Raw genomic sequence first — 54,324 nt, forward strand, 5'->3', positions numbered from 1 at the left:
ACTGCCTGCGAAGAGTGTGATCTGCTGATCCCGGCCACACCACTCGAGGTAGGGCAGGCCAGCTGCTGTCCCCGTTGCGGACACACCTTGAGTCGCCACCTGCCACAGCAGGAGTTGCGCCCGATCGCCTATGGTTTCGCGGCGCTCATTATGTTCGTGCTCGCCAATGCCTTCACCTTTATGTCCTTCTCGGCCAAAGGGGTGGGTCAGGAGATGACCTTTCTGCAGAGCATCACCACCCTGGTGGATGAGGGCTATCTGTTTCTCGGCGCGGTGCTGAGCCTGACCCTGATCGGTCTGCCGCTGGTCTACATGGGCTCCATCATGCTGGTGCTGTGGCGAGTCGATAAAGATCTGCACAGCAATGCCCTGCGCTCCCTAGGGCGCCTGCTCTGCCGGATCAAGCCCTGGCTGATGGTGGATGTCTTTCTGGTGGGGGTACTCATCTCGCTGGTCAAACTGATGGGGATGGCCGACATCAAGATGGGGTTGTCGTTCTGGGCTTTCGTCGGTTACACGGTGCTGCTCATCAAGATGATCTCCTCGCTGGATCAGATGTGGCTGTGGCAGCGGCTGTTCGGCCCCACCGCACCGCGCGAGATCGATCCGGATGCGGGCGCACTGGAATCCGGTCTGGTGGGCTGCCACATCTGTGGCGCCCTGAGCGAGGTGGGCAGCCACAGCTGCTCCCGCTGCGGCGGTCACCTGCATGCCCGCAAACCGGGCGGCCTGAACCGCACCTGGGCGCTGCTGTTTACTTCCGCCATTCTCTATGTGCCCGCCAACCTCTATCCCATCATGGATACGGTGTTTCTCGGCGATGACAGCCCCTCCACCATCCTCGGCGGCGTGGTGCTGCTCTGGGCCATGGGCTCCTACCCCATAGCTGCGGTGATCTTTTTCGCCAGCGTGGTGGTGCCGCTGGTGAAAATACTGGCGCTATTCTGGCTTTGCTATATGGTGCAGCGCGGCAATGTCACCTCCCCCCTCGGCAAGCTCAAACTCTATCGCATGACTGAATTTGTCGGACGCTGGTCGATGATCGACGTCTTCGTGGTGGCCATTCTGGCGGGCCTGATCCGGCTCGATAATCTGATGACCATCTACCCTGGCCCTGCGGCCGTCGCATTTGCAGGTGTGGTGCTGATCACCATGGTCGCCGCCATGAGTTTCGACTCCCGCCTGATCTGGGATTTACAACAAGGAGAACGCGAACGTGAGTGAGCGTAAAAAAAGGTGGAAACCGGGCTCTGACTTTCTGAGCTCTGCCGCCGCAATCTGGATGGTGCCCCTGCTGGCGCTGTGCATCGGCATCTGGATGCTGTTCCAGCACTGGTACTCCCAAGGCCCGAGCTTCACCCTGACGGTCGCCACTGCCGAAGGCATCGTCGCCGGCAAGACGGTGATCCGCTCCCGCGAGGTGGACGTCGGCCGCATCGAGGCCGTTGAGCTGAGTGATGACTATAGCCATGCCGTGCTGAAAGGACGGCTGACCAATGCCGCCTCCGGCATGCTGCGCGGTGACAGCCAGTTCTGGGTGGTCAAACCCCGGGTCGGCCGGGAAGGGGTATCGGGCCTGAACACTCTGCTCTCCGGCGCCTATATCGAGCTCGCCCCCGGCAAGAAAGGGAAAGCAAGGGACCAGTATGCCATGCTCGACAAACCGCCGCTCGCCTCGCTGGATGCCAAGGGGCTGCGCCTCACCCTCCACAGTCGCGACACCCGCGCGCTGGGGGAAGGCTCCCCCATCAACTATCATGGCTTCACCATCGGTCAGGTAGAAGAGGCGAAGTTCCTGCCGGAAAAGAGCGAGATGCAGTATCAAATCTTCATCAACGCCCCCTACGACATTCTGGTGAGCAGCAACTCCCGCTTCTGGATGACGCCAGGCTTCGAGGTCTCCATGAGCAGCGAAGGGATGAAAATGAAGATGGACTCCCTGGAGAGCCTGCTCGATGGCGGCATCACCATGGGGCTACCACCCGGCTGGGCGCCTGGCGACCCGGTCAAACAGATGGAAGGATTCACCCTGTTCCAGGATGAGGCGAGCGTGCTGGCCGGTAGTCTGGATCAGTTCATCGACTACGTTTTCCTGTTCGAAGATAACGTGGGTGGCCTGCACCCGGGCGCCGCCGTCGAATACCGCGGGATCCGGGTCGGAACTGTCATCTCTGCCCCCTATCTCATCGACGAGAAAGGGGGACAGATGTTCCAGAACCGCCAGATCCCGGTGTTGGCCCGCATCGAAGTGCAGCGCCTCTCCCACCGCTACGCCAATGCAGAGAAAGAGCAGTGGCGTACCCTGTTTGGCAAACAGTTCAAGGAGGGGCTGCGCGCCAGCCTCAAGACCTCGAGCCTGCTGACCGGTGGCAAGATCATCGATCTCAACTTCTACCCCACGGCTCCCCGCTTTGATCAGGTCAAGCTGGCTGGTTATCAGGTCTTCCCCACCGTACAGGGCGGGCTGGATCAGATCGAGCGCAAGGTGAACCTCATCCTCGACAAGTTTGTCGACATGGACATGGCGACCACCCTGACCAAGGTCAATGGGTCACTCACTACCCTGGATGGCACCTTGAAGAACATCAGTGCAGTCAGCGCCAACCTGAACAAGCTCACCGCCAAGGATGCCACCCAGCAGCTGCCGACCTCTCTCAACGAGAGCCTCAAGCAGTTGCAGGAGACCTTGCAGACCTATGATGCCCAGTCGCAGACCAATCAGGACCTGCGTCAGTCGGTGCAGACCCTCAATCAGTTGATGCGCGAACTGCAACCGCTGGTGCACTCCCTCAACGAGCAGCCCAGCTCGCTGATCTTCGATCGCGCGCATCCATCGGACCCTGAGCCCAAGCGAGGCAAACAATGAAAAAAGAGATCCTGACGCTGGCCTTGCTGGGCCTACTGGCGGGTTGCAGCAGCCAGCCAAGCCTGCACTACTACTCGCTCGATGCCGACAACCAGCAACCCGTGACGGCCCTGGCCCAACCGCAGCACCAGCTGGTGCTGAGCCCGGTGGCGCTGGCCAGCCAGCTCGACCGGATCAGTCTGGTCTATCAACTGGAAGGGCAAGAGCTGCACTTCACCGAGTATCATCGCTGGGCCGGTGCGCTGGACGACCAGCTCAACCAGCTCACCCTCAATGGCCTATCCACCCGCCTGCCGGGCTGGGTGGTACGACAAGATGGCGCCCGCAAGGGGCCGGTGCTGACCATTCTGGTGGAGCGCTTTCAGGGCCGCCATGACGGCAGCGCCGTGCTGAGCGGTCGCTGGCGTCTGCTGGCGGAAGATGGCACCGTGTTGCGCGATGCCCCCTTCCGTCAGGAGCGGGTCCTGCCGGCCGATGGCTACAACGCGCTGGTGAACGAACTGGGTCAGGGCTGGCAACAGCTGCTCGACCAGATCGCCGCCGAGGTGCGCAAGCAGGGCTGATCTCGCTATTGTCCGTGCATCAGATAGAAAAAAACGACGCCAGCTGGCGTCGTTTTTTATATGGGCGAAAGTCAGGCGCGGCTTATGCCTTGGCGGGCAGGCTCAAGCGGGCTACCGCTTCCACATGCATGGAGTGCGGGAACATATCGACCGGTTGCACTTCGTCCAGCACGAAGCCCTGCTTGACCAGCCAGGCAAGGTCGCGGGCCAGGGTCTGCGGGTTGCAGGAGACATAGACCAGACGACGCGGCGCCATGGCGACCAGGGTCTGCAGCACCGCCTTGTCACAACCCTTGCGCGGCGGATCCATCACCACCACATCGGCGGTCACGCCCTGCGCGTGCAGTTCGGGCATCAGCTGCTCGGCCTTGCCGACGTGGAATTCGGTGTGCTCGATGCCGTTGAGGGCGGCGTTGCGACGGGCATCGCTGATGGCGCTCTCCACCGACTCGATCCCGACGACCTTGGCGGCCTTGCCTGCCAGGAACAGGGAGATGGTGCCGATACCGCAATAGATGTCGAACACCGTTTCGTTGTCGGTCAGCTCGGCATACTCGAGGGCGCTGGAGTAGAGCACATCGGTCTGGGTCGGGTTGTTCTGGAAGAAGGAGAGCGGCGAGATCTCGAACTCGAGCTCGTGGATCTTGTCGCGGATCACCCCTTCGCCCAGCAGCACCCGGTTGGTGGCCCCCAGGATACGGTTGGTGCGTTCCTCGTTGATGTTCTGCACCAGGGTGGTAACCGGCAGATCGCTTAAGCTCGCCAGCAGCTCGGCTTCAAACGGCAGCTCCTCGCCCAGGGTCACCAGCACCACCATCAGCTCACCGCTCTTGAAGCCCTTGCGGGTCATCAGGTTGCGCACGCAGCCGCTGTGGTTTACTTCGTCATAGGCGGCGATGTCGTGCTCGCGCATCCAGTTGCGCACCCGGGCGTTCAGCTCGATGTGCAACGGATCCTGCACCGCGCAGTCATCGGCGGTGATGAGATCGTGGGAGTGCTTGCGATAAAAACCGATCTCGGCACCGGCATCGCAGCCACGCACCGCATATTGCGCCTTGTTGCGATAGGCGAACGGGCTCTCCATGCCAAGGATATCCTTGACCGGAGTATCACCCAGCCCGACCTGCTCCAGGGCACTCTGCACCAGTGCCTGCTTGAGCTTGAGCTGGGCCGGATAGGCCAGCGGGCGCACCTGACAGCCACCGCACTCGGTGTTGGGGCAGAAATCGGCAACCCGATCTGCAGAAGGTTGGAGCAGCTCGGTGACCTTGCCGTGCAGATAGTTCGGCTTGACCTCGGTCAGCTCCACCAGCGCCTGCTCACCGGGCAGCAGACCTTCGACAAACAGGGGGCGATCGAACAGGCGTCCTTTGCCATCTCCTTTGTCGGTCAGTTCCAGGATCTCGATCTGGTGTTGATGTCCCACTAACGGCATGAGCGGCTCCAAAAGTACTAAAAAATGGGGGTGATGGACCCGGCAAAGCCATGCCCATCGAGAAAAGGTGGCAGAGTTTAGCGGAGATCCGGCCAAATTGCAGGCATAAAAAGCCTGCTGGTTGCAATGGTCATTGCCTCTGGCCATCTGCCGGGCGTGGCCACCTTTCGGGCGGCGGCAAATTTAGCCCTTGGGCCGCAACGTCCAGCCTGTTAAAATTCCGCCCTTGAAATTATCCTGGGCCCCGCGCCCGTTCTAGCTAAGGTCTACCGCGATGCGTACCAGCCAATATCTGCTTTCCACTCTCAAGGAAACCCCCTCCGACGCTGAAGTTGTCAGCCACCAGCTGATGCTGCGCGCCGGGATGATCCGTAAACTGGCCTCCGGCATGTATGCCTGGTTGCCAACCGGTCTGCGGGTACTGAAGAAAATCGAGAACATTGTTCGCGAAGAGATGAACAATGCTGGTGCCGTCGAAGTCTCCATGCCGGTGGTTCAGCCTGCCGAGCTGTGGCAGGAGTCCGGCCGCTGGGACGACTACGGTCCCGAGCTGTGCCGTCTGACCGACCGCCACAACCGTCCCTTCGTGCTGGGCCCGACCCACGAAGAGGTGATCACTGCGCTGGTGCGTTACGAAGTGAACAGCTACAAGCAGCTGCCGCTCAACCTCTACCAGATCCAGACCAAGTTCCGCGACGAAGTCCGCCCCCGTTTCGGTGTGATGCGTGGCCGCGAATTCCTGATGAAGGATGCCTACTCCTTCCACATCGACAAAGAGTCTCTGGTCGATACCTACGAGAAGATGCACGCCGCCTACTGCAAGGCGTTCACCCGCATGGGTCTGAACTTCCGTCCGGTGCAGGCCGATACCGGCTCCATCGGGGGTACCGGTTCCCACGAATTCCAGGTGCTGGCCGAGAGCGGTGAAGACTTGATCGCCTTCTCCGACACATCAGATTACGCCGCCAACATCGAGATGGCCGAAGCGCTGGCGCCGGCTGGTGAGCGCGCTGCCGCCACCGCAGCCCTGACCAAGGTTGCCACCCCGAATGTCCACACCATCGACGAAGTGGCCGCTTTCCTGAACGTGGCACCGACCGCCATCGCCAAGACCCTGCTGGTACTGGCAGAGGAAGATGAGCACGGCAAACAGACCGTCATCGCACTGGTACTGCGTGGCGACCACGAGCTGAACGAAATCAAGGCCGAGAAGCTGGCTGGCGTAGCCAACCCGCTGACCTTCGCCAACGACGAGCAGATCAAAGCGGCCGCCGGTTGCGACGCAGGCTCCATCGGCCCGGTCGGCTTTGCCGGTCGCATCATCGTCGATCGCAGCGCCGCCCAGCTGAGCGATTTTGTTTGCGGCGCCAACGAGACCGGCTTCCACCTGACCGGTGCCAACTGGGATCGCGACATCGCTACCTATGAAGTTGCCGACCTGCGCAACGTAGTAGAAGGCGACCCGAGCCCGTGCGGCCAGGGCAAGCTGCTGCTCAAGCGCGGTATCGAAGTGGGCCACATCTTCCAGCTGGGAACCAAGTACTCCGAAGCGATGAAGGCGAGCGTACTGAACGAGGGCGGCAAGTCCGTCACCATGGAGATGGGTTGCTACGGTATCGGGGTTTCCCGTCTGGTAGCGGCGGCCATCGAGCAGAACAACGACCAGTACGGCATCATCTGGCCGGACGCCATCGCTCCGTTCGAAGTGGCCATCGTGCCGATGAACATGCACAAATCCGAGCGCGTGGCCGAGCAGGCACAGCAGTTCTACGCCGAGCTGAAAGCGGCCGGTGTGGACGTACTGTTCGACGACCGTAAAGAGCGCCCGGGCGTAATGTTCGCCGACATGGAGCTGCTGGGCATCCCGCACGCCATCGTCATCGGCGATCGCGGTCTGGACAACGGCGTGGTCGAGTACAAGTGCCGCCGCTCCGGCGAGAAGCAGGAAGTGGCCATTGGCGACATCATCGCCATGCTCAAGGCCAAGCTGGGCCGTTAATTCCGCCCCTTGCCTGAATAGAAAAGCGCGCCGTTTGGCGCGCTTTTTGTTTCTGTGTGCGGACGACGGCAACCGGATGGCGGGCTATGCCTCAGGGATTGCGACCGATAAAGAGGTCGGTCACGTGGCAGCTGCTTCTGGCTTCCAGTGCGTCGAGCATATAGGCCGCCGCATCTTCCGGGGTCATGAAGCCGCTCGGGTCCACGTGATCCGAGTTGTCCCAGAATTCGCTGCGGATCCCGCTCGGGTAGAGGTTGACCAGCCGCAACGGCGAGCCTTTCAGCTCGGCGCGCAACGACTCGAGAAAGCCGCGCATCCCCCATTTGGAGGCGCAGTAGAGGCTCTCGTTGGCCTTGCCCACCTGCGCGGCGGAGGAGAGCACATTGGCCAGTACTCCGCCTTTCTCGCCGATGAGCCGCACCGTCTGCTGAGCCACCAGAATGGTGGAGATGAGATTGCTCTCCACCACCCGGCGGATCTGCTCGGCGGTGTAGACACCGACCGGGCCAAACTCGCCCACGCCGGCGCAGTGCAGCACCAGCTCGGGCAAGCCGCCCCACTCCACCGCAGCGGCGAAGGCGACATCGACCTCTTCATGGTGCGCCAGATCGGCGGCGATGCCGATCACCGCGCTGCCGAGCAGTTGCTCCTGCTCCTGCAGTCGCTGATAACGGCGCCCCATCATGGAAACCTGATGGCCCCGCTCAACCAGTCCGATGGTTAAGGCCCGGCCCAGACCGGAACCGGCGCCTGTCACTATGATGTGGCCCATTATCGCTCCTCGTCGTCAGCTGACGGTCAGATTAGAAAGTGAATTCGCCGCCCATAAACCAACCATTAACAGACTGATCGATATTGGCGAAGTCTACTTTGGCTTCACGCCAGCCGGCACGCAGCTTGATCGGCATGGAGGAGAACTTGTATGCGCCACCCAGACGGTAGTCATAGTTGTCCGCATCATGAGTGCGCAGGTCGCCGAAGAAAGAGATACCGGTGCCCGGGATCTTCACTTCGCTGCCGGCAAAGGCCATCAGGGTATCTTCGTCATAACCCTTGCGACCGACGTAAACCTGCTCGCCATCGTAGTGACGGCCGGTCATACCCAGATCGATCTTGAACAGATCGTTGTTGAACAGACGGTAGTAGAGGCTCAGATCGTAGGCATTCAGATCGTTCTTGAAGTTGCCGCCGGAGGTGCTGAAATCGGAGACTTCAAACTTGGCGTTCGGCAGGAAGATGATGCCGTGTTCCAGCTGCAGATAGCCGTTCCAGTTGTAGCTGTCGTCATAGCTGCCATCAGCACTGGTGCCATAAGCCTGACCACTGCCCTTGGCGGCCCATACGTCGGCACCGGCGGCAAAACGCCAGTCGTCAGCGGCCATGGCACTCTGGCTGCACAGAGCCAGCACAAAACCGGCAATCAGCGTCTTTTTCATTACGTCACTTCCTCTTGCATACATGGAAAAGAGCACTATTTTACTCGGTGCAGCCAAAATACCCAGCGTCAATCCTGAACAAACGACGACAAATGTCAGTGCTTCATATGCTTCATCTCTGCCATCGGCTCAATCGGCTTCACCGGCAGTGACAGATCCAGCTTCTGACCATCATCCATGGTGAGGGTGAGCGGGAAAGGGGTCTGCTCGGAGAGCGTGCCCACCTCGAACAGCATGATGTGCAGGCTGCCCGGTTTCAGCACCGCTTCGCCCTTGGCCGGGATCTCGATATTCTCGACCTGACGCATCTTCATCACGCCATTTTCGTGCAGATGAGTGTGCAGCTCGGCACGCCCGGCCGCAGCAGAAGCCGCCGCCACCAGCTTGACCGGCTGGTCGGCGTCATTCTTCAGCACCATAAAGGCGGCAGTGTTGGGGGAGCCAGGCGGCAACAGGCGCACATAGCCGTCGACAGCCTCGACCTTGGCCAGTGCAGGTGCCGTCATACCCAGAACCAGCAGAGAATAAAACGCACGTTTAAACATGGTTGAAATCCTTTTATGATGTTGTTAAACGGCGCCAAGGTTACCCCAGCAGCAACCTTTTTTGCACCTTTCAATAACAAGGATTTAGACATGGCCCCCATTCTCATTGCCGAGCAGCAGGATGGCTTGCTCACCCTGACGCTCAACCGCCCCGACAAGCGCAACGCCCTCAATACCGAGCTGTATGAGCAACTGGTGGCGGTGCTGCGAGAGGCGGCGGCCGATGAAGAGGTGCATGTCCTGCTGTTGCAGGGGCAGCAAGATTGCTTTACCGCGGGCAATGATCTGGCCGACTTTATGGGCAAGAGCGCACTGGAGCCCGACGACCCCATACTGCAGTTCCTCCACACCCTGGCCGATTTCCCCAAACCCGTGATCGCCGCTGTTGGCGGCCCGGCAGTGGGGATCGGCACCACCATTCTGCTGCACTGCGATTTGGTCTATCTGGCGGATAACGCCCGCTTGCAGCTCCCCTTCGTCGAGCTGGGGCTGGTGCCGGAGTTCGCCTCCAGCCTGCTGCTGCCGCGTCTGGTGGGGCACCTCAAGGCGGCCGAGCTGTTGCTGCTGGCCGAGGCGATCGATGCCGAGGAGGCGCTGCGGCTCGGGCTGGCCAACAAGGTGGTGGCGGCCGATGGGTTGCTCCCCTTTGCCCGCGAGCAGGGGCTGAAGCTGGCAGCCAAACCGCCCAGGGCGCTGCAAAAGAGCAAGGCGCTGCTGAAACAGGAGCTCAAACAGGCGGTGCACTTCGTCATCGATCTGGAGGCGCGCGCCTTCGCGCAGGCCCTGCAAGGGGAAGAGGCGCAGCAACGGATCGCTCAAAAGCTCAAACGGCGGGGCTGAGCTGCGCCCAAATCCGCTCAGTTGAGGCGAAAACGGCCGATCAGCTCGCAGCCCTGTACCTTGTCCTGCAACTGGATCAGTTTGGCTATTTCGGGGTTGGGGTGGCGCTTCAAGAGGGCGAGCAGGGCACCGCGACAGCAACCCAGCTCGCTGATCAGCGCCTCGCACTCCCGGTTCGGGCATTGTGGCACCAGCGCAGTCACCAGTTCGGAGGCGAGTTTCAGGTAGCGCAGCTCATAAGTCGGCTCATCCATCGCCCGCCAGAAGTCGGCCAGCCGGTGACAGGTGGCGACCCGCATGGTGGCCAGCTCGGTCAACTCGACCTGGGTCATCTCGTAAACATCCCCCAGCGCCTGCTGATAAAAGCAGATCGCCGCCCCCAGCGAACCGGCCTGCCAGGCACGCTCCGCCTCCAGCATGTATCGTTGCCAACTTTGCGATGTCATTTCGCTCTCCCGAGTCCTTCATGGTGGGAGTGTTATCATTGCTAATTGAGAATAAATATCAACCAGTGGGTTAGTGCAGGATCTCCCCTCGGCTTTATCAGGCGGTGCCAGGTCAATCAGCGATGCGAGCCATCACCGGATAACAGAAGGCGACCCGCGGGTCGCCCTCTGTTATCTCCGGCCTGGCTTGGATGGCGTCATCACACATCCGGTCACGGCGCGGTTTTGGATTGATTGAGGCGGCACTGCTTGCCGGGATAGCCGGGCAAGTCCCTTGCATCGCTACCGCAGGCGAGCTGTTTGGCCTGTTGCAGACGGGCCGCCAGATTGGCACTGTCCACCGTCATCCACTGCATCTGCTTGCCGAGCCAGCTGGCCCAGGCAAACTCGGCGAAATAGACCTGCTTGTCCTTGCGAAAGTAGCCCGCATCCTGCAGCAATCCAGCCAGAGTGCGATAGGGGTAATCAGGCAGCTGGTCGATGCGAGTCGGCAACTGCTCCGGGGTCAGCGGCTGCCCCTTCTCATCCTTGAGCCAGGCCCAGCGATTGTTCTGCATCTGGCTCCAGAAGTTGGCCTTGTCCTGCAGGCGGCCAATCACCTTGACCCGGGCCTCTGTGAGGCCCTGTTGCCACAGCGCCTTGGTAAAATGGTGCCTGTCCACCAGCCAGTAGCCGCCATCCGGCGCAATCACTACGGGGATCTCTTTCTTTTTCATCAACTTGTCGAGCTGCTTTGCGCTCATACCCGCTAATGTGGCTTGGGTCTCATCGACCTGAAGCTGGCCGACGCCCCCCTGAGTCGGGTGCAAGGCATCGATGCCGATCTCGCACCAGTTGCCCACCGCCGTGTCGCGCTGGCACGGGGCCAACGCCCAGGCACCCTGGCTCAACACACAGGCCAGCAATAACCATGCTTTCATCGTTTGACACTCCTCACCACATTGAACTGCACAAACGCCGACAACACCCTGCTACCCCGATTGGGAATGAGAGTCGAATGCTGGCGGTCAGACCAGCACTCGGAATATCATGATTTCCCATCTGTCTGCGATCTTTTCTCGCCGAGTTTTCTCCCCGCTTCACACTATTTGAAGGATCCGACCCATGAACGGATGGAGCCCCTGTTGGGCTGTGCAGCTGTCCAGGCTGCCGATATTCCCGCCGGAACACAACTCGCTTACGGCCCCGACAAGCCGCTCAAGCTACCCCTCACGTCATCAATTCATTGTGTTGATTAATTGCCCCACGCCAAGTTCGAGTCACTGAATAGCCCTGGAAAGGCTAGCTGAAAATAACAATAAAAAGATATTTATCAGTTACTTAACTTTTTAAAGAACGACACATGACCAAACTCCATCATGAGGGGAATTACACTTCCCCGACAACAGCAGGCAGGCGCTCGATCGCATCACCCTACCGGTAGAGCGGCGGCAGGATCTCTCGCGGCTGATCAACCAGTTCAGATATTGAAACGACAGAGCGAAAAAAAGCGCGTCAACTGACGCGCTTTTTGTGGTTCTTGCCTCGGCACAGCGGCTTATTCGGCCGTCTCGCTGCTGGCAAACTCCGGCACCTTGGCCATGGCATCCAGCACCACCTGAATATCCGCTCCCGGCTTGCAGGCGTTCTCACTCAGGTGACGGCGCCAGGCACGCGCCCCCTGCATGTTCTGGAACAGCCCCAGCATGTGGCGGGTCATGTGGGAGAGGTAGTTGCCCTTGGCCAGCTCCTGCTCGATATAGGGCAGCATCATCCGCACCACCTCGTGGCGGCTCGGCACGGCATTGTTCTGGCCGAATACCTGATTGTCCACCTGCGCCAGAATGTAGGGGTTCTGATAGGCTTCACGTCCCATCATGACGCCGTCCACATGCTGCAGGTGCTCGAGAGTCTGCTCCATGGAGGTAACACCGCCGTTGAGGGCGATGGTGAGCTCCGGGTAATCCTGCTTGACCCGATAGACGCGGGGATAATCGAGGGGCGGGATCTCGCGGTTCTCCTTGGGGCTCAAGCCGCTCAGCCACGCCTTGCGCGCGTGCACGATGAAGGTGTCGCAACCGGCGTCACGGACCTGTTCGATAAAAGCCTGCAAAAATTCGTAGGAGTCCTGATCGTCAATACCGATGCGGGTCTTCACCGTCACCGGAATATCGACCACATCGCGCATCGCCTTGACGCAGTCAGCCACCAACGCCGGTTCCCCCATCAGGCAGGCACCAAAGCGGCCGTTCTGCACCCGATCGGAAGGGCAACCAACGTTGATGTTTACCTCGTCATAGCCGCGCTCCTCAGCCAGCTTGGCACAGCGCGCCAGATCGGCCGGATTGCTGCCACCCAACTGCAGGGAGATGGGGTGCTCCTGCTCGCTGTAACCCAGATAATCCCCCTTGCCGTGGATGATGGCGCCGGTGGTCACCATTTCGGTATAGAGCAAGGTCTGGCGACTCATCAATCGATGAAAGTAACGGCAATGCCGATCAGTCCAGTCCAGCATGGGGGCGATGGAAAAACGCTGCGCCTGCATAAAAATATCCGGGTTGGCTAAAGAAAGGGGCGGATTTTATCACAACGTGAAGCAGCCCCAGAAAATGAATTTTGTCACCGCGCCATGCGGAGCCCTGTGATAGTATCCAGCCAATAGAAAGGGTATCTGCGTGATCATGAATCAAGACCAACTTTTACAACGAGCCGAGCGACTCTGTATACAGCGAGGGATCCGCTTCACCCCGACCCGACGTCAGGTATTTCGCCTGCTGGCGGCACACGGCAACGCCATCAGCGCCTATGATTTGTTAGCCCAACTGCAACAAACCGAAGCCAATGCCAAGCCGCCAACCGTCTATCGGGCACTCGATTTTTTGCTCGAACAGGGCTTTGCTCACAAGGTGGAATCTCTCAACGCGTTTATCTTCTGCTGCCACTTCGATCACGCTCATCCGATGCAGTTGCTGATCTGCGACGAGTGCGGCGATGTGGTCGAACTTCACGATACGGCGATCGATAGCGCGTTTTCCGAGCAGGCCCACTTGCATGGTTTTACTATTACCAATAAGACGATAGAGGCACATGGCCAATGTGCTCGCTGTACGCCCACTGTAGGAAGGCATCATGAAGGCTGATTTTGTAAATCCGTTCCTGCTATCCCTGCTTAATGTGCTCTCGACCATGGCACAGCTGGAACTCAAACCGGGTAAACCGAAACGCAAGATGGATGAACTGGCGCGCGGCGATGTCTCCGGCCTGATCGGCATGGTCGGCCCGCAGACCCGCGGTTCTCTCTCCATCAGCTTCGAGAAGGGGCTGGCGCTGGAGATCATGCGTCGCATGCTGGGGGAAGCCCCCGCCAACATCAACGAAGAGGTGACCGACATGGTGGGTGAAATCACCAACATGGTAACCGGTGGCGCCAAGCGGATGCTGGGTGAGAAGGGTTACGAGTTTGATATGGCAACTCCCATCATCGTCTCCGGTCTCAACCACACCATCAGCCACCGGGCCGATGGCACCAAGATCATGATGCCGTTCGAATCAGATTACGGCCGCGCCACCATCGAAATCTGCTTCGAGTAACCCTATGTGGAAATTATTGAAATGGATTTTCATCTGCTGGGCCCTGTTGTTGATCCTGTCGGATATCCAGATCAGCACCTCCCTCTACAAATACGAGGATAATCGGGTGCTTATCAACTTCCCGCGCTGGGAAGCCAAACAGCCCTGGGGCACCTTCGAGTGGCATGCCGGACGGGTAGCAACCCACTGGTACGGTCTGGATGGCAAACCCAAGCCGACAGACCCGCAAATCTGACCCGTTAGCGGTTCAAAAAAGTGAGCACAGCAAAAACAGAAGAGGCCAGCAGATGCTGGCCTCTTTGCTATCTCGTTAACCCAAGAGATCAAGCCGCTTCGGCAGCCAGCTCCCCGCTTGGGCGCACCAAGATGCCAACGACGCAGGCCAGCAGGGTCGGCAGCAGCCAAGCAAGGCCCTTGTCGAACAGCGGCAGGAAGGCAAACGCATTCATCTTCATACCAGCAGCGCCCAGACCATCCAGGCAACCAAACAGGAAGGCTACGATCAGCACACTGCGGAATACCAAACGGGGACGACCGAAGTAACCCTTCAGGAAGGTGACCAGTACCAGCGCCACGGCAACCGGATAGATGGCAACCAGCACTGGAATGGAGAGGCTGATCAACTGGCTCAGGCCCACGTTGGCCACCACGGCGCAGATTACACCCAGCAACACCACCAGCTTCTTGTAACTCACGCCAGTCAGATTATGGAAGAAATCGGAACAGGCGGAGATCAGACCCACGGCAGTCGTAAAGCACGCCAAGGTAATGATGGCAGCCAGGATCAGTTGGCCGGGCTGACCAAACAGGCTCAGCACGTAAGCGTTGACGATGGCGCCACCGTTGCTGACATCGGTCGCCACGCCGGCGGCAGTATTACCCAGACGAAACAGGGAAACGTATACCACGCTCAGACCAACGGCGGAGATCAGGCCGGCAATGGCCAGATACTTAAACTGGCTCTGGTAGTCGTTGATGCCTTTCTGGCGCAGCAGGTCGACGATCAGGGCGCCAAACATCAGGGACGCCAGGGTGTCCATGGTGTTGTAGCCTTCCAGGATCCCTTTTACGAAGGGGCTGTTCTGATAGTCACCGGAAGATTCCGGCATGGTGCCCTGCGGCGCCACGAATATTCCGACCGCCAGGGTCAGCAGCAGTACCATCAGTACCGGAGTCAGATATTTGCCGATGGCATCCATCAGTTTGCCCTGGTTCATGGAGACCAGCATGGCAACGCCGAAGAAGATCACGGTATAGGCTGTCAGACCCGCCTGCCCCATATCACCGATGAACGGCTTGAGGCCCATCTCGTAGGCAACCAGACCGGTACGGGGCGCGGCAAAGGCCGGGCCTATGATGATATAGATGGCAACCGCCAGCGCGGTTGCCACACCAGCAGGCAGCAGCTTGGTCATACCGGCCCAGCCGTTACCGGCCTTGGCAACGGCAATGATGGTGATAAGCGGCAGACCCACAGCAGTCACCAGAAAACCCAGCATCGCCAGGGAGAGGTGCTCACCGGCCATGTAACCGGCCAATGGCGGGAAGATGATGTTTCCGGCGCCCAGATAGAACGCGAAGGTCATGAAGCCCAATCCGAGCACGTCGGACAATGTGAGTGATTTCGTCAAGTTCAACCTCGTCTGTCTTGTAACTTATTGCTTGTTATAGTTTTTATCGGTCGCTGACCGGGTGTGTTCAGGGGGGATAAAAAAAGAGCCCCGCGTGTTTTTTCATCACAACCAGTGGTTTTAGCTGGTCTGGAGCGGGCGCTCGATCTGGAACCAGCATAATGGCGTGAAAAAATAGTTCAAGACGAAATTTACATCTTCAAATAGAAGGGGCTGGTCAGTTGGATATATCTGTCGGAATAGGCTCCATCAGCAGAATGGATCACAATCTCACCCCTCTCACACCTGCTTAATCCTCTGCCAAGTAGCAATAAAACACGATTTGCCTCTTTACCCTCTCTGGTGATAACAGCTGTATAACAAATCTCATGCAGATCATAATGCGCCGAGATGCATAAAATTTCATCGGCCATCGCCGTCGGCAGCACCAGCGCCACCTGACCATTCTGGCTTAGCAAACGATTGCAAGCCGCCAGTAATCCGCGACTGTCGAGGGCGCCGGTATGACGGGCCAACGCCCGCGCCGGATCGCTAAATGACTGGCCTGCCACAAAATAGGGGGGGTTGGAGACGACAAGATCGTAGGGGGCGGCCTGATAATCCTGAATGGCACTCTCTATGATGGTCACCCGCTCGGCCCAGGGAGAGGCCGCCGCATTCTCCCGCGCCTGGCTGGCCGCATTAATATCCAGCTCGACCGCATCAAGACGGCAGTCAGATCTGCTGCGCTGGGCCAGCATCAGGGCGATCAGCCCGCTGCCAGTGCCGATATCGAGCACCCGACACGCCTGTTCAACCGGCGCCCAGGCACCGAGCAGGATGCCATCAGTGCCGACCTTCATGGCGCAGCGATCGTGATTGATATGGAACTGTTTGAAGGTAAATCCGCGACTACGCCCCATCTGGCCCCCGTCATCTGCAAAAATGGTGGGCGATTATAGCGGCCAAAGCACACTCACCAATAGGAGCCGACGAGATAATCGCCTATAATCTGCCGTTTCCTTAATGACCGAGTATTGCCATGAGCCAGTCCTTTGATGATTTCGACCTGCACCCCGCCCTCAACCGGGCCTTGGCCGAGATGGGATTCACCCGCCCCACTACCATCCAGCAGATGGTGCTGGAGCCAGCCCTGGACGGCCGCGATATTCTGGCATCCGCTCCAACCGGTACCGGCAAAACAGCCTCCTTCCTGCTGCCGGCACTCCAGCACCTGCTGGACTTCCCGCGCCGCAAGCCGGGCCCCTGCCGCATGCTGATCCTGACCCCGACCCGCGAGCTGGCGCTGCAGGTGACCGCCCACGCCAAGGCGCTGGCGGCGCACACCAACCTCAGCATCGAGACCATCATCGGCGGCGTCAGCCATGAAGAGCAGCTGCCTGCCCTGACCAAGACCACCGATATCGTAGTGGCCACCCCGGGTCGTCTGCTCGAGTACATCGAGAAAGAGGAGTTCGAGAGCCACGACATCGAGGTGCTGGTGCTGGACGAAGCGGACCGTATGCTGGACATGGGCTTTATCAAGGATGTGAACCGCATCGTGGCCGAAGCGCGCTACCGCAAGCACACCATGCTGTTCTCCGCCACGCTGGAAGGGGCTGGCCTTGAGAAGTTCGCCAACGAGATCCTCAACGATCCGGTCGAGCTGCATGCCGAGCCGCCCCGCAGCGAACGTCGCCCCATCACCCAGTGGATCCATCTGGCCGATGACGCCGCCCACAAGCTGGCGCTGCTGATCCATATCCTGAAGGATCCGGAAACCCAGAAAGCCATCGTCTTCGTCAAGACCCGCGAGCGTCTGGCGGAGCTCTCCGGCCAGCTGCAGGCGGCGGGCATCCCGTGCGCCTGGATCCGTGGTGAGATGGAGCAGAGCAAGCGTATCGAGTCGATCCGCAAGTTCCACGAAGGTGAGGTGCCCTTCCTGATCGCCACCGACGTCGCCGCCCGTGGTATCGACCTGCCCAACGTCAGCCATGTCATCAACTATGACATGCCCTACGGCACCGATGTTTACGTCCACCGTATCGGTCGTACCGGCCGCGCTGGCAACCGTGGCTGCGCCATCAGCCTGGTAGAAGCCCACGACATGGCGATGGTCGCCAAGATCGAACGCTACACCGAGGAGCGCCTCAAGCGCCGGGTGATCGACGAGCTACGCCCGAAACACAAGGAAGCGCGGGTGCCGGTGAAGAAGAAAAAGCCGGTCGACAAGAAGAAGTCCGCCAAGAAGAAAAAGAAGAAGTGATCGCCTAGCGATAAAGAGAAGGGCCATCCCACGGGATGGCCCTTCTGCATGCTGCATCATCTTGCCTGGCGGTCAGGCCGCGGCTCTGCGCATCCCCATATGGGGGATTTCGTCTTCGAGATAGCCTTCCCCTTCCGCCACAAAACCGTGCTGGCCGTAGAAGCCCTGCAGATGAGCCTGCGCCCCCAACCAGATGCTGTGGGTCGGCCAGCGCGCCTCGCACGCCTTGACCGCCTCGCCGATCAGCTGGTGACCGAGACCACCGCCGCGCGCTTTGGGCGAGGTCACCACCCGACCGATGGCGGTGCCGCTCTCATCGCCGATACCGGGCGCCATGATCCGCGCGTAAGCAGCAAGCTGTTCGCCCTGATAACCGAGCAGGTGCCAGACCCCCTCGCGGCGATCGAGCCCGTCCAGATCCTGGAAGGGGCAGGTCTGCTCCACCACGAACACCTCGGCCCGTAGCGCCAGCAACTCATACAACTCGTCAGTGGTCAGTTCAGACCAGGGTTTCAGGATCCAGTTCATCGGCAACTCCTTATCAGTTCGGCCTGCCAGCATAATCGTGGCGCCAGCGCACTGCATTAACCTTTGTTAAGTTCTTTCAGCCGTTTGCGAATGCGGCTCAGGCTGATGGGCGTGATACCGAGATAGGCGGCGATCTGGTGGTCGGGCACTCTGGCATCGAGTGCGGGAAAGCTGTCGAGAAAGTGCTGATAGCGCGCCTGCGGACTGCCGGTCAGCAGCAATTGCTCCTTCTCTTCCTTGATGCGCAGCTGCACCTCCAACAGGTGCTGATACCAGCGCGGCCAGCCGGGCAGCTGGCGCAAGTCGGCCAGACTGAACAGCTGCAGACGGCAGGGCTCCAGCGCCTCCACACTGTAGCGGGCCGGCTCGCCACTGAGCAGGTGGTGAAAGTCGAGAAACTCGTCCCCTTCCCAATAGAACTCCTTGATGTACTCGCGGCCATCCTCCAGTACCAGCTTGGCCCGCAACAGCCCCTGCTCCACCCTGACCAGCAGATCCGGGCTGTCGCCGGCGTGCCAGAGGCTGCTTTTCGGGCTGAGGGTCAGCGGGCGGGCAAAAGAGAGGAGGCGCGCGGCCTCCTCTTTATCTGCGACCTGCGCCCAATCGAAGGGGGGTCTGTCAGTCAGCATGATTAACCGCGACGCTGACGCACGGCTTCGAACAGGCAGACGCCGGTTGCCACCGAAACGTTGAGGCTGGATACCGCCCCCGCCATCGGTATGCTCACCAGCTCGTCGCAGTGCTCGCGGGTCAGGCGACGCATGCCCTTGCCTTCAGCGCCCATCACCAGCGCCATCGGGCCGGTCAGCTTGGCCTGATAGAGGTCGTGATCGGCCTCGCCAGCGGTGCCGACCAGCCAGACACCGCGCTCCTGCAACTCGCGCAGGCTTCGGGCCAGGTTGGTGACCTGAATGAGCGGCACCACTTCGGCGGCGCCACAGGCGACTTTGCGTACCACCGAGGTCAGGCCGGTGGCCTTGTCCCGCGGCACGATCACCGCATGGACCCCGGCGGCATCGGCGCTGCGCAGGCAGGCGCCGAGGTTGTGCGGATCGGTCACGCCATCCAGCACCAGCAGGAAGGGCTGGCTCTCTTGTGCCGCCAGATCGTCCAGCAGGCTGGCCAGATCGTGCTCGGCCAACTTCGGCGCCTCTTTCACCCGGGCCATGATGCCCTGGTGATTGTTGCCTTCCGCTTTGTCATCAAGGGTCTTGCGGTTCACGCTCTGCACGCGCAAGCCGAGGGACTCCAGCTCGGCCAGCAGGGGTTGCAGCCGGTCGTCATCCCGCCCCTTGAGGGCCCACACTTCGATGAAGCGCTCGGGAGTGCGCTCCAGCAGCGCGGATACAGCGTGAATGCCGTAGATCAGTTCAGTGCTCATTTGGTGCTCTTGGCCTTATCGCGAGCTTTTTTGCCCGGTCGTCTGTTGCTGGGTTTGGCACGGCCACCCTTGGCGGGTTTGCCGCTCTCCTTGCCATCTTTCTCTTTGCGCTTTTCGTGGCGCTCGGCGCTCTTGGCCTTCTCCTTCTTGATCTCGGCCATCTTGCGAACAGCCTGCTTGGCGTTCTTGCCGGTGATCTTGAGGGGCTCTTCCACCATCACGAAGTCGATCTTGCGATCGTCCAGATTGACGCCCATCACCTTGACCCGCACCTTGTCGCCCAGACGGTAGCGGCGGCGGAAGTTCTCGCCGATCAGCTGCTGATGCAGGGGGTCGAACTGGTAGTAGTCGTTGGTGAGGGTGCTGACGTGCACCAGACCGTCGATGTGGATCTCGGCCAGACGCACGAAGAAGCCAAAGCCGGTGACGCTGGCGATAACGCCGTCGAACTCGTCACCCACGTGATCCAGCATGTACTCGCACTTGAGCCAGTCGGCCACATCGCGAGTGGCATCGTCGGCACGACGCTCGGTCATGGAGCAGTGCTCGCCCATCGGATCCACTTCTTCCAGCTGGTAGTGGTAACCACCGCTCGGGGTCCACTTGTGGCGCAGGTTGGCCTGCTGCTCCTTGGCGGTCTGATACTTGATCGCGCGGTGCAGGATGAGGTCGGGGTAACGACGGATCGGCGAGGTGAAGTGGGCGTAGGACTTCAGGGCCAGACCGAAGTGACCGATGTTGTCAGCCTGATAGATGGCCTGACGCATGGAGCGCAGCAGCATGGTGGAGAGCAGCTCCGCATCGGGGCGCCCTTCAAATTTGGCAGCCAGCTCGGCGAAATCCTTCGGCTCGGGCTCGAGACCGCCCTTGAGCTCCAGACCCAGTTCGGCCAGAAAATCGCGGAAACCGGTCAGACGCTCTTCGCCCGGACGGTCGTGGACCCGGAACAGGGCGGCAGCTTCGTTCTTCTCGATATAACGAGCCGCAGCCACGTTCGCCTGGATCATGCACTCTTCGATGATCTTGTGGGCGTCGTTGCGCACCAGCGGCACGATGCGGTCGATCTTGCGCTGGGCGTTGAAGATGAAGCGGGTCTCCTCGCTCTCGAACTCCACCGCGCCGCGCTGATGACGGGCCTGTTTGAGCGCCTTGTAGAGGTTGTTGAGCTCTTCGATATGGCCCACCAGCGGGTCATACTGCTGGCGCAGCTTGGGATCCCCGTCGAGGATCGCCGCCACCTTGGTATAGGTCAGACGGGCGTGAGAGTTCATTACCGCTTCGTAGAACTTGTAGCCGGACATGCGGCCAGCGGCGGAGATGGTCATCTCGCACACCATGCAGAGGCGGTCAACCTGCGGGTTCAGGGAACAGAGACCGTTGGAGAGCACCTCCGGCAGCATGGGCACCACGAACTCGGGGAAATAGACGGAGTTACCGCGCTGATAGGCTTCGGTGTCGAGGGCTGTGCCCGGCTTCACATAAGCGGAGACGTCGGCAATGGCAACCCACAGGCGCCAGCCGCCACCACGCTTGGCTTCACAGAAGACGGCGTCATCGAAGTCACGGGCATCTTCCCCGTCAATGGTCACCAGCGGCAGGGCACGCAGGTCGATGCGGCCCTCTTTGGCTTTCTCCGGCACCTGTTCACCCAGACCGGCAACCTCCTTGGTCACCTCCTCCGGCCAGGTGTGCGGAATGCCGTGGGTACGCAGGGCGATTTCGATCTCCATGCCGGGTGCCATGTTTTCACCCAGCACCTCCAGCACGGTACCGACCGCGTTGAAGCGGGCTGTGGCGCGCTGGTTGATGCGCACGACCACGACCTGGCTCTGGCGAGCCCCCTTGTTCTCCCCTTCCGGGATGATGATGTCCTGACCGATGCGGCTGTCGTCAGGCACCACGAAACCGACGCCATTCTCGACGAAGTAACGACCGACGATATCCGCCTCACGGGATTTGAGCAGACGCACCAGACGCGCCTCCTGGCGCCCCTTGCGGTCGATTTCGGTCGGCTGCACCAGCGCATAGTCGCCGTGCATCAGACGCTGCATTTCGCGGTTGTTGAGGAACAGATCCGGGCCACCACCCTCGGGACGCAGGAAACCGAAGCCATCCTTGTGGCCGAGTACGTAGCCTTTCACCAGATTCAGGCGATCCGGCAGGGCATAACACTGGTTGCGCGTGAAGACCAGCTGTCCATCGCGCTCCATGGCACGCAGACGGCGACGCAGGGCTTCCAGTGGCTCTTCATCGGTCAGCTTGAGAACCTTGGCCAGCTCTTCCCGTGACATGGGTTTTTCGTGGCCCTTGATGAGGTCGAGGATCATCTCGCGACTGGCGATGGGATTCTCGTATTTTTCGGCCTCGCGTTCGAGGAAAGGATCTTTTTGAGACATAAGCAGGCCTTAGGGTAGGTGGTAACGGTGCCATTATATCGGAGGGGGGGGCGAATGGCATCCATCGGCTGCCTTTTGGCCAATCTCTCTGTCATACTATCTTCAGTTCGCTGGCATGATGAGACGTAGAACTCATGAGTAAGGACACGTTTGCCCAATCGGCCGCCTATCTCAAACAGGCGGTACCCTTGATGATTAAGTACCAGATCCCCACCACGCCGGACAATTACCACCTGTGGTACAACTATGTTTCGGCCAGCATGCCCGAGCTCAACCAGGCGATTGATCAGGCGGTCAAAATGCAGGGCACCTGCTCGCTCACCACCTGCGAGCGGCTCTATCACCAATATCTGGCCGCCCAAGACGAGAAGCAGATGGAGGCGATGAAACTGAGCCTCGCGGCCATGGCCAACGAGCTCGGTCACTCCATGCAAGATGCCATATCCGATACCGGTATGTTTCAGGAGATGCTCGACAAGAGTTTTGACAAGCTCAGTCGCATCGATGACGAAGGCTTCAGCTTGGAAGATACCATGGGGATCCTGCGGGATCTGGTGCGCGAATCGCGGGACGTGCGGATGTCCACCATGCACTTTCGCAATCAGCTCAGCAATGCGGAGAAAGAGATCAAGGAGCTGCGGGCGGCACTCAACGAGACCCGCAAGCTGGCCAACGAAGATGCTCTCACCAGCCTGCTCAACCGCCGCGCCTTCGATCTGGAGCTGGATGGGTTGATCCACAGCCAGCACCCCTTCTCACTGATCCTCGCCGATATCGATCGCTTCAAAAACTTCAATGACGAATATGGTCACCTGCTCGGCGATCAGGTCCTGCGCGCCTTCAGCAAACGGCTGCGCGATGTCTGCAAGGAGGGGGTCACCGCCTATCGGCTGGGTGGGGAAGAGTTCGCCATGCTGGTCCCCCACCGCTCGCTGGCGCTGGCCAGACAGATGGCAGAGAGCATGCGCCGGGCCATCGAGCGGATGTCGATTCTGGATCGCAAATCGGGCCGTCGCATCGACCATATCACCGCCTCGTTTGGCGTGGGGGAGTTCAACAGTCAGGAGAGCGCCGACTGTCTGGTCGAGCGTACCGACAAGCTGCTCTACAAGGCCAAGGAGCTGGGGCGCAACCGGGTGATGCCGCTCCCGTCCTGATACTGCAACCTTCATAACGCCTTGCTCCGCGACATGAAAAAGCCAGTCAGATCAACTGACTGGCTTTTTTGCATTTCACAACCAACGAGGCGGCCTTGTCACCGCCCCGCAAGAGGCTGGTTCAGCAGCTTATTGCTGAGCCTCGGCAACCCCTTCCACCTTCACTTCTACACGACGATCCGGTGCCAGGCAGACTATCAGCTCACGCTTGGCTTTGCTGACGCAGCTGTCGCCGGTAACCGGGGAAGCCTTGCCACGCCCTTCTACATTGACCTTGCTGGCCGGGATCCCTTTGCCAACCAGATAGTTGGCAACGGTCTGGGCGCGCTGCTCGGAAAGCTTCTGGTTGTAAGAGTCAGAACCGATGCGGTCGGTGTAACCAATCACGGTTGCTACGCCATCCTTGGGTCGCGCCTCTTCGATCTGGGTATAGAGGCTATCCAGTGCCTGACTGGCCTGCGGCTTCAGGGTCGCCTTGTTGAAGTCAAACAGCACATCGGAGCTCAGGGTGAACTGCTTTTCAACCATCACAGGTGCGGGAGCAGGTTCCGGAGCCGGGGCGGGAGCCACAGGGGCAACCTGACCAAAGCGATAAACCGCCGCCAGCGACAGCAGGCCGTTATCCATTCTCACGCCGGTGTCATCACGGTCGCCATACGGGGTGCTGTACTGATACTCCAGGCGAGCAGCCCAGTCCAGATTGAACGCATACTCGGCACCCAGTGCGCCGACCATGACAAAGCGGCTGTCATCTTTGTAGACATCGCTCTTGGTATCAGCCCAGCCATAACCACCACCGACACGACCATAGAGATCCAGATTATCGGTAACCGGGAAACCCAGTTTCAGGGTCAGCTGCGCCAGCTGCGCTTTCACTTCATCACTGAAAGCGCCAGCCGCCGTAGTTGCATCGTATTTGTAATTGCCCAAGTAGTCGTAACCCAGCTCCAGCCCCAGATTCTGGTTGATCTGATAGCCGCCAAACACGCCTGCACCCAAGGCATCGTTGGTCTCATTGCCAAGGGTCAGGGCATTGCTTTCATCAATGCCATAGAAGTTGGACCAACCCAGTTTGGCACCGCCATACCAGGTGTTGTCTTGACCGGCTGCCTGGGCATTAGCTGCGAGCAAACCGGTAACCAGCAAGGTAATCAATGATTTTTTCATGTCTGAGCCTCTGCAACTTTATGTAGGAGGAGGTTGATTGATATCACCTCGTCTTATATGCGCAACCACCCAAAAGCGATCGCAGCATATCAACGTTAGCCTATTTTCAAGTCACTGATATCAATTAACAAAAAATACTCTAACGCAACTACGTTACAAAAACAGCAACAAGCGTTTGTTATTTGAACTAAATGTGGCGCTAAAAGACGTATCTAAGAAGGTTCAACAGGGAAGAAGGGCCAGCAGAATACTCTTGCCCAAAACGGTATCAGCGACGAACAAACGTGCCGTGTCGATCGATAACGCCAGCGACCGGCATGGAAAGCGCCTGCTGCCACTGACGTCTGGTAAAGGCGGCAGATTACAGTTCCAGATGAAATCACACATGTTCCGCCTCCGATGAAATCCTTGCGCTCACAAAACAGACGATCACAGCTACCTATTTCTTTCACGCTTGCTTCACGCCCCGCGCGGCACAATGCCCTCATACCAACGACAGGAGGATAAAATGAACCAGGCAAGCGCAAGCGTAATCGGACTGTTGACCCTGATGTCTGTCTCCTCTTTTGCCATGGCGGCCTATACCGGCCCGCAGGAGCAGAACAAGGTCTCCGTTGCTCAACTGAAAGATCTGGCCGATGACAGCTGGGCCACGTTGGAGGGGAAACTGGTCAAGCACCTGGGCGGCGAGAACTATCTGTTCCGCGATGCCAGCGGTGAAGTGGAGGTCGAAGTGGATCAGGATGTGTGGCGTGGCACCGAAGTGGGCCCGGATGATCAGATCCGCATCCGTGGTGAAGTGGACCACAGCTGGAACAAGACCGAAGTGGAAGTGAAAACCCTGGAGAAAGTGGGCGCGGCCCCGCAGACCAAGGGCGGCTTTATCGCCAAATAAGGCCACTTCAACGACAAACTGGCCAGACGTTAAAAGGGCGCTTGCTATCAAGCGCCCTTTTGCATGGTTAACACAGCGTCATCACTTAACCGGCCCGACTAGCAAAGGCTCTTTTGAACCCCTTTTCGGCCTGATTGACCTTGTAGAGGTAACGGCGCGACTCCTCTTTGGGATGCTGCTCGGTCAACACCTGATAAACCGCCTCGGGGGAGAGCCGGTTGATCCGGCCCGACGCCGCCTTGCGATCGCTGGAGAAGGTGTTGAGCACCCCGCCAGCGCCACCGTTGTAGGCAGAGATCACTGCATAGCGACGGGAGCGTGGGTCCTCGATATCCGCCAGATAGACGGTCTGCAACAGGTGCAGATAGGCGGTACCAACATCGATGTTGTAGGCCGGATTGAACAGCTCCTCCCGGCTCGGCTGGCCGTTCTTGCCCTTGACCCGCACATAGACATCACGACCGGCAGTGGCCGGGATCACCTGCATCAGGCCATAGGCGTTGGCATGGCTCACCGCATAGGGGTTGAAGCTGCTCTCGGTCTTGATCACCGCATAGATCAGGCTCTCCGGCACGCCGTATTTGCGCGACGCTTCCCGGATGATCCCCGCATACTTGTAGCCCCGTCGATCTTCATGGTTGGCCACCATGGGAATATCGACGAAGAAGATGGTGCGAATACCGAGGGTCCGCTTCTTCATCGCCGTGTTCAGCAGGTAGTCAGCATAACGCTCGGCGCGCCAGGAGGCACGGATAGGCTGACGCTGATTATCCAGCACCTGACCGTAGAGGAAGGGCTCGCCGCCGGTCAGAATTTCCCGATCGGAGTAAAGATCCACTTCGGCCGGATCATCCGGCGTCAGCAGGGTCTCGATAATGGCGCGGCGCAGGTGATCACGCGGCTCTATGCCCGAGACGGTCTCCACCATGATGTGGCCGCTGGAGAAGTCGATGTGGGCCCGGCTCTTGTACTGATCCGTGTATTTGACGTAGTCAAACTTGCCCGCAAACAGCGCTTCCCGCCCCCATATCTCGTTCACGTTATGAGAGAGCGCGCTGATCATGTGTTCAAAACCGCGGATGTCCTTGCCGTTGACCAGATCACCATCCGCACTCCCGCTGGGCTTGGGGGAGGATGAGCAGGCAGAGAGAAACAGCAGGGTGCACAGCAGCCAAAAAATTCGGCCCATAGGATCCTCAAACCGGGCAGCCAGGCTGCCCATTATTCATTTGCGGCGACGTCAGGAGCGGTCACGCCAGCAAGTGGCGCCATGCCAGCTCCAGTTCACACGTACAACAGCCGGAGAGCTTACTGGGCCGGCGGGGTGTAACCTTCGATCTGCACTTCACCCGCGTCAAACAGGTAGCTGACCATCTCTTTTTCCAGCAGTTGGCGATGCTCAAGATTCATCATATTGAGCTTTTTCTCGTTGATCAGCATCACCTGCTTCTTCTGCCACTCGGCCCAGGCTTCCTTGCTGATGTTGTCAAAAATCCGCTTGCCGAGCTCACCGGGATAGAGTTGAAAATCCAGACCCTGGCCCTCTTTTTTCAGGCGTTGGCAAAATACAGTACGGCTCATGTTGACCTCTATGGTTGTAACTCTGGATAGGCGAGCAGACGGGCCGTGGCGGCCGCCAGCCCCACCTCGGCAGGATGGCGTAAGTTATACCAGAGTCGGTTATCTGCTTCCATGAGCCGCAGCGGCTGCGCCTCATCAATGTCAATCAGCAGCGGCTGAATATCGAGATGGAAGTGACTGAAGGTATGGCGAAAACCAGCCAGCTCCCGATAACCGTGATGGCTCAGGCCAAGGGACGCCAGCAGACCATCCACCTCCGCCAGAGAGGCCACCTGCGGGAAGCAGTAGAGCCCGCCCCAGATCCCCTGCGGCGGCCGCTTCTCCAGCAGCAACTCATCGCCATGACGGATCAGCAGCATGATGCCATCGCGAGCCGGAATGCTCTTCTTGGGCTTGCTGTTGGGGTAGACGGTGGGTTTGCCTTGCGACAGCCCCTGGCAATCGGCCCGCACCGGACAGCGATCACAGGCAGGCTTGCTGCGGGTGCAGATCGTGGCCCCGATATCCATCATCGCCTGGTTGTAGTGCGCCACACCCAGCTTGGGAGTGAGCCGGATGGCGATCTCCCACAGCTCGTTCTCCACCTGTTTTTGGCCGGGCCAGCCCGGCAGCGCCAGCCAGCGGGTGAGTACCCGCTTCACGTTGCCATCAAGAATGGCGTGAGGCTGACCGAGGGAGAGCGACAGCACGGCCCCGGCGGTAGAACGACCAATCCCCGGCAGCGCCATCACCTCATCAAAGCGCTCGGGAAAGAGGCCGTGGTGGTGATCGCGGATCTGCTGGGCCGCCTTGTGCAGGTTGCGGGCCCGGGCATAGTAGCCAAGCCCGGTCCAGTGGTGCAGCACCTCGTCGACGGGGGCATCGGCCAGCGCCACCACATCGGGGAAGCGCGCCATAAAACGCTGGTAATAGGGGATCACAGTAGCGACCTGAGTCTGCTGCAGCATGATCTCCGAGACCCAGACCCGGTAAGGGGTCTTCTCCTGCTGCCATGGCAGGGTTTTGCGGCCATGAAGCTCGTACCACTCAAGAACCCGGCTTGCGAAGGTTGATTGATTCACGTTGTTCTCATGTCGTTGATATAAGGGGAACTCTGCGGTTCCTTCGGCTCATCTGACCTGCGCGGGCATGAAAGTCATCCCGCAGGTGCGGCAGCGTAAGGCCTCGTCACGCCCAAGTCAAAGCCGCGCTGACTGGCGCTGCAGGCAGGTGGTGGTCAGGCAGCAAAGCGGTAACAAAGACGATATACTCGGCCCCACGATTGTTGACGGGAGAGACGGTTTGCAGACTTATCTGGTTGGGGGCGCAGTGCGGGATCGCCTGCTGGGATTGCCGCAGGGCGACAGGGATCATCTGGTGGTTGGCGCCACCGTAGAGCAGATGCTGGCGCTGGGTTTTACCCAGGTCGGTCGTGACTTCCCGGTGTTTCTCCACCCCAAAACCCAGCAGGAGTATGCCCTCGCCCGTACCGAACGCAAACAGGGTCAGGGCTACACCGGCTTTGTCTGCCACGCCGCCCCCGACGTGACGCTCGAGCAGGATCTGCTGCGCCGGGATCTCACCATCAACGCCATCGCCGAAGATGATCAGGGCCAGCTTCATGATCCCTACGGTGGCATTGACGATTTGCAAAAACGGCTGCTGCGCCACGTCTCCCCTGCCTTTGCCGAAGATCCGCTGCGCATCTTGCGGGTCGCCCGCTTCGCCGCCCGCTTCCACGCTCAGGGCTTTACCATCGCGCCGGAAACTCTCGCCCTGATGAGCGAGATGACGGCCGCTGGCGAGCTGGCCCACCTCACCCCGGAGCGGGTCTGGAAGGAGCTGGAAAAAGTGCTGCTGGGGCCGACCCCGCAGATCTTTGTCGAGGTGCTGCGCCAATGTGGCGCCCTCAAGGCGCTGTTTCCCGAAATTGATGCGCTGTTTGGCGTCCCTGCCCCGGCCAAGTGGCACCCGGAGATCGACACCGGCATCCACACCCTGATGGTGCTGGAGCAGGCGTGCCGGATCTCCCCGGAATTGACCGTCCGCTTTGCCGCCCTCTGCCACGACCTTGGCAAGGGGCTCACCCCCAAGGAGTTCTGGCCAAGCCATCACGGTCATGGCCAGAAGGGGCTGCCGCTTATTCGCGCCCTGTGCGAGCGGTTCCGGGTTCCCAACGAGTGCCGGGATCTGGCGCTGCTGGTGAGCGATCTGCACACCCACATCCATATCGCCTTTGAGCTCAAGCCCGCCACCCTGCTCAAGGTGTTCGACAAGGCTGATGCCTGGCGTCGCCCCGAGCGCTTTGCCCAGCTGCTGGATGCCTGCCGCGCCGACTTCCACGGCCGCACCGGTTTCGAGGAGCGGGTCTACGCCGAGCCGGACTATGTGGCCGAAGCGCTGGCAGCCGCCCAGGCGGTGCCGGTGAAAGAGATAGTGGCGGCCGGTTTCAAAGGGGAAGAGATCAAGGCGCAGCTGGCCAAAAAGCGGACCGATGCCATCAGCCGGGTCAAGGATGAGTGGACCTTTATCGAAGAGTAATCTCGGCCCCATAACAGACGGCCGCCCTGATGATGAGCTCTGCAAGGAGGGCATCGCCAGGGCGGCCGTTTTGCATCCAGGTTTACATAGGAAGGGGAGTCAGCCCCCTTCTGATGCCGTTATGCCGGACCAATTCGTTCCATCAGGCTCATATGGGATGAGCCATCGTGGCGCTTGAGGTTCTGGCGATACTCGAACTGGCGCTGGCTCTCCTGCTTGAGCCCCAGCATCAGCGAATAGCACATCGCCAACATGATCACCGAGAAGGGCAGCGCCGCTATGATGCTGGCCGCCTGCAAGGCTGCCAGGCCGCCAGAGACCAGCAGGATGGCGGCAACCAGCCCCTGCCCAAGACCCCATACGGCGCGGTGCAGTACCGGCGGCTCCTGATCACCGATGGAGAGCAGGGTGGTGATGACCAGCGTACCCGAGTCACTGGAGGTGATGAAGTAGGTGCAAATGAGCAGGGTCAGCGCGGCCTTGGCGATCCAGCCGAAGGTATCCCAGTGCAGCAGTTCGACCGTCTTGTAAAGCGCCAGCGTCACATCCTGATTGACCGCAGCAACCACGCCGCCACCGCCAAACAGCTCCAGATTCATCGCCGTACCACCAAACACGGTGAGCCAGAATATGCCGAGCAGCGAGGGTACCAGCAGCACGCCAAGCACAAACTCGCGAATGGTACGCCCCTTGGAGATGCGGGCGATAAACATGCCGACAAAGGGCGCCCAGGCAATCCACCAACCCCAGTAAAACGCCGTCCAGCTCGACTGCCAGGCCGAAGTGCCGTTGGCTTCGGTGTTGGTCCAGAAGCTCAGTTTGACGATGTTCTGCAGGTAATCACCGATGTTCTGCACATAGGCGTTGAGGATATAGGTGGTCGGCCCCAGCACCAGAAAGAGTGCGAGTACGAAGACGCTCAGCCAGATATTGAGCTCGGAGAGGATCTTCACTCCACGCCCGACCCCGGAAACCGCCGACAGAGTGGCGATCAGGCTGATACCGCCAATCAGCCAGAGCTGGTTGGACTGCGACACCGCCATACCAAACATCTGGTTGAGGCCGGTATTCATCTGGGAGACCCCCAGGCCAAGGGAGGTCGCCACCCCGAACACGGTACCGAACACCGCCAGCACGTCGGCGGCATGGCCCCAGAAGCCGTAGATGCGATCGCCAAGCAGCGGATAGAGCACGGAACGAATGGCCAGTGGCAGCTTGCGCCGGTAGCTGAAGAAGGCCAGCGACAAGCCGACGATCACATAGATTGCCCATGGATGGAGGCCCCAGTGGAAAAAGGTGAGGCGCATGGCGATCTGGGCCGCTTCCGGGGTCATCCCTTCGGTAATGAACGGATTGCCCTGCAGATGGTTCATCGGCTCGGCGATGCTCCAGAACACCAGACCGATACCCATGCCTGCGCTAAAGAGCATGGAGAACCAGGCGAAGTAGCCGAACTCCGGTACCTGGTCGTCGTCACCCAGCCGGATGCTGCCAAAACGGCTGAACATCAGGTAGACAGCGAAGAACAGGAACAGGGCGACCACCAGAATGTAGTACCACTTGAACCCGGCAATAATCTGATCCTTGGCACCGACAAACCAGGCGGCCGCGGTATCGGGAACAAATACGCCAAACAGCAAAAACAGGGTGATCACGGTGAGGGCCGTCATGGCCATGGTGGGGTTGAGGCCTTTCAATAGCCCTTTGCTTGCTCGCATCCAGCCTCCTTAGTCGTTGTTGAAAAAGTCTTCGCCCACATGATCACCGGCACCGCCGATGGCACGATAGACCAGTTTGCCGGCCGCCTGTTCGCGGTGATCCACCAGCGAAACCGAGGGCTGGCCATTCACGGCGTGACGCTTGCCAAGGAAGATGGCCATGGGGACACCCAGATTGGAGATACCGCTGGTGATCCAGAGGCGGTTGAAGTCGTAAGAGCCACCGATGAACTCCAGCTGTGCCAGGCCGGTATCTAGGCCTGTCAGATAGAAGTTCATGGCACTTTCGTCAGGAAAGAGGTGCACCAGCACATAGGCATAGCGTAATTCATTCACCAACTCCTTTAGGTTGAAAGTACCTGTCTCACTGCAAGAGAGGGGTAACTCACCATCATAGTGGTGTACCTTGAGGTTGTTGGGGTCTTCATCATAGGCAGGCTGATAGCGCACGAAAGCCGAGGTATCCGGCAGTTCATAGCGCACTCTGACCACACGTAACTCGGCCACCAGAGACTTGATATCCAGCTCGTCATTCATCATTTCGCTCCTCAAATGTCAGGGTGAATTCCGTGAAATGTCCGTCAACCTAACACAAAATTGATTAGAGCAGAAATTATTACAACAAAAACCATATTGACCTTGTGACGAATTAGGCGGAAAATTTTGCCCCTCTCCATAGCCCTCCAATGACGCACACCCCATGGAAAAACATGATGAAGTGCTGGTCGCCCTGCGCCAGATTATTCGTGCCATCGACATGCACTCCAGGCGCTTGATCAAAGAAGCCGGGCTCACCTCCCCGCAACTCTTGCTGCTCAAAGGGATCGACGAGTTGGGACAGATCTCCATGCGCCAGCTGGCCGATCACACCAACATGAGTCAGGCCACCGCCACCACCATCATGGACCGATTGGAGAGCCGTCAACTGGTGCAGCGCGTTCGCAGCAATACCGACAAGCGCAAGGTTCACGCGACACTGACTGACGCAGGCCGCGCCCTGCTGGCCCAGGCCCCGACCCCGCTGCAAGAGCGCTTCATCCAGCGTTTTCAAGCGCTGGAAGCGTGGGAGCAGACGCTGCTGCTCTCTTCCCTGCAACGCATTTCCTCCATGATGAATGCAGACGAAATCGACGCCGCCCCGGTGCTGAGCGTCAGACCCCTCACCGAAGAGCAGGCATAAGTTGCTGAACAATTTCAGGTATAAAAAAAGCTCCCGAACGGGAGCTTTTGTCTATCAGGGGCCAAAGAGGATTACTCTTCCAGGCTAATCCCGATATTGGAGACGCCATCCTGAGAGGCGAATGTTCTGATAGCCAGGATACGATCGCTGTCGCGTTCATGGGCAACCCGCTTGAGCAGTTCGACCTGGAACTCCAGCTCGGCTTCCATGTACTCGTGCTCGTAGAGCTCCTCTTCGGTCAGATCCCGCTCTTCCAGCAGCTCGATAAAACCGGCCACCGTACCGACTGAGGCGTGGCTGGCATCGTTGGCCTCTTCGCCAACCCGGCAGATCACCGAGTTGTAGGCGCAGCCCAGCGCAACGCAGGCATCCAGCGCGGGATAGGCGCCATAGGATTCAAACTTGCGGGGATCCGGAATGTGAGACTCGAACTCTTCGAGAATGGCCCCCAGATTGACCCGGGATCCCTTGACGGTGAGGTAGACCCACAGCTGATCCAGCGCATGCCGGAAGGCGCTTGCATTGCCAAAGCCGGAGGCCTGACTAAACAGGGCATAGTTGGGGTACATGCGCTCAGCCAGCGCCAGGGTGTAGACGGTCTGTTGCCAAGGCTGTAGCTCGGCCAGTCGCTTATAAAACTTGTCACCAAACACTGGAGTCGGATCCTTTGCAAAATGTGGGGCAGATTGTAGCCCACGAGGGGCGCGGCGAAAACGAAAAAGCGCCCTGGTCGGCTATGTTGCGAGATGAAGTCAGGTAAGATGGGACGAGAGCGGCATCTTGTTGCGCCGCAAATTCTGATAAGGAACAAGAGTATGAGCCAACGTACCCTTCTTTTGCTCAGCCAGGATAATGCTCACTACGAACGGATGCTCAAGGCCGCCAACCTCCCCCATCTGCGCATTCTGCGGGCCGATAATCCGGGCGATGCCGAAAAACTGATTGGCGAAGCCCATATTCTGATGGCCGAACCGGCCCGCGCCAAACCACTGCTGCCCAAAGCCAACAAGCTGAGCTGGTTCCAGTCCACCTATGCGGGAGTCGATGTGCTGCTCGACCCTGACAGTCGCCGCGACTATCAGCTCACCAATGTGCGCGGCATCTTCGGCCCACTGATGAGCGAGTATGTCTTTGGTCATCTGCTCAGCCTGATGCGCCAAATTCCCCTTTATCGGGAGCAGCAGAAACAGCGGCTGTGGCAGAGCCATCCCTATCAGGGCCTCAAGGGGCGCACCATGCTGATCCTGGGTACCGGTAGCATTGGCCAGCATATCGCCCACACCGGCAAACATTTTGGCATGAAGGTGCTGGGCATCAGCCGCAGCGGTCGGGAGCGGGCCGGGTTTGATCAGGTTTATCAGTTGCCTGCGCTCAACAAGATGCTGGCGCAGGCCGATGTCATCGTCAGCGTGCTACCGGCCACCCGCGATACCCGCCATCTGTTCAATGCCGCGCGCTTCGAACACTGCAAACCGGGCGCCATCCTGTTCAACGTCGGTCGCGGCAGCGCCGTCCACTCGGGTGACCTGCTCACCGCACTGCGTACCGGCAAGCTGGCGATGGCGGTGCTGGATGTGTTCGAGCAGGAGCCGCTACCCGCCGACAGTCCGCTGTGGGGACAACCCAACCTCATCGTCACCCCTCACAACAGCGCCTACAGCTTCCCAGAGGATGTGGCCCAGATCTTCGTGCGCAACTACATCCGCTTTATCGATGGCCAGCCGCTCGACGGCAAAATAGACTTCGACAAGGGTTACTGAGCCTCACTGCGCATGCAAAAGGCCCCGCCAATCTGGCGGGGCCTTTTCATTTCAGGCAGTGACGACAGGTATCAACCCGCGGCCAGCTCCTTGCGGTAGCTCTTCACCTTGGCAAGGAACTGACGACGCTCCTTGCCGCTGAGCGGTTCAGCCATCGGCAGCTTGGCGGTCATGGCATTGACCGGGCGGTTGTTGATCCGCAGTTCGTAGTGCAGGTGAGCACCGGTAGAACGACCGGTGTTGCCGGAAAGGCCGATCTTGTCGCCCATCTTCACCCGTTGGCCCGGCTTGACCAGCAGCTTGCTCAGGTGCAGATAGCGGCTCGCCAGGGTACGGCCATGTTTGATCACCACATAGGTCCCCGCCAGCGGGTGGCTGGTCGCCTTCTGGACAATACCATCGCCGGTCGCCAGCACTGGTGTACCCACCGGCAGCGCGAAGTCAGTCCCTTCGTGGGGACGGATCACACCGGTCACCGGGTGTTTGCGCGCTGGGTTGAAATTGGAACTGATCCGATAGCGGCTGTGGGTCGGGTAGCGGCGGAAACCGCGCTCCAGACTGTTGCCCTGACCATCGTAATAGTTGCCATCCTCAGCCAGCCAGGCTGACACATTCTCGCCCTGGCTAATCACTTCCACCCCCAGCAGTTGGCTGTTGCCGGTGCTCTTGCCTTCCACCGTCTCCTGGCGTACCAGCACTTTGAACTTGTCGCCCTTCTGCAGATCCTTGGCGAAATTCATTCGCCACTGGAACAGGTTGGCAATTTTCTGGATATGGTTGGCCGGAATACCCGCATTACGGGCACTGACATAGAAGCTGCCGTTGATCACCCCATTGTAACGCTGCGGTTGCCACTCGACCTTCTCATTGATCATGGAGGCGGTATAGGCATCTTCGCTGCGTGCCATCACCAGCGTCTGCTTGATATTCAGGCGGATTTTGAGTTGCTGCAGGATGTTGTCCGGATCGACCAGCAGCTCGATGGTCTGTCCCGGCTTGAGCTGCGCCAGATAGTTCTTGTTATCAGCGTCCAGCACCTTGTAGAGAGTGGTGGTGGAGAGGCCGAGATTGTTAAAAATGGCGGTCAGGTTTTCACCGTTGCGCACCTGGTAATCCTGCCACTGGGGCGTCGTGTCGTCCGGAATGTCGTCATCCGGCGCACTCTGATCAACCAGTTCGTGATCGGGGATTTCGTTAAAATCGGTGTTGTTTTCGTTGGTTGCCGTACCGGCGGTATCAATGGGCAACTCGAGACGCAGCGGCCGCTCAAGGATATCACCCGGAGCTGGCAATAATGCCACTGCTGACAGGGTCATGGCCGTCAGCACCAGCATGGCGTAAAAATGTTTGCGGGGAACCGGTGGTTCCCAATTGGCTGCCTGTAGAGCCAAGGGACGGAGACGTTTCATCCGCTATCCTGTCTTTATATCTGAAGAGTGTGAGTTGCGATGCGGTAGTACCAAATCCGCATAAAACTGTCTGTTTGACAAAAAACGATACAAATAGTTCATCGCAATCTGCATGAATTTCACATTTTATGCATAACCAGCTCGGATGGGCAGAAATGATCGTCTTTTTTAACCATTTTTTCCTATTTTTAAGAGCCAGCTCGCCATAGAGTCAGAATAAAAACAGCAAATGTTGCAATAAATTTTCCATGGAGTGGATATGTCGTTAGCAAAATTATTAATCAGAATAATTGTCGTCCTGTTCCTGATCGGTGCGGCGCTGCTGTTTGCACTGGAAGTCACGACAGTCCGCCAGTCCATCCTCGACCAGATGTCAGCCAACCTGGAAACCTCCATCACCGCGCTCGGGCTGGTGCTGCAAGGTACCCTGCTCAATGATGACAATGTGCTGGCCGAAACCATCATCAATGCCATGTTCGATGGCGGCTTCGTCAGCTCGGTCACCCTGATCGATCCCGATGGTCAGTTGCTGTTTCAGAAGGTCTTCCACTCGACCCAGCAAAATGTTCCCGGCTGGCTGCCCTCGGTTATCGGCATGCCGCCGGTCAAAATTGAGCAAGAGTTGACCGATGGCTGGCGCATGCTGGGCACCCTGACACTGGAGGGGCATAGCGGCTACGCCTACCAGCACCTGTGGAATGCCATCAGCCGCACCGCTCTGGCACTGCTGGCAGGCCTCGTTGTATTTACCCTGATCATCTCCCTGGTGTGCAAACGCCTGCTGCACCCCCTGGCGCAGATCAACCTGCAGCTGATCCGGATCCGCAAACACCAGTTCAACCGCACCCTGCCCATCCCCTGGTTGCAGGATCTCAAAGAGGTGGCGATCTCCATCAACCAACTGGTCTCCGAACGTAAACGGGATCTGCTGCAACAGCGACTCAAGGTCACCCAACTGGGAAAACAGCTTCCACTGACTCACCCGCAGCCGCTGCAAGGGTTAAGCCCGTTACCAGAAGGTGGGCAACTGCAAAAATTTGTCTCAACTCAAGGGGATATCGCGATCTATCAGCGCTTTTTACCCAACCAGCATCTCGGCGCCGACAGCGAGCTCGCGATCGTCCTGGCCGCCCTGCAACAGTGGCAGCACTCTCATATAGAGGGGATCTTGCTGCCCCTCTCCCTGCTCAATCATCCGCAATGGTCAGAGATCGCCCCCCTGCTGAGCCAGGGCCGAGGTACAACGCTGGATTGGCGCTGGGATGTGGCCACGTTCCCCTCCCATGGCCAGTCTACCTTGGCGGCACTACAGGAACAGGGGTGTGAGCTCGCCTTCAGCGCCATTCCCCTCAATGCGGATACCTTCAATCAACTTGACCCGCTCAATCCCATCTTTATCAGCTGCCAGCTGACCGATGAGCCGCTCTACTGGAATCTACTCTCCCAGACCATGCATGCCGCCGGTTATACCCTGCTGGCAGAATCTGGAGAGTGTCGCGACATCGACAAACTGCGGACCTGGGGTATCGATGGTTATGCCAAGGAGGCGCAATCATGAAAAAGCTCGCCATGCTGTTGCCTCTGTTTTGGCAACCCGGGTTAATGGCTGAAACCGTCACTATTGGCACTGGTGGTGAGCAGGGCATCTATCACCAGATAACCAGAGAGTTCTGCCGTCTGGCCCATGAGGTCGACGAGCAACTTGCGTGCAAACTGCAGGCCACATCGGGTTCAATAGAGAACCTGCAACGCGTGAGGCGCGGCGAAGTCTCCTATGCCATGGTGCAGTCAGACTGGCTCTATCAGGCCAGCAAGGGCTTGGGCCCCTTTGCCGAACAGCCACAACCTGAGCTGCGCGCGCTGTTTGCTAGCCATGCTGAGCCCTTCACCATAGTGATCCGTGCCGATGGCGATATCACGTCACTGGAACAGCTCAAACTCGCCCCCATCGACATGGGGTTGAAGAGCTCGGGTACCCGCCAGACGGCGCTGGCCCTGTTCAACATCTTGGGAGCGAAAGAGCAGGATCTCGACCTGAAGAGCGTGGCCAACCTGCCGGATGCGCTCTGTAGCAAGCAGATCGACGCATTTGCACTGGTGATGGGACACCCGAACCGGATCGTGCTCGACACCGCCAAACGTTGCGCGGTCAGTTTCCTCCCCATCGATGGGGCCACCCGAGATCAGCTACTCAAGGGGGTCAAATATTACCAACGCAGTCAGGTACCCGCCCGCATCTACCCCGGCAATCTGAAGGCGACACCCACCTTTGCCATTGCCGCCACCCTGGTTACCAATGCAGCTATGCCGGAAGAGTCTGTCTATCGCTTGACCAAGGCCATGCTGACCCAGCAGACCAAGTTCAATGAGCAGACTTATGGCTACGCCAATATGTTTCACCGGGCACGTAATAAAACCGGCCCGGTGCTGAGCATTGAACAGCATCCGGGCGCGGCGAAATATTTCGAGGAGTTGAAAGCGGCGGGCAAGCTATAGCTGACGACGGGGAGAGCGCAGTTGCTCGCTGGAAAAACGGGTCTTCATCGATGTCCACTGCGCCAGCCGGTCGGCGCTCCCCGCCAACGTTCCTTCCCGCCGTGACTTCATGATCCAGATGCTTTTGGCATCGAAGCTGTAAACGGGGATGAGATCGGTACGCTTGCTGCCGGGCAGGATCCGGCTGTTGATGTTATCGAGCACCAGCGGATCTGATTTGGGGGTCGGGAAGTAGAGCGTCACCATGTGAAACCGGTTGTAACGCACCGCCTTGACGTAGGCCAGCCGCAGCCTCTTCTCATCCACCCCCAACTCCATCAGGGTGTAGTACTTGGCGATGCTATAATCCTCGCAATCCCCACCCCGGGCACCGATGAACTCCAGCGGATTGGCCCAGTAATCCTCATCCCCCCACAACCAGGGGTCCTCGCTGTAGGTCAGATTGTTGAAGTAGGTGTTCACCAGCTCGATCTTCTGCTGGTCAGTTGTTCCCGCTCTGGGGGTGAGCAGACGAGAAAATGCCTCGGCCCGCTGGATGGCGCGGCCACCATACACGTCCTGCAGCTTGGCCCGCAGATCCGGGCTGGCAATGTACTCGGAAAGACGCGAAGCCTGCACGCTGGCGCAACATAGCGCCAAGGTGCAGGCCGGGATCAACAACCATTTCATACCAGACACTCCATGTCAGATGCTGGTGGTCAGTATAGTCCGCCCGAATGAGAGACTCAGCCGCTGATCAGCGACACTGGGCGAAGGCGTCTGCCAGTTGCTGCATGAATTGGGGATAACCATCCGGGCCGAGCGGCACCTGTTCACCCACCTCATCCAGCAACAGCACCTTGGCGCCGGTATTGCGTGCCACCGATTCGATCACCGCCGGTGAGAATTGCGGCTCGGCATAAATGCAGCTCGCCTGCTTCTCTTCCAGTGCCTTGCGTATATCCACCAGGGTCTTGGCGCCCGGGCGACGCTCAGGGCTCACGGTAAAGTGACCCTTTGAACTCATGCCGTAGTGGCGCTCCCAGTAGCCATACGCCTCGTGGAAGACAAAGTACCCCTTCTCATTCACCGCCTTCATCTGGCCAGCAATCACCTTGTCTTTGGCATCCACCTTGGCATCAAATACCGCGAGGTTGGCGTCATAACGAGCCTGATTGGCCGGATCCAGCTTGCCCAATTCACTTGCGATCGCCTTGGCAATCACTTTGGCCTGCGTCGGGCCAAGCCAGATATGGGGATCGACCCCTTCGTGATGATGTCCCTCATGCCCTTCATCATGGTCACCGTGCTCGTGAGCGGCATGATCGTGATCATCATGGTCATGGGAATCGTGACTATCCTGAGTCGCGTAGTTGAACAGCGGCATCCCCTCAACCTGAGTCAGGGCCAGAGCATGGGGATGATTGGCCAGCGGCTTGGCCATAAAACCTTCCAGCTCGGGGCCAACCCAGACCACCAGCCCAGCACTGTTGATGCTGCGAATATCGGAAGGGCGCAGGGAAAAATCGTGGGGAGAGGCGCCGGTCGGCAGCAATACCTTGGGCTCGCTCACGCCGTCAGTGATCGCTGCTGCGATGAAGCCTAGCGGCTTGATGGTGGTCAGTACCTCAATGGCACGAACAGGCAAACTCACCGCCAGCAGGGCAGTGAAAAGCGCAATAATTCTCATTGGTGAATCTCGTCAGGGGGTGAGTATGTGATAATATAACAGCCACTTTTTGTTATATTATAACTCTCACTGGCTGTAAACCCCGGAGTTGTCATGAGCCAACTGGTAGAGCTGAAAGAGGTCTCTCTCTCGTTTGATGGACGCTCTGTGCTCGACAAGGTCTCCCTTACCCTCAATAAAGGCAAAATCACCACGCTCGTCGGCCCCAACGGGGCTGGCAAGAGCACCCTGAGCAAGCTGGTGCTGGGTCTGCTCACCCCGGACTCGGGCAAGATCACCCGCAGCCGCGATCTGAGAGTCGGCTATGTGCCACAGCGCCTCTATCTGGATCCCACCCTGCCGCTGACGGTACGCCGCTTCCTGCAACTGGGCAAAAACAGCCGCCTCTCCATCGAGGAGGCACTGACCCGGGTGGGCGCAGAGGGACTGCTGGAGAACCGGATGCAGAAGCTCTCCGGTGGTGAGATGCAGCGGGTGCTGCTGGCTCGCGCCCTGCTGGTCAAGCCCGAACTGCTGGTGCTGGACGAGCCGGTGCAAGGGGTTGATATCACCGGCCAGATCGAGCTCTATGCCCTGATCGGTCAGCTCGCCGCCGAATTCAATTGCGCCGTGCTGATGGTCTCCCACGACCTGCATCTGGTGATGGCCAGCACCCACGAGGTGATCTGCCTCAATCGCCATGTCTGCTGTCATGGCGAGCCGGAAAGCGTGGCGCGCCATCCCGAATTTGCCCGTCTGTTCGGGCGCCCGGAGCAGGAGGTGCTGGCGGTCTATACCCACCATCACCATTGCGACGGCGAACACCATCATCATGAACCGCAGGCCCCCGTCATCCGCCTGCCCTCTCGCAACAACGCTCACAGCAAATAGCGCAAGCAACAGGACATTCAAGTGGACAGCTTTCTGTTATACGCCCTCGCGGCCGGCCTCGGCATCGCCCTGCTGGCTGGCCCCCTCGGCAGCTTCGTGGTATGGCGCAAGATGGCCTATTTTGGCGACACCCTCTCCCACGCCTGCCTGTTCGGTATCGCGCTGGGCATCCTGCTGCAGGTCGATCTCACCCTGGCGGTGGTGGTCTGCTGCCTCGCCATGGCGATGCTGCTGGTAATCATGAGTCGCAACCAGCAGGTGGCGACCGATACCCTGCTCGGCATTCTGGCCCATAGCGCCCTGTCCCTCGGTCTGGTTACCTTGAGTTTTATGGATAATGTGCGGGTGGATCTGATGGCCTACCTGTTTGGCGACCTGCTCTCGGTACAACCGATGGATCTGCTCTGGATCTACGGCGGTGGCGCGCTGGTGCTGCTCACCCTGTGGCGCTTGTGGGATCCACTGCTCTCCATGACCATCTCGGAAGAGCTGGCGCGGGTAGAAGGGATCCGGGTCGATGTGTTGCGCTGCGTATTGATGCTGCTGATTGGGCTGGTGATCGCCGTGGCGATGAAGTTTGTCGGCGCGCTGATCATCACCTCCCTGCTGATCATCCCCGCCGCCACCGCCCGCCGTTTCAGCCAGACACCGGAGCAGATGGCTGGCTTTGCCGCGCTGATCGGCTGTCTCGCCGTGCTCGGCGGATTGACGCTCTCCTGGTACCAGGACACCCCGGCTGGGCCTTCGGTCGTCGTCTGCGCCACCAGCCTGTTTGTGCTGAGCCAGTTCAAGAGAGCGTAACGGTGCAGGCTAGAGCGGCATGCTCTGGCGTGTCTCCATCATCAGCCACTGGCGCAACCGGCTGATGGCGGGCTCATGGGCCCGCGAGCGCTTGCAGGTAAAGTAGAAGGCATCCCCCGTCTCCAGCTGGTGTACTGGCAAGGCCACCAGCTGGGGATCATCGGGCCGCAGCATGTAGTCATTCACGAACGCCACCCCCTGATCCCAGGCCGCCGCCTCCATCGCCAACAGCACATGGCTGAAGTGGTGCATCCGCGCCTCGTCCGGAATCACCAGCCCACCCGCCTTGGCCCAGCGCTGCCAATCCTCCCCCCTCGCCTTGTAGATGGACTGCACCGACAGCAACGGCAACTGCCAGATGGCGCCCGGCCACTCCCCGCTGACCTGCTGCAACAGACGGCGACTGCAGACCGGAAAGAGCCGCTCCTGATAGATAAGATCGTGGCAATAGCCGCGTCCGTGGGGCGACACAGTGATAAAGCAGTCCGCCACCCGATCGGAGAGCTCGGGGTCTTCCGCCACCATCTCCAGACTCAAATCCAGCTCGGGGTAGAGCTGGCGCAATCCAGCCAACCGCGGGATCAGCCACTTCACCGCAAAAGAGCTGTAGACTGCGAGCCGGACTCGCATCTCGCCGCCACCGCGCAGCTGCTCGCTGCTCTGGGCAATCTGGCCGAGCCCGGCGGCAATCCCCTCGAAATAGCTCTCCCCCTGCGTCGTCAACGAGAGCAGCCGCCCCTGACGCAGCAGCAACCGCTCCCCCAGAAAATCCTCCAGCAGGCGGATCTGGTGGCTGACCGCACTCTGGCTGACGTTCAATTCAAGGGCGGCACGGGAGAAGCTGAGCAGCCGGGCCACTACCTCGAAATATTGCACCGCACGCAGAGGAGGAAGCTTCATTATCTAAATATCTCATGAGTGGTCATTTTTTATCATTTTACTGAATATCAACCGGCACGCTACCCTCCCCTCATCTGAAGTGGGAGGTGGTATGAATGCAGTAGGGATCGGCATCCTTTATCTGGTGCTGGGCAACATGGTGGCGGTCTTTTCCGATGCACTGGTCAAGGTACTGGAGCCGGATCAGCCCATCTTCCAGTTTGTCTTTTTTCGCCAGCTCTCGGCCGCCCTTCTGCTGATGCCCTGGCTGCTCTGGTCATGGCGCCGCAACCCGCCGGTGGCCATCAAATGGCACCTGCTGCGGGCCCATATCTGGGCGGTCGGCGTCTGTCTGATGGTGGTCGCCCTCACCCGCTTGCCGCTCGCCACCGCCAATGCCCTCTTCTATGCCGCGCCGCTGATGATGGTGCCGCTGGCGGTGTGGATGGCGGGGGAAGCGATCTCGCGCCAGAAGGTACTGACCGCGCTGATCGGCTTTATCGGGGTACTGATCGTGCTGCGCCCGACCGAAGTGAACTGGGCCGCACTAGCGGCACTCGGGGTGGCGCTCTCCATGGCGCTCAACAACCTGCTGATCAAGCGGATCCCGCTCAAGCAGCCCATCGCCCAAACCCTGTTCTTCACCAACGTGCTGAGCATGCCCTTCATTCTGGCGCTGGCATTGTGGGAAGGGGGGGACTGGCAGTGGCAGATGTGGTGGCCCGCCTTTGGCTCTTCGGCGCTGATCATGGTCTATGCGGGCTTGTGCGTGGTGGCCTATCGCAAGGCGGAGGCGAGCAAGATCGCCTCGGCCGAATATACCGGTCTGCTGATGGCCGTCGCCATCGGGGTATGGCTGTTTGACGAGCAGCCGGGTCTACCGCTGCTGCTGGGCTGTATCTGCATCGTCCTGCCGCTCATCGCCATGGCGCGCAGCAAACCCAAACCGCTGGCCGAGCCAGCGGTCTAATGCTCAGGGTCGTTTCAGCAAAGGGGCGACCCTTTGTTGCAGATGAGGGATAACCTCCTGCTCGAACCAGGGATTCTTTTTGAGCCAGAGGGTATTGCGCGGGGAGGGATGCGGCAACGGCAGCCAGCCGGGGCCATAGTCGGCCCAGCTGCGCACCGTGTCGGTGAGCGATCCCTTGGCTGCCCCCCGCAGATAGTAGGCTTGTGAATATTGGCCGATCAGCAGGGTCAGTTCGATATTGGGCAACAGCATCAATACCTTGTCGTGCCAGGTAGGCGCACATTCGGGGCGCGGCGGCAGATCGCCGGATTTTCCCCTGCCGGGATAGCAGAGCCCCATCGGCATGATGGCGATGCGGGATTCGTCGTAAAAGGTGGCCTTATCGACACCGAGCCAATGGCGCAAGCGATCGCCGGAGGGGTCATCCCATGGGATACCGCTGGCATGCACCCGGGTGCCGGGCGCCTGACCGATGATCAGCAGGCGGGCACTCTCGGCCCCGCGGATCACCGGATGAGGCCCCAGCGGCAGATGAGCCTCGCACAGACGGCAGGCCCTGATTTGCTCAAACAACTTATCGATTCGCTGCATGACGTTGATAGTACCAGCATTTCCCTGTTTTCCCTCTTGTGGAAACAGGGCGCGCGCCCTACTATCGCCACGAGCGTTTAATTTAATAAACGGACAATAATGAAAAACTGGCTAGGTACCGGCACCGCGACCCTCTCTTTCATCCTGTGGGGGATGCTGCCGCTTTATTATCAATTCATGCCCGAGGTCAACATGTGGGAGCTCATCTCCCACCGCGTGCTCTGGTCTGTGGTGCTGCTGGGTGCCCTGTTTTTGCTGCTTGGCCACAAGGTGCCCTGGGCACAAATACGCAGCGAGCCGCGCCAGCTCGGCCTCATTCTGCTGGCGGGCCCCGTGATGTCCATCAGCTGGTGCATGTTCACCTGGTGCCTCACTACCGGGCAAGTGCTGACCACCAGCCTCGCCTTCTTTATGACCCCGCTGTTCAATATCGTATTCGCCGTCATCTTCCTCAAAGAGCGGCTTACCCCGCAAAAGCATCTGGCGGTCGCGCTGGCGCTGGCGGGGCTCGCCTACATGCTGTTCTGCTACGGCCAGCTCCCCTGGTTCTCCCTCGTCATGGGAGCCAACTTCGCCTGCTACGGCCTTATCAAGAAGAAGATCCACTACGACACCGGCACCAGCCTCTATCTGGAAGCCATGGTGCAACTGCCCGTCGCGCTGATCATCATCGGCACGCTGGCTTGGCACGGGGAAGGGGCATTCGTGAACGGGGATCTGGCCGACAAGCTGCTGCTGATGGGCAGTGCGCCCGCCACCCTGTTGCCGGTGGGGCTGTTCTGCTACGCAGTGGCGAGAACCCGGATGAGCACGGTGGGGCTGCTGCAATATATCGAGCCCAGCCTCGCCTTCCTGCTCGCCATCTACTGGTTTGGTGAGGCGCCGGACCCCATCAAGGCGGTCGGTTTCGCCTTCGTCTGGGCCGGTCTGCTGGTGAGCCTGTTGCCGCTGCACCGGCTCAAGCGCCGCCCTCAGGGCGTACCGCGATAGGACTCCAGTACCTTGTGCCAACGGGGATCTCTGTCCATCTGCTCGGCAATGTCGTTGAGACGGGCATGGAGATCCGCACGGGATGTGGGGACCAAAATATGGCGGGTATAGCTGGACTGGGGAAATGGGGAAATAAACAGCTTGTCCTGATAATCGGATGAGCCGATTAAGAAACGCAGCGCTGAGCCACTCACCAGAGTCACATCGATGCGTCCCCGCAGCAGTAGATCGAGATTGGTCTTCACCTTCTTGGCATCGTGACGCTCTAGCTCACCCCGTGCGACAGCTTCATCGATCCCCTGATAGCGATAACCCTCCACCCCGCCAAACACCAGCCCCTTGAGGGAGTCAGGCCCGCGATAGGTAACCGGGTTGTCGATGTTCGAGACCAGCTCGTTGGTGTCGCGCATCACCGGAAAGGTCCAGAGATAACGCTCGCGATGGGGATCCCCCACCCAGGCGGGATTGACCCAGACCACCAGACCATCGAAGTCGGGATCCGCCATCTCCAGCGCCAGCCGGGCGCGATTGACCAGCCAAAGCTCGATTCTGGGTTCACCCCCCAGCTTTTCATTGAGATACTTGACCAGCTCGCGGCTCAGCCCTGCATCCCCACTGATGTTGAAGGGGGGATGCTGATGGTAATCGTAGAGACGGATCGTCTCCCCCAGAGCCGGGACCGACAACAATAACCACAACCAAAACCAGACTCTCATCGCACCTCCTTGAGCTGCCTCTGAGTTTGGCACAGAGAATTTGAATGAGAGAACCCGCGACCACCACACCGGTACAGCAACCTTCCGCCCCTTCCCACTGGTCTGTCTATATGGTGCGTACTGCCACCGGCCTGCTCTATACCGGGATCAGCACGGATCCGCTGCGCCGCCTGCGCCAGCACCAGAGTGGCAGGGGCTCTCGCGCCCTGCGCGGCAAGGGGCCACTGACGCTGGCATGGCAACAGGAAGTCGGCGAGAAGGGGGCGGCTCTGCGCATCGAATATCGCCTCAAGCAGCAGCCGAAATCCTTCAAGGAGCAGCTGATCCACAGCCCGGCACTCTGGCAGCGCTGGAGCCCCCAGTGGTTAGCCGAAACGACCAGGCCTTAAGGGTGACAGGCAAAAAAAGGCCACTCGATGAGTGGCCGGAAAGGGGAAATCAGGGAGCATCACACAACGTCTTGCACAACCTCAGGCGGGTTAGAGGTAGGTATTGGAACGCTTGCTGCGGTTGCTGATCAGCCAGCAGACCGCCAGTACCAGCAGCAACCAGGGGGCCAGCTTGATGATCAGAGCAAGCATGCCGCCCAGCGCCCCAAGCAGCACGAACAGGCCGCTCACCAGCAACATGGCTACCAGGGTAAAACCGGTCAGTGCCATGACCAGCAGCACCACCAGCAATATGAAAAATTCCAGCATAACTTGCTCCTTATCAGTACCTTATCTGCCGACTGGTCAACCCTTCGGTCAATCCAGCCAGCGCTTCAATTCATAACGGGGCGGCATCACCAGCACCGCCAGCAGATAGGCGGCCAGTGCCAGCGGTGGCATCAGGATCAGGGCGAGCAGTGCCACCACCCGCACCGTGACTCTGGAGACCCCCAACCGCCTGGCAATACCGGCACAGACCCCGGTCAGCTTGCGATGCACCAGGTCCTTGGGCCAGGGGCTCATGATTACACCTCCGCCTTCTGGCCTTTGAGGCGAGCCAGCTCGCGCTCGATCTCGTCATTGAGCTCCAGCTCGCGGAACTGGGCCTCCAGCGAGGGATTCTGCCCCAGGGTGGCCGCCTCCAGCTGGGCTTCCAGCTGATCGACCCGGCCCTGAAAACCGTCAAAGCGCGCCATCAGCTCATGCATGCGCTGGTTGTCCACCTGGGCACGGGCACGAATGCGGCTGTGGGCCGTCTGCTCGCGCAGGGTCAGCAGTTTTTGCTTCTCGCGCGCCTCGGTCAGCTTGGCCGCCAGCCGCTCGCTGTCGGCGGTGAGCTGAGCAAGCACCTCAGCCACCCGGGCCTTGTCCTGCTCCAGCTGTTCACATTTTTTGACCTCTGCCAGCTTCTCGGTGAGGGCGGCGCGGGCCAGATCCTCACGCCCCTTCTGGATGGCGAGCTCGGCCTTGGCCGACCACTCCAGGATCTGCGCCTGCAACGCCTGCTGGTGACGCTCCAGCTGTTTCTGTTCGGCAATCACGCGGGCGGCCTGGGTACGCATCTCGACCTGCACCTGCTCCATCTCTTCGATCATCAGGCGCAGCATCTTCTCCGGCTCTTCACTCTTGTCGAGCAGGCTGTGCAGGTTGGCATTTATCACGTCGGTCAGGCGGCTGAATACGCTCATGGTCTGGCTCCTTGTTGATGGGATGGCTATCTCTTCCCATTGCATTACAAGAGCCGTGCCAAAAAAAATTATTGTTGTTTTACATATAGATGGGAGTTTACTGAGGAAATTCAAGAAGAGATTGTTGGTGAAAATAGCCAACCAGGTGGTGATTTTTACCAACAAAAAAGGGAGCCTCTGGCTCCCTTGACGATTCATCTGCGATATCCGTCAGGCGGCGTGGCTGTGACCCAGTTTGCTGTCCAGTTCGGTCAGCTTGGCCTCCATCCGGGCGCGGCAGGTGTCGGAGAGATCGCGAATGCCGGCGGCACCGTGCTCCTTGCTGCAGACCGGGGCCATCACGTCCACCAGCACTTCGCCGTTGTCCCAGCGATTGAGGTCGACCTGACCGAAGTAGCTGGAGCAGACGATGGGCACCACGGGCACTTCAGCCTGTACCGCAGTGTGGAAAGCGCCCGCCTTGAACGGCAGCAGGCCGCGCCCCTGGGAGCGGGTCCCTTCCGGGAACATCCAGATGGAGGTGCCACGGTTCTTGATGCGATCCACCACCTGACCTATGGTGCCGATGGCACGGGAGCGGTTGGAGCGGTCGATCAGCACGTTGCCGGAGAGCCAGAAGATAAGGCCGAACAGCGGCAGCCAGAGCAGGCTCTTCTTGCCTACCGCCACCACGCCGGGCTGCACCGCACCGGTCACGGTGAAGATGTCGAAGTTGCTCTGGTGGTTGCAGACGTAGACTGCCGGGCCGACCGATTTGACCTCGTCGGCCACCGTCACCTTGACTCGCAGCCCGATCAGCGGGCAGACCGCGTGATACATGCGGGCGAATACATAGACGTTGTTGGGATGGCGCGGACGAACCAGACAGAGCAGCAGGCCGAACAGGAACCAGAAAATGAGCAGCAGACCAAGCAGCAGCACACGGGCAATTTTGAGCATCGAACACCTCGAGTTTTAACTCGGCGCAGTATACTGATCCCCCTTTTAGCGAACAAGCGTTCGCCAAACAGAACCGACCACCCTCCCCGTCGCGCCACCTAGAGTACTCATCAATACGCCGCCGACTTGCCCCACCCGCCATTGGTCGTTAGGATGGCCCCATCTTGATGGACGGGGCGAACATGATTTTGCAACAACGGGTAGCGAAACACCTCCTGCTGCTGGTCTGCATTCTGGTGCTCAACTGTGCGGCCCAGCCGCTGGCCCGTCTGGCTCAACTCGATCAGGCCCTCAGCTGTCAGGCACTGCCTGTTCCGAGCGCCGCGATGGATCAAGAGGATGCCAAACCGGCCAGCCCGCAGCCCACCAGTTGCCAGCTCAACGGCAAGTGGCTAAGTGCCGCCACCCTGCTCTGCGTCGAACAGCTCTTCTTTGCCATGGCGGTGCTGATCGCCCTGCTGGCCCCCCTTTGGCGCTACACACCGCCACTGCCCCCTCCCAGAGTCATCTCACCGCCCGAGCGGCGTCTGCACCTCACCCTGTGCGTCTGGCGGGAATGAGTTTGGCTGCGTTCTTTCGTTAGCTGTCACTCATTTTTGCGAGACCAAAAAGATGTCGAATCTCTTCAAGGCGGCCCTGCTACTGGGCGGTCTGCTGTGGCAATCCATGGGATTGGCCAGCGACACGGGCTGGCTCACCAGCCCACAGAATGATCACGCCCGGGTACGGCTGCAGGCCGACCGCAGCACGGCAGATCAGACCCGCATCCTGCTCGATGTCGAGCTGGAGTCAGGCTGGAAGACCTACTGGCACAGTCCGGGCGAAGGGGGCATTGCCCCCCAGATCCTGTGGGATGAGCCGGTCGGCGACTTTCAGTGGCGCTGGCCGGTGCCACGTCACTTCGAGGTAGCCGGGCTCAGCACCCAGGGTTATCAGGGGGAGGTTACCTTTCCCCTCAGCCTCCACTACCCAACTGGGCAACCGCTCAAGGGGACTCTGCGCCTATCGACCTGCAGCAATGTCTGCATCCTGACCGACTTTCCCTTCACCCTCGCAGTGGATGGGCAGGCCCCGGCCGACTTCGATTTTGCTTGGGCGAAGGCGATGAGTACCCTGCCCCAGCAATTGCCCACCGACACCCGGGTCAAGCTCGGTTATCAGCACAACCAGCTCTGGCTGCTGGGGGCGGCGCTGCTCGGCGGCCTGATCCTCAACCTGATGCCCTGCGTGCTGCCGGTACTGGCGCTCAAGCTGGGCTCTGTGTTGCAACATCAGGACCGTGAACAGGGAACCGTGCGCAAGCAGTTCCTCGCCGCCAGTGCCGGGATCATCGCCTCCTTCTGGGTGCTGGCGGCCATGAGCAGTCTGCTGCGCGCCCCCGGCTTTGGAATGAGTGGGGCGGTCGGCTGGGGCATCCAATTCCGGAGCGCCGGTTTTATCGGCTTGATGGTGCTGGTGACCTTACTGTTTTGCGCCAACCTGCTGGGGCTGTTCGAGATCCGCCTGCCCAGCGCCCTCAGCACCCGCCTTGCCACCAGCGGCGGCAACGGCCTCGGCGGTCACTTCCTGCAGGGGAGCTTCGCCACTCTGCTGGCGACCCCCTGCTCGGCCCCCTTCCTCGGCACCGCAGTGGCCTTTGCGCTGGCGGCTCCGCTCGGCCAGCTGTGGCTGATCTTCACCGCGCTCGGAATTGGCATGAGCCTGCCCTGGCTGCTCGTGGCAGCCCTGCCACGGCTCGCCCTCTGGTTGCCGAAACCGGGGCGCTGGATGGGGGGCCTGCGCATCCTGCTCGGCCTGATGATGCTGGGCTCCAGCCTCTGGCTGGCGAGCCTGCTCGACAACCATCTCGGCAGTTATGCCACCGGCTGGCTGATGGTTGCCATGCTGCTGGCCCCGCTGATTGGCATCATCTGGCGTTACGGCATGCGTGGTTTCACACTGGGGATCGCCCTCACCGCCCTGATTGGCAGCCCTCTGCTGCTGAGCGGCGCCTTTAGCGCGCAGGGCTCGGCCAGCGTTGACAAGGTGGTCTGGCAGCCGCTCTCTGAACGCGCCATCACAGATGCGCTGGCCCAAAACAACCGGGTCTTTATCGATGTCACCGCCGACTGGTGCGTCACCTGCAAGGCCAACAAATATAACGTGTTGCTGCGCGATGAGGTGCAACAGGCCCTCTCGGCCCCCGATGTGGTGGCCCTGCGCGGCGACTGGAGCAAACCGAGCGACACCATCGCCGCCTTCCTGCGCCAGCGCGGGGCGGCGGCCGTCCCCTTCAACCAGATTTATGGCCCGGAGTTGCCGCAAGGGGTCACACTGTCGCCCCTGCTCGACAAGGACGATCTGCTGACCACCTTGCACAAGGCTGGCCTGCTTCAGGCTGGCACCACCCGATTTTAAGGAGCAACCATGAAACCGACTCTGAGCGCCCTGACCCTGCTGGCCTCCCTTTCGGCAGCTCTGCAGGCTCCGGCTCTGCCCGCCGCCCCCTTCACTGCGGAGCAGGAGGCGCGTATCAAGGAGCTGATCCGCGAGACCCTGGTCGCCAACCCCAAGATCCTCGACGAGGCAGCCGAATCCTGGGAGAAGCAGAACGCGGCAGCCCAGGAGGCGCAGCTTGGCAACTTCATCAAGGGCAATCAGGACGTGCTGTTCAACAGTGCCACCAGCCCGCGCCTGGGGGCCAAGAATCCCAAGCTGACCCTGGTGCTGTTCACCGACTACAACTGCCCCTACTGCAAGCAGTTCGATCCCCGCCTGACCAAGCTGCTCGAGGCCTATCCCGACGATCTGGGGCTGGTGGTCAAGCTGCTGCCGTTCAAGGGGCAGAGCTCGGCCAAGGCGGCCCAGTACAGCCTCACCCTCTGGCAACAGGATCCGGCCCGTTTCCTCGCCCTGCACGACAAGCTGATGAGCAAGCAGGGGATGCTGACCGAGGCGGACATCAACAAGGCGCTGGCGGCCACCGGCAACACGGCCCTCAAGCCCGATGCCAAGGCCACCGAGGAGCTGCGTAACAGCCTGCGCATCGGCACTCTTCTTGGCGTGCAGGGCACCCCGGCGACGCTCATCGGCAACCAGCTGGTGCCGGGCGCCCTTCCCTATGACGAGCTGGAGCAGCTGGTGAAGGCCGAGCTGGCCAAGCGGAGCTAAGCCATGGCGGAGGATGCAGTCGTAAATGCCCCCCGCTGGCGCCGTTGGGGCAAGGAGGCGCTCTGGCTGCTGCTGATGGTGCTGGTCATCTCCACCCTGCTGGATCTGTGGCGCAGCCCCACCCTGCCGGCGGGGGCTATGGAAGCCCCCTTCACCCTGCAGGATGGCACCATCACCAGCCTGGCCGAGCAGAGCCGCGGCAAGCCGCTGCTGGTCTATTACTGGGCCAGCTGGTGCGGGGTGTGCCGCTTCACCACGCCGACCGTGGAGAACCTGTGGCAGGAGGGTGAAAACGTGCTGACGGTGGCGCTGCGCTCCGGCAGCGATGAGCAGTTGCGCGCCGGGATGGCGAAGAAGGGGCTCGCTTTTCCCACCCACAACGATGAGCGGGGAGATCTGGCCGCCCGCTGGCAGGTGGGGGTCACCCCCACCTTCCTCATCATCAAGGATGGGACGCTGGTGAGCAGCACCACCGGCTGGAGCTCGTGGCTCGGGCTCAAGGCCCGCCTGCTGTGGGCCGGCTGGTAATCCCGTCAGCCCAGCAATGTATGCAAAGAGCCCGGTATCACGACCGGGCTCTTTTTCATCTGAAGGCTGACAAGCCTATTTCGTGGGCGCCATGGCGCCCTGACCGAGCCGCCCCCTGGCGCTGGCCCGCTCGGCCTCGTCGAGTACCCCGTCCCCGTTCTTGTCCATCCGGGTGAAGAGGGCCTCATGGCGTGCCATGAACTGCGCCTTGGTCGTGTCCTGCATAGCCCTCATGTTGCCCATGTTTCCCATCTTGCCCGGCATGGCCTGGCCCGACTGCTGCATCGCCTCGTGCATCTTGGCCATGGCGGCCTCTCTCTCGGCCACCGACAGGGTGCCATCCTTGTCGGTGTCCTGCCGGGCAAAGCGCTGCTCGGCTCTTTCCATGAACTGGGCCTTGGTGATGTCCCCCTTGATGAACATCAAGGGCTCGTCGATGCTCTCATCGGCGGCGATGGCAAGGCCGCCCAGAAGTACCATAGGCAGAAGATAAAATTTGAGCATGGCTGTCCATTCCTTAGTAAGGGTCTCGGCCCGGCCGAGGCCTGCTGAAGATCGCCAGGGCAACGCCCGGCGCCTCCTGTAGTGTAGCCCCGGTGCCACCGCCTACCGGGAGGCAGATCGCAAGGTGTACCGACCGCGCCTCCCCCTGGTTACTTTTCTTCCTATTCATGGCGATGGCCGCCTGTTTGCGTTAAAATGTCGGGTTTTTGCCGAGCCTGGTTTGCCAAGATCCCCGCCGCCAGGCCAGCGCAGGGTCAATTCCACGATGCCAGTGAGGCAGGATCCGTCATGAACAACTACTTCCGGGTGTTGGGCGTCAAGTCCAACGCCAGTGAAAACGACATCAAAAAAGCCTATCGTCGGCTGTCGAACCAGTACCACCCCGACAAGCTGCACGGGGCGAGCGAAGAAGAGAAAGAGCAGGCAGCCCTCAAGCTGCACCAGGTAAAGCAGGCTTATGAAGTGCTGTCCGATCCGAAACAGCGGGCCGCCTTTATCAAGGATTTCAACAACGTCATCGTGACCGATCCCGCTGCTGCCATGCAGGAGATGTGGGACCAGTTCTACCCCTGAGCCACCAGGCAAGAAGAGCGACTATGCAAAAAAAATGGGACCAGGCACGGCTCAAGGCCCTGCAAAGCGATGCCAGTGAAAACATCGAATCCTACCGGGATCAGGACGACCCCAAGGGGCTCGAGCAGTTCACCGACCAGATGAAAAGCCTGCTGCTGGCCGACATGAGCATGCTGGAGTTCATGCCCGAATACCTGCCGCTCGCCCTCTATGGCCGGGTGCAGTTCCCGCCCAAGGCCAAGGGGCAGTGGAACAAGTGGCTCGCCAGCGGCGAGCAGCCGAGCTGGGACGAGTTCAAGGTGAGCGTCGGCTTCAACAACGCCGCCCTGCCGCTGGTCAAAGCGGTGCGGGCCCAGAGCGAAGATCAGCTGATGGAAGCCTGCGCCGTGCTGTTCCTGCTCGACAACCCGCTGCCGCGCGGCAGCCACCGCGGCGATGACGACTATGAGCTGCGCGACGAAGAAGAGGAAGACGGGGAAGATGCCGACGCCGACTACCACGGCGGCAGTGACCGCTATGGTGATGACGACGGCGATCAGGATATGTACGACGAAGTCCGTTTCTAATTGGGGTAAGGCATGAGCAACAGTCTGATAGAAATTACCGCCATCGAGATCAAAGAGCTGGCCGTCATCGAGCCGAAGCAGGCCAGCGAGAAGTTCGAGCTGATCGCCAAGACCATGTCTGACGACCAGCTGGCAGAAGTGATTGAAAACATTGATATCGTTACCCTGACCCAGATCAACGGCCAGCACGACATCTCCTTTCCCTCCATCATCTCCGAGCTGATGACCCCGGAGCGGATCCGCGACATCGTCTGCCAGCAGCCGCTCTACTGGGAAGAGGCGATCAAGAACAACGCCGACGAGCTGCAACAGCACACCTTCGACTTCCTCAACTACCTGATCCGCACCCAGGATAGCGAAGCCAAGCAGCGCGAGATCCTCGAGTGCGTGGCCGAGGATCCGGCTGGTCTCTTCTACCTCGCCATCCCCTTCATCGAGTTCTATCGCGGCGATCGCTATGAAGAGGACGAGGGCTATCGCGACGTGCTGCACGCCGAAGAGGAAGATCTCGAAGAGTCCCTGCGCTACAGCGAGCGCCAGCAGAGCGAGGATGTCCACGACTACGCGCTGGACGACCCGCGCAGCCTCTTGATGCTCATTCGCGAGCTGGCCCCCGAGGTGGAGAAAGCCATCAAGGCGCTGCTGCGCAACGAGCACTCCACTTGGGACGGCATCATCAGCAAGTTTGCCGCCGAGCTGGTGATGCAGGCCAAAGAGAAGAACAAGGTCGAGGAAGACGAGTACGGCGACGTCGACGACATGTTCAGCTTTCTGGATTAAGGAGCCCATTCATGCAGTTAGTCATTCGCGATGCCAACCAGGGCCCCTATCTCACCCAGGTGCTGCGCTTTGGCCGCGACAATGAACGTTTGAGCGAACAACAGCTGGCCGCCATCAAGGGCAAGGCGGTGCTGATGAGCCTCAAATTCGCCGACAAGTACTACAACAAGTACAAGATGCACCTGCTGGAGCAGGCCGCCCACGACGTCATCGGCGTGGTGAGCCTCGGCCTGCAGGAGCTCTCGGCGCGGGATCCGGCCAAGGCGCTGGCGCTGCTGCAGGCGCCGGAAGGCCCTATCAAGCCGTTCCAGAAGGGCTGGTCCATGCTCATCACCGTCAGCCCCAAGCAGGCCGGCAACAGCCTCTACGGCGACGTGGATGCCCGCCTGCTGGACAAGATCTCGAGTCCCCCCGAT

The 54,324-nt window shown here is 59.8% G+C and carries 60 protein-coding genes (2 of these 60 only partly in view); 29 read left to right on the forward strand and 31 right to left on the reverse strand.

Going from position 1 to position 54,324, the window contains the following annotated elements; translation table 11 throughout:
* The 3 genes in view from NMD14_16525 to NMD14_16535 are tightly spaced (each overlapping or abutting the next) and all read left to right on the forward strand, a layout consistent with a single transcriptional unit that may run on beyond the window.
* Positions 1 to 1,224 carry the 3' portion of a paraquat-inducible protein A gene (locus tag NMD14_16525; protein ID XEI32317.1) on the forward strand. 48 nt of this gene lie to the left of the window's left edge, so only the last 1,224 of its 1,272 coding nucleotides appear in the window; its start codon lies beyond the left edge, outside the window; it ends in the stop codon at positions 1,222 to 1,224.
* Entirely contained in the window at positions 1,217 to 2,866 is a 1,650-nt protein-coding gene (gene pqiB / locus NMD14_16530; GenBank protein ID XEI32318.1) for an intermembrane transport protein PqiB, read from the forward strand. Before NMD14_16525 ends, pqiB begins: the two co-directional genes overlap by 8 nt.
* Entirely contained in the window at positions 2,863 to 3,429 is a 567-nt protein-coding gene (locus NMD14_16535) for an ABC-type transport auxiliary lipoprotein family protein (GenBank protein ID XEI32319.1), read from the forward strand. The genes pqiB and NMD14_16535 overlap by 4 nt, the downstream gene beginning before the upstream one ends.
* Positions 3,430 to 3,511: 82 nt before the next feature.
* On the opposite strand, the gene rlmD is transcribed toward NMD14_16535, so the two are convergent.
* A complete protein-coding gene (rlmD, locus tag NMD14_16540; GenBank protein XEI32320.1) occupies positions 3,512 to 4,864 on the reverse strand; it encodes a 23S rRNA (uracil(1939)-C(5))-methyltransferase RlmD in 1,353 nt (450 codons plus the stop codon).
* 274 nt (positions 4,865 to 5,138) lie between these two features.
* Between rlmD and NMD14_16545 the strand changes: the two genes are divergently transcribed.
* Positions 5,139 to 6,863, forward strand: coding sequence for a proline--tRNA ligase (locus NMD14_16545; protein XEI32321.1), 1,725 nt, complete (start codon positions 5,139 to 5,141; stop codon positions 6,861 to 6,863).
* Between the two features lie 91 nt (positions 6,864 to 6,954).
* Here the strand turns inward: NMD14_16545 and NMD14_16550 are convergent, their stop codons facing one another.
* The 3 genes from NMD14_16550 to NMD14_16560 all read right to left on the reverse strand — a co-directional run bounded on the left by NMD14_16550 (position 6,955) and on the right by NMD14_16560 (position 8,844).
* Positions 6,955 to 7,635, reverse strand: coding sequence for an SDR family oxidoreductase (locus tag NMD14_16550; protein ID XEI32322.1), 681 nt, complete (start codon positions 7,633 to 7,635; stop codon positions 6,955 to 6,957).
* A gap of 31 nt (positions 7,636 to 7,666) precedes the next feature.
* Positions 7,667 to 8,299: a TIGR04219 family outer membrane beta-barrel protein gene (locus NMD14_16555; protein XEI32323.1), complete on the reverse strand. Its 633-nt coding sequence runs from the start codon at positions 8,297 to 8,299 to the stop codon at positions 7,667 to 7,669.
* 95 nt (positions 8,300 to 8,394) lie between these two features.
* Entirely contained in the window at positions 8,395 to 8,844 is a 450-nt protein-coding gene (locus NMD14_16560) for a copper chaperone PCu(A)C (protein XEI32324.1), read from the reverse strand.
* Positions 8,845 to 8,934: 90 nt separating this feature from the next.
* Here NMD14_16560 and NMD14_16565 point away from each other — a divergent pair, with 90 nt between their 5' ends.
* Positions 8,935 to 9,684 carry an enoyl-CoA hydratase-related protein gene (locus NMD14_16565; GenBank protein ID XEI32325.1) on the forward strand — a complete coding sequence of 250 codons (750 nt, stop codon included), beginning with the start codon at positions 8,935 to 8,937 and terminating at the stop codon, positions 9,682 to 9,684.
* Between the two features lie 17 nt (positions 9,685 to 9,701).
* Here NMD14_16565 and NMD14_16570 read toward each other — a convergent pair whose 3' ends face one another.
* The 3 genes from NMD14_16570 to dusA form a co-directional block, all read right to left on the reverse strand.
* Positions 9,702 to 10,130 (reverse strand): DUF2753 domain-containing protein, encoded by a 429-nt coding sequence (locus tag NMD14_16570; protein ID XEI32326.1) that lies wholly within the window; start codon positions 10,128 to 10,130, stop codon positions 9,702 to 9,704.
* A 212-nt stretch (positions 10,131 to 10,342) separates the two neighbouring features.
* Positions 10,343 to 11,050, reverse strand: a complete 708-nt coding sequence (locus NMD14_16575) for a chromosome partitioning protein ParB (protein ID XEI32327.1) — start codon at positions 11,048 to 11,050, stop codon at positions 10,343 to 10,345.
* Positions 11,051 to 11,667: 617 nt separating this feature from the next.
* A complete protein-coding gene (dusA, locus tag NMD14_16580; GenBank protein ID XEI32328.1) occupies positions 11,668 to 12,654 on the reverse strand; it encodes a tRNA dihydrouridine(20/20a) synthase DusA in 987 nt (328 codons plus the stop codon).
* Between the two features lie 136 nt (positions 12,655 to 12,790).
* On the opposite strand from dusA, the gene zur reads away from it, so the two are divergent.
* The 3 genes from zur to NMD14_16595 are packed head-to-tail and all read left to right on the forward strand — an operon-like array spanning position 12,791 to position 13,935.
* Complete coding sequence (gene zur, locus NMD14_16585; GenBank protein ID XEI32329.1) at positions 12,791 to 13,249, forward strand: zinc uptake transcriptional repressor Zur; 459 nt, start codon at positions 12,791 to 12,793, stop codon at positions 13,247 to 13,249.
* Positions 13,239 to 13,700: a chemotaxis protein CheX gene (locus NMD14_16590; GenBank protein ID XEI32330.1), complete on the forward strand. Its 462-nt coding sequence runs from the start codon at positions 13,239 to 13,241 to the stop codon at positions 13,698 to 13,700. The genes zur and NMD14_16590 overlap by 11 nt, the downstream gene beginning before the upstream one ends.
* Positions 13,701 to 13,704: 4 nt before the next feature.
* Positions 13,705 to 13,935 (forward strand): hypothetical protein, encoded by a 231-nt coding sequence (locus NMD14_16595; protein XEI32331.1) that lies wholly within the window; start codon positions 13,705 to 13,707, stop codon positions 13,933 to 13,935.
* Between the two features lie 88 nt (positions 13,936 to 14,023).
* Here NMD14_16595 and brnQ read toward each other — a convergent pair whose 3' ends face one another.
* Together brnQ and NMD14_16605 are read right to left on the reverse strand one after the other, a co-directional pair.
* Positions 14,024 to 15,286, reverse strand: a complete 1,263-nt coding sequence (gene brnQ / locus NMD14_16600; GenBank protein XEI34788.1) for a branched-chain amino acid transport system II carrier protein — start codon at positions 15,284 to 15,286, stop codon at positions 14,024 to 14,026.
* Between the two features lie 236 nt (positions 15,287 to 15,522).
* A complete protein-coding gene (locus NMD14_16605) occupies positions 15,523 to 16,233 on the reverse strand; it encodes a methyltransferase (protein XEI32332.1) in 711 nt (236 codons plus the stop codon).
* 119 nt (positions 16,234 to 16,352) lie between these two features.
* On the opposite strand from NMD14_16605, the gene srmB reads away from it, so the two are divergent.
* Positions 16,353 to 17,576, forward strand: coding sequence for an ATP-dependent RNA helicase SrmB (gene srmB / locus NMD14_16610; protein XEI32333.1), 1,224 nt, complete (start codon positions 16,353 to 16,355; stop codon positions 17,574 to 17,576).
* Positions 17,577 to 17,648: 72 nt separating this feature from the next.
* On the opposite strand, the gene NMD14_16615 is transcribed toward srmB, so the two are convergent.
* From NMD14_16615 to rnr, 4 genes are read right to left on the reverse strand one after another with little or no spacing between them, the layout of a single operon-like run.
* Complete coding sequence (locus NMD14_16615; GenBank protein XEI32334.1) at positions 17,649 to 18,104, reverse strand: GNAT family N-acetyltransferase; 456 nt, start codon at positions 18,102 to 18,104, stop codon at positions 17,649 to 17,651.
* A gap of 56 nt (positions 18,105 to 18,160) precedes the next feature.
* Entirely contained in the window at positions 18,161 to 18,733 is a 573-nt protein-coding gene (locus NMD14_16620) for a Crp/Fnr family transcriptional regulator (protein ID XEI32335.1), read from the reverse strand.
* Between the two features lie 2 nt (positions 18,734 to 18,735).
* Positions 18,736 to 19,485 carry a 23S rRNA (guanosine(2251)-2'-O)-methyltransferase RlmB gene (gene rlmB, locus NMD14_16625; GenBank protein XEI32336.1) on the reverse strand — a complete coding sequence of 250 codons (750 nt, stop codon included), beginning with the start codon at positions 19,483 to 19,485 and terminating at the stop codon, positions 18,736 to 18,738.
* Positions 19,482 to 21,881, reverse strand: a complete 2,400-nt coding sequence (gene rnr, locus NMD14_16630) for a ribonuclease R (protein ID XEI32337.1) — start codon at positions 21,879 to 21,881, stop codon at positions 19,482 to 19,484. The genes rlmB and rnr overlap by 4 nt, the downstream gene beginning before the upstream one ends.
* A 134-nt stretch (positions 21,882 to 22,015) precedes the next feature.
* Here rnr and NMD14_16635 point away from each other — a divergent pair, with 134 nt between their 5' ends.
* Complete coding sequence (locus tag NMD14_16635; protein ID XEI32338.1) at positions 22,016 to 23,038, forward strand: GGDEF domain-containing protein; 1,023 nt, start codon at positions 22,016 to 22,018, stop codon at positions 23,036 to 23,038.
* 129 nt (positions 23,039 to 23,167) lie between these two features.
* Here the strand turns inward: NMD14_16635 and ompA are convergent, their stop codons facing one another.
* Positions 23,168 to 24,205 carry a porin OmpA gene (ompA, locus tag NMD14_16640; protein XEI32339.1) on the reverse strand — a complete coding sequence of 346 codons (1,038 nt, stop codon included), beginning with the start codon at positions 24,203 to 24,205 and terminating at the stop codon, positions 23,168 to 23,170.
* A gap of 508 nt (positions 24,206 to 24,713) precedes the next feature.
* Between ompA and NMD14_16645 the strand changes: the two genes are divergently transcribed.
* Positions 24,714 to 25,100, forward strand: coding sequence for a NirD/YgiW/YdeI family stress tolerance protein (locus NMD14_16645; GenBank protein ID XEI32340.1), 387 nt, complete (start codon positions 24,714 to 24,716; stop codon positions 25,098 to 25,100).
* Positions 25,101 to 25,185: 85 nt separating this feature from the next.
* On the opposite strand, the gene mltC is transcribed toward NMD14_16645, so the two are convergent.
* The 3 genes from mltC to mutY form a co-directional block, all read right to left on the reverse strand.
* Positions 25,186 to 26,289 carry a membrane-bound lytic murein transglycosylase MltC gene (mltC, locus tag NMD14_16650; GenBank protein XEI32341.1) on the reverse strand — a complete coding sequence of 368 codons (1,104 nt, stop codon included), beginning with the start codon at positions 26,287 to 26,289 and terminating at the stop codon, positions 25,186 to 25,188.
* A gap of 119 nt (positions 26,290 to 26,408) precedes the next feature.
* Entirely contained in the window at positions 26,409 to 26,681 is a 273-nt protein-coding gene (locus NMD14_16655) for an oxidative damage protection protein (GenBank protein XEI32342.1), read from the reverse strand.
* Positions 26,682 to 26,689: 8 nt separating this feature from the next.
* Positions 26,690 to 27,742, reverse strand: a complete 1,053-nt coding sequence (mutY, locus tag NMD14_16660) for an A/G-specific adenine glycosylase (GenBank protein XEI32343.1) — start codon at positions 27,740 to 27,742, stop codon at positions 26,690 to 26,692.
* 220 nt (positions 27,743 to 27,962) lie between these two features.
* On the opposite strand from mutY, the gene NMD14_16665 reads away from it, so the two are divergent.
* On the forward strand, positions 27,963 to 29,201 hold the full coding sequence (locus NMD14_16665; GenBank protein XEI32344.1) for a multifunctional CCA addition/repair protein: 1,239 nt from the start codon (positions 27,963 to 27,965) through the stop codon (positions 29,199 to 29,201).
* Positions 29,202 to 29,320: 119 nt separating this feature from the next.
* Here NMD14_16665 and NMD14_16670 read toward each other — a convergent pair whose 3' ends face one another.
* Together NMD14_16670 and NMD14_16675 are read right to left on the reverse strand one after the other, a co-directional pair.
* Entirely contained in the window at positions 29,321 to 30,919 is a 1,599-nt protein-coding gene (locus NMD14_16670; protein ID XEI32345.1) for a BCCT family transporter, read from the reverse strand.
* Between the two features lie 9 nt (positions 30,920 to 30,928).
* A complete protein-coding gene (locus NMD14_16675) occupies positions 30,929 to 31,456 on the reverse strand; it encodes a hypothetical protein (protein XEI32346.1) in 528 nt (175 codons plus the stop codon).
* Positions 31,457 to 31,619: 163 nt separating this feature from the next.
* On the opposite strand from NMD14_16675, the gene NMD14_16680 reads away from it, so the two are divergent.
* A complete protein-coding gene (locus NMD14_16680) occupies positions 31,620 to 32,099 on the forward strand; it encodes a MarR family transcriptional regulator (protein ID XEI32347.1) in 480 nt (159 codons plus the stop codon).
* 71 nt (positions 32,100 to 32,170) lie between these two features.
* Here NMD14_16680 and NMD14_16685 read toward each other — a convergent pair whose 3' ends face one another.
* Positions 32,171 to 32,752, reverse strand: coding sequence for a YjaG family protein (locus tag NMD14_16685; GenBank protein ID XEI32348.1), 582 nt, complete (start codon positions 32,750 to 32,752; stop codon positions 32,171 to 32,173).
* Positions 32,753 to 32,914: 162 nt separating this feature from the next.
* Between NMD14_16685 and NMD14_16690 the strand changes: the two genes are divergently transcribed.
* Positions 32,915 to 33,859, forward strand: a complete 945-nt coding sequence (locus tag NMD14_16690) for a D-2-hydroxyacid dehydrogenase (GenBank protein ID XEI32349.1) — start codon at positions 32,915 to 32,917, stop codon at positions 33,857 to 33,859.
* 71 nt (positions 33,860 to 33,930) lie between these two features.
* Here the strand turns inward: NMD14_16690 and mepM are convergent, their stop codons facing one another.
* The gene (gene mepM / locus NMD14_16695) at positions 33,931 to 35,268 is read right to left on the reverse strand and encodes a murein DD-endopeptidase MepM (GenBank protein XEI32350.1); all 1,338 of its coding nucleotides are present in this window, start codon (positions 35,266 to 35,268) and stop codon (positions 33,931 to 33,933) included.
* A 259-nt stretch (positions 35,269 to 35,527) separates the two neighbouring features.
* Between mepM and NMD14_16700 the strand changes: the two genes are divergently transcribed.
* On the forward strand, positions 35,528 to 36,826 hold the full coding sequence (locus NMD14_16700; protein XEI32351.1) for a hypothetical protein: 1,299 nt from the start codon (positions 35,528 to 35,530) through the stop codon (positions 36,824 to 36,826).
* Entirely contained in the window at positions 36,823 to 37,764 is a 942-nt protein-coding gene (locus NMD14_16705; GenBank protein ID XEI32352.1) for a TAXI family TRAP transporter solute-binding subunit, read from the forward strand. The genes NMD14_16700 and NMD14_16705 overlap by 4 nt, the downstream gene beginning before the upstream one ends.
* Here the strand turns inward: NMD14_16705 and NMD14_16710 are convergent.
* Together NMD14_16710 and znuA are read right to left on the reverse strand one after the other, a co-directional pair.
* Positions 37,759 to 38,433 (reverse strand): transglutaminase-like cysteine peptidase, encoded by a 675-nt coding sequence (locus tag NMD14_16710; protein ID XEI32353.1) that lies wholly within the window; start codon positions 38,431 to 38,433, stop codon positions 37,759 to 37,761. The genes NMD14_16705 and NMD14_16710 overlap by 6 nt on opposite strands.
* Before the next feature lie 67 nt (positions 38,434 to 38,500).
* The gene (gene znuA, locus NMD14_16715) at positions 38,501 to 39,433 is read right to left on the reverse strand and encodes a zinc ABC transporter substrate-binding protein ZnuA (protein ID XEI32354.1); all 933 of its coding nucleotides are present in this window, start codon (positions 39,431 to 39,433) and stop codon (positions 38,501 to 38,503) included.
* A gap of 93 nt (positions 39,434 to 39,526) precedes the next feature.
* On the opposite strand from znuA, the gene znuC reads away from it, so the two are divergent.
* Both znuC and znuB read left to right on the forward strand, forming a co-directional pair.
* Complete coding sequence (gene znuC, locus NMD14_16720) at positions 39,527 to 40,303, forward strand: zinc ABC transporter ATP-binding protein ZnuC (protein ID XEI32355.1); 777 nt, start codon at positions 39,527 to 39,529, stop codon at positions 40,301 to 40,303.
* A 21-nt stretch (positions 40,304 to 40,324) separates the two neighbouring features.
* Complete coding sequence (znuB, locus tag NMD14_16725) at positions 40,325 to 41,104, forward strand: zinc ABC transporter permease subunit ZnuB (GenBank protein ID XEI32356.1); 780 nt, start codon at positions 40,325 to 40,327, stop codon at positions 41,102 to 41,104.
* A 9-nt stretch (positions 41,105 to 41,113) separates the two neighbouring features.
* On the opposite strand, the gene NMD14_16730 is transcribed toward znuB, so the two are convergent.
* Complete coding sequence (locus NMD14_16730; protein ID XEI32357.1) at positions 41,114 to 42,004, reverse strand: LysR substrate-binding domain-containing protein; 891 nt, start codon at positions 42,002 to 42,004, stop codon at positions 41,114 to 41,116.
* Between the two features lie 91 nt (positions 42,005 to 42,095).
* Between NMD14_16730 and NMD14_16735 the strand changes: the two genes are divergently transcribed.
* Complete coding sequence (locus NMD14_16735) at positions 42,096 to 42,953, forward strand: DMT family transporter (protein XEI32358.1); 858 nt, start codon at positions 42,096 to 42,098, stop codon at positions 42,951 to 42,953.
* A 3-nt stretch (positions 42,954 to 42,956) separates the two neighbouring features.
* Here NMD14_16735 and NMD14_16740 read toward each other — a convergent pair whose 3' ends face one another.
* A complete protein-coding gene (locus NMD14_16740; protein XEI32359.1) occupies positions 42,957 to 43,544 on the reverse strand; it encodes a uracil-DNA glycosylase family protein in 588 nt (195 codons plus the stop codon).
* Between the two features lie 99 nt (positions 43,545 to 43,643).
* Between NMD14_16740 and rarD the strand changes: the two genes are divergently transcribed.
* Entirely contained in the window at positions 43,644 to 44,534 is an 891-nt protein-coding gene (rarD, locus tag NMD14_16745; GenBank protein XEI32360.1) for an EamA family transporter RarD, read from the forward strand.
* Here the strand turns inward: rarD and NMD14_16750 are convergent.
* Positions 44,516 to 45,250, reverse strand: a complete 735-nt coding sequence (locus tag NMD14_16750) for an ABC transporter substrate-binding protein (protein XEI32361.1) — start codon at positions 45,248 to 45,250, stop codon at positions 44,516 to 44,518. The two genes, rarD and NMD14_16750, sit on opposite strands and share 19 nt — an antisense overlap.
* Before the next feature lie 44 nt (positions 45,251 to 45,294).
* Between NMD14_16750 and NMD14_16755 the strand changes: the two genes are divergently transcribed.
* Entirely contained in the window at positions 45,295 to 45,639 is a 345-nt protein-coding gene (locus tag NMD14_16755) for a GIY-YIG nuclease family protein (GenBank protein ID XEI32362.1), read from the forward strand.
* Positions 45,640 to 45,729: 90 nt separating this feature from the next.
* On the opposite strand, the gene pspG is transcribed toward NMD14_16755, so the two are convergent.
* The 4 genes from pspG to NMD14_16775 form a co-directional block, all read right to left on the reverse strand.
* The gene (gene pspG, locus NMD14_16760) at positions 45,730 to 45,948 is read right to left on the reverse strand and encodes an envelope stress response protein PspG (GenBank protein XEI32363.1); all 219 of its coding nucleotides are present in this window, start codon (positions 45,946 to 45,948) and stop codon (positions 45,730 to 45,732) included.
* 48 nt (positions 45,949 to 45,996) lie between these two features.
* Positions 45,997 to 46,203 carry a PspC domain-containing protein gene (locus NMD14_16765; GenBank protein ID XEI32364.1) on the reverse strand — a complete coding sequence of 69 codons (207 nt, stop codon included), beginning with the start codon at positions 46,201 to 46,203 and terminating at the stop codon, positions 45,997 to 45,999.
* Between the two features lie 2 nt (positions 46,204 to 46,205).
* Positions 46,206 to 46,868 (reverse strand): phage shock protein PspA, encoded by a 663-nt coding sequence (pspA, locus tag NMD14_16770; GenBank protein ID XEI32365.1) that lies wholly within the window; start codon positions 46,866 to 46,868, stop codon positions 46,206 to 46,208.
* A 210-nt stretch (positions 46,869 to 47,078) separates the two neighbouring features.
* Positions 47,079 to 47,807, reverse strand: coding sequence for a 1-acylglycerol-3-phosphate O-acyltransferase (locus NMD14_16775; protein XEI32366.1), 729 nt, complete (start codon positions 47,805 to 47,807; stop codon positions 47,079 to 47,081).
* Positions 47,808 to 47,989: 182 nt separating this feature from the next.
* Here NMD14_16775 and NMD14_16780 point away from each other — a divergent pair, with 182 nt between their 5' ends.
* The 4 genes from NMD14_16780 to NMD14_16795 are packed head-to-tail and all read left to right on the forward strand — an operon-like array spanning position 47,990 to position 51,485.
* Positions 47,990 to 48,367 carry a hypothetical protein gene (locus tag NMD14_16780; GenBank protein XEI32367.1) on the forward strand — a complete coding sequence of 126 codons (378 nt, stop codon included), beginning with the start codon at positions 47,990 to 47,992 and terminating at the stop codon, positions 48,365 to 48,367.
* Between the two features lie 52 nt (positions 48,368 to 48,419).
* Entirely contained in the window at positions 48,420 to 50,204 is a 1,785-nt protein-coding gene (locus NMD14_16785; GenBank protein XEI32368.1) for a thioredoxin family protein, read from the forward strand.
* A 9-nt stretch (positions 50,205 to 50,213) separates the two neighbouring features.
* A complete protein-coding gene (locus NMD14_16790; GenBank protein XEI32369.1) occupies positions 50,214 to 50,957 on the forward strand; it encodes a DsbA family protein in 744 nt (247 codons plus the stop codon).
* A gap of 3 nt (positions 50,958 to 50,960) precedes the next feature.
* Positions 50,961 to 51,485, forward strand: a complete 525-nt coding sequence (locus NMD14_16795) for a thioredoxin domain-containing protein (protein XEI32370.1) — start codon at positions 50,961 to 50,963, stop codon at positions 51,483 to 51,485.
* A 75-nt stretch (positions 51,486 to 51,560) separates the two neighbouring features.
* On the opposite strand, the gene NMD14_16800 is transcribed toward NMD14_16795, so the two are convergent.
* Entirely contained in the window at positions 51,561 to 51,989 is a 429-nt protein-coding gene (locus NMD14_16800; GenBank protein ID XEI32371.1) for an EF-hand domain-containing protein, read from the reverse strand.
* A 288-nt stretch (positions 51,990 to 52,277) separates the two neighbouring features.
* Here NMD14_16800 and NMD14_16805 point away from each other — a divergent pair, with 288 nt between their 5' ends.
* The 4 genes in view from NMD14_16805 to NMD14_16820 are tightly spaced (at most 23 nt apart) and all read left to right on the forward strand, a layout consistent with a single transcriptional unit that may run on beyond the window.
* On the forward strand, positions 52,278 to 52,562 hold the full coding sequence (locus tag NMD14_16805; GenBank protein ID XEI32372.1) for a DnaJ domain-containing protein: 285 nt from the start codon (positions 52,278 to 52,280) through the stop codon (positions 52,560 to 52,562).
* Between the two features lie 23 nt (positions 52,563 to 52,585).
* Positions 52,586 to 53,128, forward strand: a complete 543-nt coding sequence (locus tag NMD14_16810) for a hypothetical protein (GenBank protein ID XEI32373.1) — start codon at positions 52,586 to 52,588, stop codon at positions 53,126 to 53,128.
* A 12-nt stretch (positions 53,129 to 53,140) separates the two neighbouring features.
* Positions 53,141 to 53,908 (forward strand): hypothetical protein, encoded by a 768-nt coding sequence (locus NMD14_16815; protein ID XEI32374.1) that lies wholly within the window; start codon positions 53,141 to 53,143, stop codon positions 53,906 to 53,908.
* Between the two features lie 11 nt (positions 53,909 to 53,919).
* Positions 53,920 to 54,324, forward strand: partial view of a hypothetical protein gene (locus NMD14_16820; GenBank protein XEI32375.1) — the start only. Its footprint extends 498 nt past the window's final position; only the first 405 of its 903 coding nucleotides appear in the window; the start codon lies at positions 53,920 to 53,922; its stop codon lies beyond the right edge, outside the window.

The organism is Aeromonas veronii, assembly GCA_041319085.1.
GTDB lineage: Bacteria > Pseudomonadota > Gammaproteobacteria > Enterobacterales > Aeromonadaceae > Aeromonas > Aeromonas veronii_F.

What these genes read in the sequence shown, in the direction of transcription:
- NMD14_16535 (XEI32319.1), top strand. Translation starts at nt 2,863, where the DNA reads ATGAAAAAAGAGATCCTGACGCTGGCCTTGCTGGGCCTACTGGCGGGT.
- rlmD (XEI32320.1), bottom strand. Translation starts at nt 4,864, where the DNA reads ATGCCGTTAGTGGGACATCAACACCAGATCGAGATCCTGGAACTGACC.
- NMD14_16545 (XEI32321.1), top strand. Translation starts at nt 5,139, where the DNA reads ATGCGTACCAGCCAATATCTGCTTTCCACTCTCAAGGAAACCCCCTCC.
- NMD14_16550 (XEI32322.1), bottom strand. Translation starts at nt 7,635, where the DNA reads ATGGGCCACATCATAGTGACAGGCGCCGGTTCCGGTCTGGGCCGGGCC.
- NMD14_16555 (XEI32323.1), bottom strand. Translation starts at nt 8,299, where the DNA reads ATGAAAAAGACGCTGATTGCCGGTTTTGTGCTGGCTCTGTGCAGCCAG.
- NMD14_16560 (XEI32324.1), bottom strand. Translation starts at nt 8,844, where the DNA reads ATGTTTAAACGTGCGTTTTATTCTCTGCTGGTTCTGGGTATGACGGCA.
- NMD14_16565 (XEI32325.1), top strand. Translation starts at nt 8,935, where the DNA reads ATGGCCCCCATTCTCATTGCCGAGCAGCAGGATGGCTTGCTCACCCTG.
- NMD14_16570 (XEI32326.1), bottom strand. Translation starts at nt 10,130, where the DNA reads ATGACATCGCAAAGTTGGCAACGATACATGCTGGAGGCGGAGCGTGCC.
- NMD14_16575 (XEI32327.1), bottom strand. Translation starts at nt 11,050, where the DNA reads ATGAAAGCATGGTTATTGCTGGCCTGTGTGTTGAGCCAGGGTGCCTGG.
- dusA (XEI32328.1), bottom strand. Translation starts at nt 12,654, where the DNA reads ATGCAGGCGCAGCGTTTTTCCATCGCCCCCATGCTGGACTGGACTGAT.
- zur (XEI32329.1), top strand. Translation starts at nt 12,791, where the DNA reads ATGAATCAAGACCAACTTTTACAACGAGCCGAGCGACTCTGTATACAG.
- NMD14_16590 (XEI32330.1), top strand. Translation starts at nt 13,239, where the DNA reads ATGAAGGCTGATTTTGTAAATCCGTTCCTGCTATCCCTGCTTAATGTG.
- NMD14_16595 (XEI32331.1), top strand. Translation starts at nt 13,705, where the DNA reads ATGTGGAAATTATTGAAATGGATTTTCATCTGCTGGGCCCTGTTGTTG.
- brnQ (XEI34788.1), bottom strand. Translation starts at nt 15,286, where the DNA reads ATGACCTTCGCGTTCTATCTGGGCGCCGGAAACATCATCTTCCCGCCA.
- NMD14_16605 (XEI32332.1), bottom strand. Translation starts at nt 16,233, where the DNA reads ATGGGGCGTAGTCGCGGATTTACCTTCAAACAGTTCCATATCAATCAC.
- srmB (XEI32333.1), top strand. Translation starts at nt 16,353, where the DNA reads ATGAGCCAGTCCTTTGATGATTTCGACCTGCACCCCGCCCTCAACCGG.
- NMD14_16615 (XEI32334.1), bottom strand. Translation starts at nt 18,104, where the DNA reads ATGAACTGGATCCTGAAACCCTGGTCTGAACTGACCACTGACGAGTTG.
- NMD14_16620 (XEI32335.1), bottom strand. Translation starts at nt 18,733, where the DNA reads ATGCTGACTGACAGACCCCCCTTCGATTGGGCGCAGGTCGCAGATAAA.
- rlmB (XEI32336.1), bottom strand. Translation starts at nt 19,485, where the DNA reads ATGAGCACTGAACTGATCTACGGCATTCACGCTGTATCCGCGCTGCTG.
- rnr (XEI32337.1), bottom strand. Translation starts at nt 21,881, where the DNA reads ATGTCTCAAAAAGATCCTTTCCTCGAACGCGAGGCCGAAAAATACGAG.
- NMD14_16635 (XEI32338.1), top strand. Translation starts at nt 22,016, where the DNA reads ATGAGTAAGGACACGTTTGCCCAATCGGCCGCCTATCTCAAACAGGCG.
- ompA (XEI32339.1), bottom strand. Translation starts at nt 24,205, where the DNA reads ATGAAAAAATCATTGATTACCTTGCTGGTTACCGGTTTGCTCGCAGCT.
- NMD14_16645 (XEI32340.1), top strand. Translation starts at nt 24,714, where the DNA reads ATGAACCAGGCAAGCGCAAGCGTAATCGGACTGTTGACCCTGATGTCT.
- mltC (XEI32341.1), bottom strand. Translation starts at nt 26,289, where the DNA reads ATGGGCCGAATTTTTTGGCTGCTGTGCACCCTGCTGTTTCTCTCTGCC.
- NMD14_16655 (XEI32342.1), bottom strand. Translation starts at nt 26,681, where the DNA reads ATGAGCCGTACTGTATTTTGCCAACGCCTGAAAAAAGAGGGCCAGGGT.
- NMD14_16670 (XEI32345.1), bottom strand. Translation starts at nt 30,919, where the DNA reads ATGCGAGCAAGCAAAGGGCTATTGAAAGGCCTCAACCCCACCATGGCC.
- NMD14_16675 (XEI32346.1), bottom strand. Translation starts at nt 31,456, where the DNA reads ATGAATGACGAGCTGGATATCAAGTCTCTGGTGGCCGAGTTACGTGTG.
- NMD14_16680 (XEI32347.1), top strand. Translation starts at nt 31,620, where the DNA reads ATGGAAAAACATGATGAAGTGCTGGTCGCCCTGCGCCAGATTATTCGT.
- NMD14_16690 (XEI32349.1), top strand. Translation starts at nt 32,915, where the DNA reads ATGAGCCAACGTACCCTTCTTTTGCTCAGCCAGGATAATGCTCACTAC.
- mepM (XEI32350.1), bottom strand. Translation starts at nt 35,268, where the DNA reads ATGAAACGTCTCCGTCCCTTGGCTCTACAGGCAGCCAATTGGGAACCA.
- NMD14_16700 (XEI32351.1), top strand. Translation starts at nt 35,528, where the DNA reads ATGTCGTTAGCAAAATTATTAATCAGAATAATTGTCGTCCTGTTCCTG.
- NMD14_16705 (XEI32352.1), top strand. Translation starts at nt 36,823, where the DNA reads ATGAAAAAGCTCGCCATGCTGTTGCCTCTGTTTTGGCAACCCGGGTTA.
- NMD14_16710 (XEI32353.1), bottom strand. Translation starts at nt 38,433, where the DNA reads ATGAAATGGTTGTTGATCCCGGCCTGCACCTTGGCGCTATGTTGCGCC.
- znuA (XEI32354.1), bottom strand. Translation starts at nt 39,433, where the DNA reads ATGAGAATTATTGCGCTTTTCACTGCCCTGCTGGCGGTGAGTTTGCCT.
- znuC (XEI32355.1), top strand. Translation starts at nt 39,527, where the DNA reads ATGAGCCAACTGGTAGAGCTGAAAGAGGTCTCTCTCTCGTTTGATGGA.
- NMD14_16730 (XEI32357.1), bottom strand. Translation starts at nt 42,004, where the DNA reads ATGAAGCTTCCTCCTCTGCGTGCGGTGCAATATTTCGAGGTAGTGGCC.
- NMD14_16735 (XEI32358.1), top strand. Translation starts at nt 42,096, where the DNA reads ATGAATGCAGTAGGGATCGGCATCCTTTATCTGGTGCTGGGCAACATG.
- NMD14_16740 (XEI32359.1), bottom strand. Translation starts at nt 43,544, where the DNA reads ATGCAGCGAATCGATAAGTTGTTTGAGCAAATCAGGGCCTGCCGTCTG.
- rarD (XEI32360.1), top strand. Translation starts at nt 43,644, where the DNA reads ATGAAAAACTGGCTAGGTACCGGCACCGCGACCCTCTCTTTCATCCTG.
- NMD14_16750 (XEI32361.1), bottom strand. Translation starts at nt 45,250, where the DNA reads ATGAGAGTCTGGTTTTGGTTGTGGTTATTGTTGTCGGTCCCGGCTCTG.
- NMD14_16755 (XEI32362.1), top strand. Translation starts at nt 45,295, where the DNA reads ATGAGAGAACCCGCGACCACCACACCGGTACAGCAACCTTCCGCCCCT.
- pspG (XEI32363.1), bottom strand. Translation starts at nt 45,948, where the DNA reads ATGCTGGAATTTTTCATATTGCTGGTGGTGCTGCTGGTCATGGCACTG.
- NMD14_16765 (XEI32364.1), bottom strand. Translation starts at nt 46,203, where the DNA reads ATGAGCCCCTGGCCCAAGGACCTGGTGCATCGCAAGCTGACCGGGGTC.
- pspA (XEI32365.1), bottom strand. Translation starts at nt 46,868, where the DNA reads ATGAGCGTATTCAGCCGCCTGACCGACGTGATAAATGCCAACCTGCAC.
- NMD14_16775 (XEI32366.1), bottom strand. Translation starts at nt 47,807, where the DNA reads ATGCTCAAAATTGCCCGTGTGCTGCTGCTTGGTCTGCTGCTCATTTTC.
- NMD14_16780 (XEI32367.1), top strand. Translation starts at nt 47,990, where the DNA reads ATGATTTTGCAACAACGGGTAGCGAAACACCTCCTGCTGCTGGTCTGC.
- NMD14_16785 (XEI32368.1), top strand. Translation starts at nt 48,420, where the DNA reads ATGTCGAATCTCTTCAAGGCGGCCCTGCTACTGGGCGGTCTGCTGTGG.
- NMD14_16790 (XEI32369.1), top strand. Translation starts at nt 50,214, where the DNA reads ATGAAACCGACTCTGAGCGCCCTGACCCTGCTGGCCTCCCTTTCGGCA.
- NMD14_16795 (XEI32370.1), top strand. Translation starts at nt 50,961, where the DNA reads ATGGCGGAGGATGCAGTCGTAAATGCCCCCCGCTGGCGCCGTTGGGGC.
- NMD14_16800 (XEI32371.1), bottom strand. Translation starts at nt 51,989, where the DNA reads ATGCTCAAATTTTATCTTCTGCCTATGGTACTTCTGGGCGGCCTTGCC.
- NMD14_16805 (XEI32372.1), top strand. Translation starts at nt 52,278, where the DNA reads ATGAACAACTACTTCCGGGTGTTGGGCGTCAAGTCCAACGCCAGTGAA.
- NMD14_16810 (XEI32373.1), top strand. Translation starts at nt 52,586, where the DNA reads ATGCAAAAAAAATGGGACCAGGCACGGCTCAAGGCCCTGCAAAGCGAT.
- NMD14_16815 (XEI32374.1), top strand. Translation starts at nt 53,141, where the DNA reads ATGAGCAACAGTCTGATAGAAATTACCGCCATCGAGATCAAAGAGCTG.